The sequence below is a fragment of the Pseudomonas sp. LAIL14HWK12:I1 genome, assembly GCF_003202095.1.
Lineage (GTDB): Bacteria > Pseudomonadota > Gammaproteobacteria > Pseudomonadales > Pseudomonadaceae > Aquipseudomonas > Aquipseudomonas monteilii.
Map to the genome: position 1 here is coordinate 112,376 of NZ_QJKG01000004.1, position 55,766 is coordinate 168,141.

A 55,766-nucleotide genomic window follows, 5' to 3' on the forward strand; every position below is an offset into this window, starting at 1 on the left:
CTCGTTGGTGGTCAGGCCGCCGACGTTGGGGAACAGCTTGAACCACGGCACGGTCTTGCGGACCACGCCATCCGCCAGCACGGTGTCGCCGTCGATCACCGCCACCACGGCGTTTTCGTCCGGCAGCATGCGCGAGATGGCGCGGAAGCCGTAGGCCAGGCCATCACGCTTACCGGTGCCGGCAATGCGCACGATGTCCAGCTTCACATGGGCTGGCGGGTTGTATTTGGCCCACAGGCTTTTCACCAGCAGTTCATCCGACATTTCCACCAGCGAGCAGACCACGGTGGTGGGGAAGCCGCAGTTGATCGCCTCGCGGATCACCGAGCTGTACACCTGGGCGGTGGTCAGGGCTTCGATGCGAAAGCTGGTCACCATCAGGTACACATGCGACGGGTCGGTGGCATTGCCCATTTTCTGCACTTTGCGGCGCAGGTACGGGTACACGCCGTAGAGGAAGATCATGCCGCGGATGAAATGGGTGGCGCCCATGGAATAGCGCCAGATGCCGACTGCGCCGACCAGGAAGATGAAGTGCTTCGACTGCGAGTCGAAGATATCGGCTGGCAGGGCCAGGGCGATCAGCATGAGCAGGCTCATGTAGAGCAGCCACCCGGCGCACTGCAACAGCACGGTCTGGAGCCTTTGCATGTTCAGCATCCGTCGAGAATTCGGGGGAGGGTGGGCAGCGGAAGTGGGGAGGCTTCCGCTGCCCGGCCAGGCACTTACCAGCAGATGCCTTCAGTGCGGCTGGTGGTGCAGGTCGGCTTGCTCATGAAGCCGACCAGATCGATCACCTGCTTGCCGGCTGGCGCTTGTTGGGCCAGCGCACGGAACTGCTCGTCACGGTTCCCGAGCACGATGATGTCGGCGTTGTCGATCACCTGCTGGAAGTCGGCGTTGAGCAGCGACGACACGTGCGGGATCTTCGACTCGATGTAGTCCTTGTTGGCACCGTGTACACGGGCGTACTGGACGTTCTCGTCGTAGATGTCCAGCTGGTAGCCCTTGCCGATCAGGCGCTCGGCCAGCTCTACCAGCGGGCTTTCGCGCAGGTCGTCGGTGCCGGCTTTGAAGCTCAGGCCCAGCAGGGCGACCTTGCGCTTGTCGTGGGCTTCGATCAGTTCGAAGGCGTTCTGCACCTGCGATTCGTTGCTGCGCATCAGCGAGTCGAGCAGCGGTGCGCGTACGTCGAGGCTGGCGGCACGGTAGGTGAGGGCGCGCACGTCCTTGGGCAGGCACGAGCCGCCGAAGGCGAAGCCAGGGCGCATGTAGTACTGGGACAGGTTCAGTACGGTGTCCTGGCAGACCACGTCCATCACTTCACGGCCATCCACACCTACGGCCTTGGCGATGTTGCCGATTTCGTTGGCGAAGGTGACCTTGGTGGCGTGCCACACGTTGCAGGTGTACTTGATCATCTCGGCCACCTCGATCGGCTTGCGGATCACCGGGGCGTCGAGTTCTTCGTACAAGGCCTGCAGGATGTCGCCGCTGGCGCTGTCCAGTTCGCCGATGACGGTCATCGGTGGCTGGTCGTAGTCCTTGATCGCGGTGCTTTCACGCAGGAATTCCGGGTTGACCGCCACGCCGAAGTCGACGCCGGCCTTTTTGCCCGAGCAGTCTTCGAGAATCGGGATGACCACGTTCTTGACGGTGCCTGGCAGCACGGTGCTGCGAACCACGATGGTGTGGCGGCGGGTGGTGTCACGCAGCACGTAGCCGATTTCGCGGCACACCGACTCGATGTACTCCAGGCCCAGGTCGCCGTTTTTCTTGCTGGGGGTACCCACGCAAATCATCGACACGTCGCTGGCACGGATGGCTTCGGCGAAGTCGGTGGTACCGCGCAGGCGGCCATTGGCGATGCCCTGTTGCAGCAGTGCTTCCAGGCCAGGTTCGACGATGGGCGACTTGCCCTGGTTGATCAGGTCGATCTTGGTGCTGGACACGTCCACACCGATCACTTCATGGCCACGCGCCGTCAGGCAGCCTGCACAGACTGCACCCACATAACCCAAACCAAAGATGCTGATACGCATCGCTATCACCTCATGTGTTTATCACGCCGACGCTTACCAGAAGTGCCGGCCGGGTTGATTAACAACAGTTTTCGGGCGCACGGATCCATGGCGAATGCACACTTCGCCGAGCGCAGGCAAAATAAATCCGGAGCGCAAAAAGTTATGCACTCAAAGTTGGCAGTAAAAAGCCATCAATTAAAAAACGTGCCCTGAAATGCACCCGTCTTTATTGCAATGCGCTACTTGGCGCCTTGCTGTGCTTGTTTTTTCAAGTGGAAAAATCCTTTGAAATCAACCACTAGGACGATTTTTAAGGGGACGCGTCTCTCCTGCATTAACAGGGTCTCGGGGGTTCCGTGATACCTGTCGAAGTTATCAAGGCAGGTAGTGGATAGCTGCCCGTGTCATCTGTAAGTCATCTCTCACAACCCGGAGGCAGGAAATTCGTTACGGCACTATGAGCGGCAGGTCGCAGGAGAAGTTCCGGACTGGGTTTCGCCCGAATGAAAGATTTCTAAATATTTTTTCAGTGGCGGACAGTTTCAATTTGATAGCACACAAGTGTTTGGTCCCCGTGTATAAAGGACGAAACTGTTGCTAGATGTTTTTATGCCAGCATCGAAAAAATTTTTCAAAAAACGTCAAAAAAGCTATGAGCGGTCTTATGGCGTTTTGCGATAAGGGTAGGCGCGGTGATTTTTTGGCGTCAAAAAATAGTCTTTTTGTGATTGGTTCGCAGAGGTATGCCTTGAGAGGGTCTTTGCCTATGAGACCGAGCGCCGCGCGGGCGGCGCTCGGTCTCAAGAGCAGCGCAAATGCCGGATCAATCGCCTGGATGATCCCGCAAAAACACCAGATGATCAGCCTTGGACTGCTCGGCACTGTAGTAGTACCCCTGCACATCAAACTGCTTGAGCTGTTCCGGCTCGCTGATGCGTTGCTGGATGACGAAACGGCTCATCATGCCGCGCGCTTTCTTGGCGTAAAAGCTGATGATCTTGTACTGGCCGTTCTTCAGGTCCTTGAAGTCGACGTTGATCACCCGGGCCTTCAATGCGCTGCGTTTCACCGCACTGAAGTACTCGTTGCTGGCCAGGTTCAGCAACACGTCATCACCCTGCTCGGCCAGGGCCTGGTTCAGCCATTCGCTGATGCGTGTGCCCCAGAAGGCGTACAGGTCCTTGCCGCGGGCGTTGGCCAGCTTGGTGCCCATTTCCAGGCGGTAGGGCTGCATCAGGTCGAGCGGGCGCAGCAGGCCGTAGAGGCCCGAGAGCATGCGCAGGTGGTTTTGCGCATAGCTGAAGTCGTCTTCACCCAGGCTCTCGGCGTCGAGGCCGGTGTATACGTCACCCTTGAACGCCAGCAGCGCCTGCTTGGCATTGGCCGGGGTGAAGTCCGGGGTCCAACTGCCGAAGCGGGCGGCGTTAAGGCCGGCCAGCTTGTCGGACAGGTGCATCAGTTCGCTGATCTGCGCTGGCGACAGTTCGCGCAGCTGCTGGATCAGTTCCTGAGAGTCGTCCAGGTACTGGGGCAGGGTGAAACGCTCGGTCACAGGCTTGGTGTCGTAATCGAGGGTCTTGGCGGGGGAAATCACCGTCAGCATCGGGTCGGCTCCTGGCATCGTTGGCCGTGGATTCTACGGGGTGGGCGGTGCAAGTCCAAACTATGGCGACGATAGTCACAGACCATGGGGCGGTGCAGGCGCTATAGTTCGCGTTTTGCCGTTGCGGAGCCTTCCACCGTGCGCATCGCCTTTGCCTTGCTGGCTGCTCTGTTGAGCTATGCCGTGCAAGCCGCCCCTTCACCCCAGGTCAGCCTGGACCGCAGCCTGTGGCCCGAACAGCTGGATAGCCCCGCGCTGTTCGATGTGGCCTCGCGGGCCGAGATTCTTTCGTTCGCCCAGGTGCTGCATGAGAGCGAATTGCTGGACGATGCGGCGCTGGCGGCACGGCTGGGGTTGCGGCAGATCAATCTGCAGAAGGTGCGCCAGGTGCGGGCGCGCATGTGGCAGCGGTTATCGGAAGGTTATCAACAGGCGCAGCGCAGTTGCGAGCAGGATGCATCGTTTTGCTATCCGGTAACTTCCATGGCGGATTTGCGTACTCAGGCGGCAACGTTCGCTGCTGATGTCGGCACGTTCTATACCGGTTGGATCGAGCCGAGCCATCAGTTCCATGTGCGCTACCTGGACGAACAGCTGCGCAAGGCAGCATTGCTGCCGCAGACCAGCAGTGAGGTCGAGCGGCTGTCTTCGCGCGAGCGCAATGGTGATGAGCTGAACGACCGGATGTTCCTGCTGACCTTTGTCGGCGGGCCCGGGCCTGACGGCGGTAGTACCGACTTACTGGCGGATTATCTGCGCCGGCAGAAGCTGAAGGGCACGTTCTTCGTGCTCGGAAACCGCCTGCAACAGCGCCGTGATGCCGGACCGGCGAATGCCTTGCGCCAGCTGTATAGCGGGCAGTGCGTGGGCATCCAGGGTTGGGAATACCGCTCCCACGCGCAATGGACAGGCTGGCAGGATTCGCTGCGCCGCAGCCAGGCGCGGATTCAGGCCGACCTGCCGGGCCAGTATGTACCGCTGTTCCGCCCGCCTTACGGTCAACGCCGTGCCGATGGCGAGGCCTTCATGGCCAGCCAGCAGTTGCGGGTATCGCTGTGGGATATCGATGCTCAGGACGATGGCGCTTTGAGCGCCGAGGCCTCGGCGCAGCGGGTGCTGACCTTGATGCTGTTGTGGCGCAAAGGGGTGATCCAGTTCCACGACAGCCTGCCCAAGGCCCAGCCGGCGGTGGAATGGTTGCTGCGCAATACCGCCCAAAGCGGGATTGGCTGGGAAGATTGCCGGGAATATGGATATAGCGAACAAGGGGTATGACTTCTGAGCGTAGCCCCCTCTGGCCTCGCCGCCAAGGCCTCTTCGTCAATCGGAAAAATAAACTTCAAAAAGACGTAAAAATGCTTTTTTCGGTCATGGTTTTTGCGGTATGAAGAAACCAGACAGCCGATTCCTGCAGCACAGGTGGCGTCATCCAGGCCCACCTAGGCAGGTTCGCTTCCCGCCCGTAACAACGCGGATACGGGGAGAGCGGCAGTCACTTTGCGGCGCAACAGACCGCGCCGTATGGCTTCGACATAAGGTGACCGAGTATGGATGACCAAGGACGCAACCCTTCCTCCAGCAAGCCAATCCTCTATGTGCTCGATACCAACGTCCTGATTCACGACCCCAACGCGTTACTCAACTTCGAGGAGCACCACGTCGCCATCCCGATGACGGTGCTGGAGGAACTCGACAAACTCAAGACTGGCAAACAGACCATCGCCGCGGAATGTCGCCAGGCCATCCGCCTGATCGACCAGACCCTTGGTGACGCTTCGCCCAGCGATGTCGAGCAGGGCGTACCGATCCAGCGTAACAAGAGTGGGCCCAAGGGCTTCCTGTCGATCCTGATGAGCCCGCGCAACGAACCGAGCAAGTTGCTGCCGGAAAACCTCAACGACAACATCATCATCAACACCCTGCTCGACGTACGCAGCCGGCGCACCGACCTGGACGTGGTGCTGGTCACCAAAGACATCAACATGCGCCTGAAGGCGCGCGCTTGTGGCATTGCGGCCGAGGACTACAGCACGGACCAGCTGGTCGATGACGTGTCCTTGCTGTCCAAGGGCTACCATTCGGTTACCGGCTCGTTCTGGGACCGCGTCAGCAAAGTCGACACCCGACAGGAGCGCGGCCGCACCTGGCATCGGGTGCAGATGATCGACAACCTGCCGGCGGTGCACATCAACGAGTTCATCATCGATGAGCAGGGCTTCGTCGGCTGGATCAAGGGTATCCGCAACGACGAGCTGCTATTGCTCGACCTGCACCAGGAGCCGCTGCTGCACCAGGAAGCCTGGGGCCTGAAGCCTCGCGATATCCATCAGAGCCTGGCGCTGTTCGCCCTGCTTGACCCGGACATCCACCTGGTCAACCTGACCGGTGCCGCCGGTTCCGGCAAGACCATTCTGGCCCTGGCCGCGGCCATCGAGCAGACCATGGTCAGCAAGCGCTATCGGCGCATCATCGCCACCCGCAGCGTGCAGGGGCTGGACCAGGAAATCGGCTTCCTGCCGGGCACCGAGGCCGAGAAGATGGAGCCTTGGCTGGGTGCCATCACCGACAACCTCGAAGCCTTGCACATGGATGACGAAAGTACCCATGGCAGTGTGGAGTACATCCTCGAACGCGTGCCGCTGCAGTTCAAGTCGCTGAATTACATTCGTGGCCGTAGTTTCCAGCAGAGCCTGATCCTGATCGATGAGTGCCAGAACCTCACGCCGCACCAGATGAAAACCATCATCACCCGTGCAGGCTCCGGTTCCAAAGTGGTCTGCCTGGGCAACCTGGCGCAGATCGACACCCCCTACCTGTCCGCGACCAGCTCGGGCCTGACCTACCTGACCGAGCGCTTCAAGGACTTCCCCCATGGCGTGCACATCACCCTGCAGGGTGTGCCACGTTCGGTGCTGGCCGAGTACGCCGAGTCGCATCTGTAACCCTCACCGCCGGGCGGTTCGCCGCCCGGCCTCTTCGCGCTTGAACCCACTGCTCAAACCTGACCCACAGGTTTACACTGGCTGTTCCCTTCACAGGAGCAGAGCAGTGCTGACACATCTTGATTCCCAGGGGCGGGCCAACATGGTCGACGTCACTGAAAAGGCCGTGACCGAGCGCGAGGCTACCGCCGAGGCGCGGGTGCGCATGTTGCCGCAGACCTTGCAGATGATCGTCGATGGTGAACACCCCAAGGGTGATGTGTTCGCCGTGGCGCGTATTGCCGGTATCCAGGCGGCGAAGAAGACCAGCGACCTCATTCCGCTGTGCCACCCGCTGATGCTGACCAGCGTCAAGGTCGAACTCAGTGCCGAAGGGCAGGACGCGGTGCGTATCGTCGCCCGCTGCAAGCTGGCCGGGCAGACCGGCGTGGAGATGGAAGCGTTGACTGCTGCCAGCGTTGCCGCGCTGACGATCTATGACATGTGCAAGGCGGTGGACAAGGGCATGGTCATCGAGCAGGTGCGTCTGTTGGAAAAGCTCGGTGGCAAGAGCGGGCACTACAAGGTGGAGGCATGATGAAGGTCAAGGTGATGTACTTCGCCCGTTACCGCGAACAGCTGGGCGTGGATGCCGAGCGCGTGGAAGGTGCGTTCAATGTGCTCGACGATGTGCGTAAGGCGTTGGTGGCCAAGGGTGGGAAGTATGAGCTGCTGGCTGAGCAAAACGTGATGTGTGCGCGCAACGAAGAGCTGTGCAGGCTCGATGAGCCGCTGGAAGAGGGCGATGAAGTGGCGTTCTTCCCGCCGGTGACCGGAGGCTGAGCATGGCGGTGCGAGTGCAAGACGGTGCGTTCGACCCCGGGGCCGAGGTCAATGCCATGCATGCGGCCAATGTCGGCGTGGGTGCGGTGGTCGGGTTTGTCGGCTACGTGCGGGATTTCAACGACGGTCGCGAAGTGGCAGGGATGTTCCTGGAGCACTATCCGGGGATGACCGAAAAGGCCTTGGCCAAGATCGTGGTGGAGGCCGAGCAGCGCTGGCCGTTGCTCAAGGTAGAGGTGCTGCACCGCATAGGGGCGCTGGAACCGGGCGAGCCGATTGTGTTCGTGGGGGTGGCCAGTGCCCATCGGCAGGCGGCGTTCGATGCCTGCAACTTCATCATGGACTACTTGAAGACCCGGGCGCCGTTCTGGAAGAAGGAGAATACCCAGGAAGGGCCAAGGTGGGTGGAAGGGAGGCAGAGTGACCAGGATGCGGCGGGGCGCTGGTAGACAGGATATTGATGGCCGGGGCTTTGCCCCGGTTCGCGGGCTTGCCCGCTCCCACAGGTACGCCACAGCTTCCGAAACCTGTGGAGGTGGGAGCGGGCAAGCGCGCGAAGAATCCAACACCGGTCAGTGATGCTTGCGCGGCACCGGCTTCAGCAGCTCATCCGGCGGCATCTCACACTTGATCTTGCGCCCCAGCAGTTCTTCGATCGCCGGCAGCTGGTAGGAGTCATCCTCCCCGGCAAAGCTGATCGACACGCCACTGGTCCCCGCACGGCCTGTGCGGCCAATGCGGTGCACGTAGTCATCCGGGTCTTCCGGCAGGGTGAAGTTGATCACGTGGCTGATGCCATCGATGTGAATACCTCGCCCCGCCACATCAGTCGCCACCAGCACGGTAATGCGCCCTTCGCGGAAGCTTTCCAGTGTACGAATGCGCTTGTGCTGCGGCACGTCGCCCGACAGCTGGGCGGCATTGATGCCGTCGCGTACCAGTTTTTCCTCGATGCGCCGCACTTCGTCCTTGCGGTTGGCAAACACCATCACCCGTTCCCATTTGTTCTGGGTCACCAGGTTGTACAGCAGCTTGTACTTGTCGCTGCCGGCCACGGCATACACGTGCTGCTCGACCGTTTCGCTGGCCACGTTCTCCGGCTCGATCTCGACGATGGCCGGGTTGGTGGTCCACTGCTTGGCCAGGTTCATCACGTCGTCGGTGAAGGTGGCCGAGAACAGCAGCGTCTGGCGCTCGCTTTTCGGCGGCGTCTGGCGAATGATCTGGCGTACCTGCGGGATGAAGCCCATGTCGAGCATGCGGTCGGCTTCGTCCAGCACCATCACCTCGACCATGTCCAGGTGCACTTCGCCGCGCTGGTTGAAGTCCAGCAGGCGACCCGGGGTGGCGACCAGGATGTCGCAGTGGCGCGCTTCCAGGGCCTTGAGCTGCTTGTCGAAGTCCATACCGCCGACGAAGCTCATCACGTTCAGACCGGTGTACTTGGTCAGGGCGATGGCGTCCTTGGCGATTTGCACCACCAGCTCGCGGGTGGGCGCGATGATCAGCGCGCGCGGTTCACCCATGTAACGCTCTTTGGGCGGCGGCGTCTGCTGCAGCTGGGAAATGATCGAAATCAGGAACGCAGCGGTTTTGCCGGTACCGGTCTGCGCCCGGCCAATGGCGTCCTGGCCACGCAGGGTGTAACCCAGCACCTGCGCCTGGATCGGCGTGCAGTACGGGAAGCCCAGGTCGTGGATGGCGTGCATCAGCTCGTTGGACAGCTTGAAGTCGTGGAAGCGGGTTTTGCCTTCCTGCGGCTCGACCACGAAGTCTTCCGGCTTCCACAGGCTGGCCTGCGGCTTGGGCTTGCGTTCACGACGCGGATTTTCCTTGGCCGGGGTGTCGGCGGCTGGCGTAGCGGCGGTGGGCTGTTCGGCCTTAGGGGCGGATTTGGCGCGTGGAGCGGCCGGTTTGGGCGCGGGCCGGGCCTCTGCAGCAGGGGCGGGCGCAGGCGGCGTCACACTGGCAGCAGGAGCGGCGGCCTGTGGCGCGGCGTCTCCCTTGCCGAATATTTTCTTGAGTGCCTTGAGCACGATCGTCTCATCAACTGGTTAAGGAATGTACGCCGGGCAGTGTAAAGCAAGAACCGGGCGCGGCGTAGTGGAATAGCCCTACAACTACAAGCCGTGCTGGCTTATTGCAGTTGCTTGGCCAGCCATTCGTGGATGTCGTTCAGCTCCTCGACCACCACCTCGTGCTCCATCGGGTACTCGTGCCAGCGGGCGGCCACACCCCAGGTGTTCAGGAACTCGAAGGCGGTGCGGCCCATGGACGGGATGACCACCGGGTCGTGCACGCCGTGCAGGCACAGGGCCGGGGTGCGTTGCTGGCACGCACTCAACTGGTGCTGGTCGTTGAAGGTGGGGGCATAGGTGGACAGGGCAATCACCCCGCCCAGTGCTTCTTGCCACTTTATATAGGCAGTGTGCAGCACCACCGCGCCACCCTGGGAGAAACCGGCCAGGAAGATACGCGACAGGTTGATGCCTTTGGCCTGCTCGGCCTTGATCAGGGCAATCACCTGCTCGGCCGACTCTTCCAGCTGCGCTTCGTCAATGGCGCGGGCCGGGGTCATGGCCTTGATGTCATACCAGCTGGGCATGGCATACCCGCCATTTATGGTGACTGGACGGGTCGGGGCCTGGGGCATGATGAAGCGGGTGCTGAGCAGGCGCTCCTGCATGAATTCGGCCACAGGTAGGAAGTCGTAACGGTCTGCACCCAGACCGTGCAACCAGATCACACAGGCATCAGCGGTTTTCTGCGGTTCGAGAATCAGCGGGTTGGTCATGACTGCTCCGAAAGTGTGCGGGTCTTGTTATGGCGTGCGTGAAAAGAAGGCGCTGGAAATGATTGTCGGAAAAAGAATGTCGCAACGATACAACTTTCCCTACTTGACGAGCGCTTAAACGCTACAGCCACGAATTTTGGTACGCGCTTTGCAATTCAACCTGTGATGCAAAGGGCAGGCCGTGACGGTAACACCCTTTGCACGCGAAGGCTGTCATAGAACAGCCCATTGCGCCAATTGACCCAATAACAAGCCAATACGGGTCGGATACGCCTCAAAAGGGTGCGGTGCAATTCCGGCTCGATACAACAAGAGCGATTTGGAGGTTGTGAATGAAGATGTTGAAAACCACCCTGGCAGTCCTGACCGCTGCCGCCGCGCTGGGCGCCGTGAGCAACGCCCAGGCTGGCGCCACCCTCGATGCGGTAAAGAAGAAGGGCTTCGTCCAGTGTGGCGTGAGCGACGGTCTTCCGGGCTTCTCGGTCCCTGATGCGCAGGGCAAGATCGTCGGTATCGACGCCGATGTTTGCCGCGCCGTGGCCGCCGCCGTGTTCGGCGATGCGACCAAGGTCAAGTTCAGCCAGCTCAACGCCAAGGAACGCTTCACCGCCCTGCAGTCGGGCGAAGTGGACGTGCTGTCGCGCAACACCACCTGGACCAGCTCGCGCGATGCCGGCATGGGCCTGGTGTTTGCCGGTGTTACCTACTATGACGGCGTTGGCTTTTTGGTCAACAAGAAGCTGGGTGTTTCCAGCGCCAAGGAGCTCGATGGCGCGACCATCTGTATCCAGGCCGGTACCACCACAGAGCTGAACGTCTCGGACTTCTTCCGCGCCAATAACCTCAAGTACACGCCGATCACCTTCGACACCTCGGACGAAAGCGCCAAGTCGCTGGAATCGGGCCGTTGCGACGTGCTGACCTCGGACAAGTCGCAGCTGTTCGCCCAGCGCTCCAAGCTGGCCGCGCCGACCGAGTACGTGGTGCTGCCGGAGACCATCTCCAAGGAACCGCTGGGCCCGGTGGTGCGTAAAGGCGACGAGGAGTGGTTCAGCATCGTCAAGTGGACCCTGTTCGCCATGCTCAACGCCGAAGAGGCGGGCATCACCTCGAAGAATGTCGAGGCCGAAGCCAAGGCCACCAAGAACCCGGACGTCGCCCGCCTGCTGGGCGCGGACGGTGAGTACGGCAAGGACCTCAAGCTGCCCAAAGACTGGGTAGTGCAAATCGTGAAGCAAGTCGGCAACTACGGCGAAGTGTTCGAGAAGAACCTGGGCCAGAGCACCGACCTGAAGATCGACCGTGGCATGAACGCCCTGTGGAACAACGGCGGCATCCAGTACGCGCCACCTGTGCGCTGATGGCTGCACCCTGCGGCGGCATCCCGTCGCCGCAGGCTGTTCGAATCCCTACTGTCCGGGGCACTTCATGCAAAATCAAATCGGCGCACCCAAGGGCTTGTCCCTTAACGATCCGCGTGTGCGCGCGTGGCTGTTCCAGATCCTCACGATCGTTTTCGTGGTCGGCCTGGGCTGGTACCTGTTCCACAACACGCAAACCAACCTGCAACACCGGGGGATTACCTCGGGCTTCGACTTTCTCGACCGCAGTGCCGGCTTCGGCATCGCCCAGCACCTGATTCCCTATGTGGAATCCGACAGCTATGCGCGGGTGTTCGTCATCGGCCTGCTCAATACCCTGCTGGTGACCTTCATCGGTGTCATTCTGGCGACGATCCTGGGGTTCATCATCGGTGTGGCGCGGTTGTCGCCTAACTGGATGATCAACAAGCTGGCGACCGTGTATGTGGAAACCTTCCGCAACATTCCGCCGTTGTTGCAGATCCTGTTCTGGTACTTCGCCGTGTTTCTGACCCTGCCGGGACCGCGGGGCAGCATCAACATCGACGACACCTTCTTTATCAGTAACCGTGGCCTGAACATGCCCGGCGCTTCGATGGCCGACGGCTTCTGGCCGTTCGTCGTTGCCTTGGCCGTGGCGGTGGTGGCGATCGTGGTGATGGTGCGTTACGCCAACAAGCGCTTCGACGAGACCGGCGTGCCGTTTCACAAGTTCTGGGTGGGGCTGGCGTTGTTCGTCGCCATTCCGGGCCTGAGCGTGCTGCTGTTCGGCAGCCCGGTGACCTGGGAAGTACCGCAACTGAAAGGCTTCAACTTCGTCGGTGGCTGGGTATTGATCCCCGAGCTGCTGGCGCTGACCCTGGCCCTGACGATCTATACGGCCGCCTTCATCGCCGAAATCGTGCGTTCCGGCATCCGTTCGGTCAGTCACGGCCAGACCGAAGCCGCACGCTCGCTGGGCCTGCGCGAGGGGCCGACCCTGCGCAAGGTGATCATCCCCCAGGCACTGCGGGTGATCATTCCGCCGCTGACCAGCCAATACCTGAACCTGGCGAAGAACTCGTCGCTGGCGGCCGGTATCGGCTACCCGGAGATGGTCTCGCTGTTCGCCGGTACCGTGCTCAACCAGACCGGCCAGGCCATCGAGGTGATTGCGATCACCATGAGTGTCTATCTCGCCATCAGCATCAGCATTTCGCTGCTGATGAACTGGTACAACAAGCGCATTGCGCTGATCGAGCGGTGAGGATACGCCCGTGAATGCCCATGTTTTCAAACCCGACATGCCGCCACCGGTGAAAACCGTCGGCGTGCTCGCATGGATGCGTGCCAATCTGTTTTCCAGCTGGCTCAACACGCTGCTGACCCTGTTTGCCATCTACCTGGTGTGGTTGATCGTGCCGCCGCTCATCCAGTGGGCGTTGATCGACGCCAACTGGGTCGGCACCACCCGCGCCGACTGCACCAAGGAAGGCGCCTGCTGGGTGTTCGTGCAGCAGCGCTTCGGCCAGTTCATGTACGGCTATTACCCGGCTGAGTTGCGCTGGCGCGTGGACCTGACCGTGTGGCTTGCCGTGCTCGGCGCTGCACCGCTGTTCATCAAGCGCTTCCCGCGCAAGGCCTTCTATGGCCTGGGGTTCCTGGTGCTGTACCCGATCCTGGCCTACACCCTGCTGCATGGCGGCGTGCTTGGCCTGGAAACCGTGGCTACAAGCCAGTGGGGCGGGCTGATGCTGACCCTGGTGATCGCCACCGTGGGTATCGTTGGCGCCTTGCCGCTGGGCATCCTGCTGGCCCTGGGCCGGCGTTCGCGGATGCCGGCCGTGAAGGTGGTGTGTGTGACCTTCATCGAGTTCTGGCGTGGCGTGCCGTTGATCACCGTGCTGTTCATGTCGTCGGTGATGCTGCCGTTGTTCCTGCCTGAAGGCATGAGCTTCGACAAGCTGCTGCGTGCGATGATCGGCGTGATCCTGTTCCAGTCGGCGTACATCGCCGAAGTGGTACGCGGGGGCCTGCAAGCCATCCCCAAGGGCCAGTACGAAGCCGCTGCGGCCATGGGCCTGGGCTACTGGCGCGCGATGGGCCTGGTGATTCTGCCGCAGGCGCTCAAGCTGGTTATTCCCGGCATCGTCAACACCTTCATTGCCTTGTTCAAGGACACCAGCCTGGTGATCATCATCGGCCTGTTCGACCTGCTGAACAGCGTCAAGCAAGCCGCCGCCGACCCGGCCTGGCTGGGCATGGCCACCGAGGGCTATGTGTTCGCCGCCCTGGTGTTCTGGATTTTCTGTTTCGGTATGTCCCGCTACTCCATGCACCTGGAGCGCAAGCTGGACACTGGCCACAAGCGTTAGGAGTTTCGAAATGAGTGAAGCGATCAAGCAGCCTGCTGGCCCCGAAGGCATCATCCAGATGCAGGGTGTGAACAAGTGGTATGGCCAGTTCCATGTGCTCAAGGACATCAATCTGAACGTGCGCCAGGGCGAGCGTATCGTACTGTGCGGGCCGTCCGGCTCGGGCAAGTCCACCACCATCCGTTGCCTGAACCGCCTGGAAGAACACCAGCAGGGGCGCATCGTGGTGGATGGCGTGGAACTGACCAACGATCTCAAGCAGATCGAGGCCATCCGCCGCGAGGTGGGCATGGTGTTCCAGCACTTCAACCTGTTCCCGCACCTGAGCATTCTGGAAAACTGCACCCTGGCGCCAATGTGGGTGCGCAAGATGCCCCGGCGCAAGGCTGAGGAAATTGCCATGCACTACCTGGAGCGCGTGCGCATTCCAGAGCAGGCGCACAAGTACCCGGGGCAGTTGTCCGGTGGCCAGCAGCAGCGTGTGGCGATTGCCCGTGCGCTGTGCATGAAGCCGAAGATCATGCTGTTCGACGAACCGACCTCGGCGCTGGACCCGGAAATGGTCAAGGAAGTGCTCGATACCATGGTGGGCCTGGCCGAGGATGGCATGACCATGCTCTGTGTAACCCACGAAATGGGCTTTGCCCGCACCGTGGCGAACCGGGTGATTTTCATGGACAAGGGGGAGATCGTGGAGCAGGCGGCGCCGGATGACTTCTTCGACCGGCCGCGCAGTGACCGGACCAAGTTGTTCCTCAGCCAGATCCTGCACTGATGCAAATGGGGCCGCTAAGCGGCCCCATTTTTTACTTCTCTTCTTGCGTGGCAGCCGGCGCAGGCGGCGGTCGCAGCCCCACCTCGGCAATCAGTTTCAACTGTTGCCCATTGCGCATTACCTCGATGGTGATCTTCTCGTTAGGCTTGATCCGCGCCACCTGGTTCATCGACTTGCGCCCGTCGCCGGCCGGTTCGCCGTTGATGCTCAGAATCACGTCACCCAGTTGCAGCCCGGCTTTGGCCGCCGGCCCTTCGCGGAAGATGCCCGCCACCACGATACCCGGGCGGTCCTTCATGCCGAACGACTCGGCCAGCTCCTGGCTCAGCGGCTGAACTTCGATGCCCAGCCAGCCACGGATCACCTGGCCATGCTCGACGATCGACTTCATCACCTCCAGCGCCAGTTTCACCGGGATGGCGAAGCCGATGCCCTGCGAACCGCCCGACTTCGAGAAGATCGCGGTATTGATGCCGACCAGGTTGCCATTGGCATCGACCAGCGCGCCGCCCGAGTTGCCAGGGTTGATCGCTGCGTCGGTCTGGATGAAGTCTTCGTAGTTGTTCAGGCCCAGCTGGTTGCGGCCGGTGGCACTGATGATACCCATGGTGACGGTTTGGCCGACGCCGAACGGGTTACCAATGGCCAGCGACACATCGCCGATGTGAATGGTGTCGGAACGGCCGATGGTGATGGCCGGCAGGTTCTTCAGGTCGATCTTCAGCACTGCCAGGTCGGTTTCCGGGTCGCTGCCGATCACTCGGGCCAGCGTTTCGCGGCCATCCTTCAAGGCCACGACGATCTGGTCGGCCCCGCTGGTGACATGGTTATTGGTCAGCAGGTAGCCCTCGGGGCTCATGATCACCGCCGAGCCCAGGCTCGACTCCCAGCGGCGCTGCTTGGGCAGGTTGTCGCCGAAGAAGCGGCGGAACTGTGGGTCTTCGAACAATGGATGGGCACTTTTGTTCACCACTTTGGTGGTGTACAGGTTGACCACCGCAGGCGCGGCCAGCGTCACCGCGTCGGCGTAAGACACCGGGCCCTGCATGATGCGGGTGGTCTGCGGCGCCTGTTGCAGGTTGACGTCCTGGCTGGGCAGGCCGACCCATTCCGGGAAGCGCTGGATGATCAGCATGGCGATCAGCACGCCGGTGAGCAGGGGCCAGCCAAAGTAACGAAACGCCTTGAACATGAACGAATCCTGGAAAGAGCAGGGGCCATTGGCCGCGCAGTGGGGCATGAGCGCGCGCGATCATACACCGGTTCCCCCAGTGCCGGCGACGGCCCATAATGGCCGGCATTATACGGGCGTTGCGCCCGAGAAAAGCGCAGTTTTCGAGGAGATTTTCATGGCCGTCGCTCTCAACACCCTGGTCGAGGAAGCCGAACGCTACCTTGGCAGCGCGAAGATCCAGGATTATTGCCCCAATGGCCTGCAGGTCGAAGGCCGGCCACAGGTCAGCCGCATCGTCAGCGGTGTTACCGCCAGCCAGGCGTTGCTGGATGCCGCAGTCGAGGCCGAGGCCGACCTGATACTGGTGCACCATGGTTACTTCTGGAAGGGTGAGAACCCGTGCATCACAGGCATTCGTCAGCGCCGGCTGAAGACCCTGCTGAACAACGATATCAGCCTGCTGGCCTTTCACCTGCCGCTGGATGTGCACCCGGACGTCGGCAACAACGTGCAGCTGGCACGGCAACTGGACATCACCGTCGAAGGGCCGCTGGACCCGGAAAATCCCAAGGTGGTGGGACTGGTCGGCTCGCTGGTCGAGCCGATGACCGCGCGCGATTTTGCCCGCCGGGTGCAGGAAGTGCTGGGGCGTGAGCCGTTGTTGGTGGAAGGGGAGCAGATGATCCGCCGGGTTGGCTGGTGCACCGGTGGCGGGCAGGGTTACATCGATACGGCGATTGCGGCCGGAGTGGACCTGTACCTGACGGGTGAGGCATCCGAGCAGACCTACCACAGTGCACGCGAGAACGGCGTCAGCTTCATCGCGGCCGGGCACCATGCCACCGAGCGATATGGCGTGCAGGCGTTGGGTGATTACCTGGCGCGGCGGTTTGCCGTTGAGCACCTGTTCATCGACTGCCCGAACCCCATCTGAGATCGGTGTTGCCTTCTTCGCGGGCATGCCCGCGAAGGGCCGCAGGGCGGACCCCGTTTCAGCCCAAACCCCCAGTCATATCGTTAGACCTTTTCGATCTAGCCCGGCTCCTAAATAGAAGAAGCCGCTGTGATAAAGTGGCTCGCTCGAACACGGCCCGCAGGCCGTCCATAAGATCGTTTTTCGTGAGTAGCCATGGTCGACAAACTGACGCACTTGAAACAGCTGGAGGCGGAGAGCATCCACATTATCCGCGAGGTGGCCGCCGAGTTCGATAACCCGGTGATGCTGTACTCGATCGGCAAGGATTCCGCCGTGATGCTGCACCTGGCGCGCAAGGCCTTCTTTCCGGGCAAACTGCCGTTCCCGGTGATGCACGTCGACACCCAGTGGAAATTCCAGGAGATGTACAGCTTCCGCGACAAAATGGTCGAGGAAATGGGCCTGGAGCTGATCACCCACGTCAACCCCGAAGGTGTGGCGCAGGGCATCAACCCGTTCACCCATGGCAGCTCCAAGCACACCGACATCATGAAAACCCAGGGCCTGAAGCAGGCACTGGACAAGCATGGTTTCGACGCCGCCTTCGGTGGCGCGCGCCGCGACGAAGAGAAGTCGCGGGCCAAGGAGCGTGTATATTCGTTCCGGGACAGCAAGCACCGCTGGGACCCGAAAAACCAGCGCCCCGAGCTGTGGAACGTTTACAACGGCAAGGTCAACAAGGGCGAGTCGATCCGCGTCTTCCCGCTGTCGAACTGGACCGAGCTGGACATCTGGCAGTACATCTACCTCGAAGGCATCCCGATCGTGCCGCTGTACTTCGCCGCTGAGCGTGAAGTGATCGAGAAGAACGGCACCCTGATCATGATCGACGACGAGCGCATCCTCGAGCATCTCACCGATGAAGAGAAAGCGCGCATCGTCAAGAAGAAGGTGCGTTTCCGTACCCTCGGTTGCTACCCGTTGACGGGTGCTGTCGAGTCGGAAGCCGAGACCCTGACGGACATCATTCAGGAAATGCTCCTGACCCGTACGTCCGAGCGCCAGGGCCGTGTCATCGACCACGATGGCGCCGGTTCCATGGAAGACAAGAAACGCCAAGGCTACTTCTAATTTCAGGGTTACTCCATGTCGCACCAATCTGATCTGATCAGCGAGGACATCCTCGCCTACCTGGCCCAGCACGAGCGCAAGGAACTGCTGCGTTTCCTGACCTGCGGCAACGTTGACGACGGCAAGAGCACCCTGATCGGGCGCCTGCTGCACGACTCGAAGATGATCTACGAGGACCACCTCGAGGCCATCACCCGTGATTCGAAGAAAGTCGGCACCACCGGCGAAGAAGTCGACCTGGCACTGCTGGTAGACGGCCTGCAGGCCGAGCGCGAGCAGGGCATCACCATCGATGTCGCCTACCGCTACTTCTCCACCGCCAAGCGCAAGTTCATCATCGCCGACACCCCGGGCCACGAGCAGTACACCCGCAACATGGCCACCGGTGCGTCCACCTGCGACCTGGCGATTATCCTGGTCGATGCCCGCTACGGCGTGCAGACCCAGACCCGCCGCCACAGCTACATTGCTTCGTTGCTGGGCATCAAGCACATCGTGGTCGCGGTCAACAAGATGGACCTCAAAGGCTTCGATCAGGACGTCTTCGAGTCGATCAAGGCGGATTACCTGAAGTTTGCCGACGCCATCAACCTGACCCCGAGCAGCCTGCACTTCGTGCCGATGTCGGCGCTCAAGGGCGACAACGTGGTCAACCACAGCGAGCGTTCGCCGTGGTACGCCGGCCCGACGCTGATGGAAATCCTCGAAACCGTCGAAGTGTCGGCCGACCGCAACTTCACCGACCTGCGCTTCCCGGTGCAGTACGTGAACCGCCCGAACCTGAACTTCCGCGGCTTCGCCGGTACCATCGCCAGCGGCGTGGTACACAAGGGCGACGAAATCGTCGTGCTGCCGTCGGGCAAGAGCAGCCGCGTCAAGTCCATCGTCACCTACGAAGGTGAACTGGAAAACGCAGGCCCTGGCCAGGCCGTTACCCTGACCATGGAAGACGAGATCGACATCTCCCGTGGCGACCTGCTGGTACACGCCGACAACGTTCCGCCGGTAACCGACCAGTTTGACGCCATGCTGGTGTGGATGGCTGAAGAGCCAATGCTGCCGGGCAAGAAGTACGACATCAAGCGCGCCACCAGCTACGTGCCGGGCTCGATTGCCAGCATCACCCACAAGGTCGATGTGAACACCCTTGAGCAGGGCGCTGCCAGTGCACTGCAACTGAACGAGATCGGCCGCGTCAAGGTGGCCCTGGACGCTTCGATCGCCCTGGACGGTTACGACAGCAACCGCACAACCGGTGCGTTCATCGTCATCGACCGCCTGACCAACGGCACCGTTGGCGCCGGCATGATCATCGCCCCGCCAGTACTGCCACACGGCAGCACCGGCCAGCATGGCAAGCAGGCTCACGTGTCGACTGAAGAGCGTGCACTGCGCTTCGGTCAGCAGCCAGCCACCGTGCTGTTCAGCGGTCTGTCCGGTGCTGGCAAGAGCACCCTGGCCTACGCCGTGGAGCGCAAGCTGTTCGACATGGGCCGTGCGGTTTACGTGCTCGACGGCCAGAACCTGTGCCACGACCTGAACAAGGGCCTGCCGCAAGACCGCGCCGGCCGCACCGAGAACTGGCGCCGCGCCGCCCATGTGGCGCGCCAGTTCAACGAAGCCGGCCTGCTGACCCTGGCTGCGTTCGTGGCCCCGGACGCCGAAGGCCGTGAACAGGCCAAGGCCTTGATCGGCAAAGACCGTCTGGTAACCGTCTACGTTCAGGCTTCGCCGCTGGCTTGCCGCGAGCGTGACCCGCAAGGCCTGTACGCGGCCGGTGGCGACAACATCCCGGGTGAAAGCTTCCCGTTCGATGTGCCGCTGGATGCTGACCTGGTGATCGACACCCAGTCCACCAGCGTGGATGAAGGCGTGAAGCTGGTGCTGGACGTGCTGCGTCAGCGTGGCGCGATCTAAGCGCTGGCCTGCAATAAAAAACCCCGCCTCGGCGGGGTTTTTATTTTTCGTCCCGCAAGCCTGCACCGTCCCTTGTAGGGGCAGTCTTGTGTCGCGACGGGCTGCATGGCAGACCTAGGGTAAACTCTACGTTTACATATTGACTTGTTGACAAGTTGACATGTGGAGGCTGCAAGCATACTTTGGATGCCAGAAGGCTGTTCAGGCTGGAGGAAACGTAATGACAACTACTGCTGCCCACAAAGCGACTCACCCTGCATTCGCTTGCCTTGAAGCTGCCAAAGCTGCTCTGCGGCAGCGCTTTGAGGAGCATCCTGCACGTGCTTCTGAAGCAGTAGTGCTTAATGCCGTAGCCCTGGCCGACGAGCAGGCTTTTGCTGCCCTCGCCAGGGTGGACGTCGAAACGAAGCGCAGTGTTGCAACACGTAACCAGGAGGCCATGGCCAAGATGAAAGCACGCGCGTTCGAGCGTGTGATCAGCCGTTGCGAGTTGCTGGATGCCAGAACGGCCTGTGAAATACTGGGCATTTCCAAGCAGGCACTGAGTCAGAAGACAAAAGCCGGTAAGTTGCTCGCATACACGAACACTGGCAATCGCAGAAAATACTACCCGTCTTTCCAGTTCGCCGAGAACAAGCCGAGGCCATTTGTCGACGGGTTGATTCAGTCGCTCGAAGTGGACCCTGCGGATACCGAAGCCATGAATTTTCTGGTTCAGCACCTGATCGGCAACATGGATTATTCAGAGCCCGGTGAACCGAGCAACGTATTGCCACGCTTTCATTTGCTGGATAACACTGCGGCTGTGGAAGTCATCAAGCGCGACTTTTTGAACGCGTTCGAAGCTGGGCAGTGAATCCTGATCTTTCAAGGAAAGTCGGGCTTCGCGTCTACTCCAGCGCTACGCCCAGGCTGTAAAGAAACTCTACTACCGTTTCACCATTTTGCAACACTGCCAAGCTCACAGCCTGATGGCGTATCGCTTCGATCTGGATTGAGCGACCTTGGAACAGCACGATGTTGCATCCGTCCATGGACCCGGTAACGCTATAGACCGCTGACGGATAAAGCAGGCCATCAACTTGCCCTTGGCTCATGCACACTTGGCTGAGCTTTCGTGTGAATGCATAACCTTCTCTACCTTGGCCCTTAGCCTGAACGATATCCCGTATTTTGTGATGAGTCGCACGGTTCGCCAGGGCAGCCACATCTACCACGTACAACTCACGTACCGTCCTGAGTAAATGTAGCGACGTCTGTTCCAGTCGCGAAAGTCGTACTGGTTGATCATCAATACCTTGGCCTGGCTGGAACGACTCGGCGATTGCAACTTCTGCAGAACAGGCCAAATAGCAGACGCCAACCTGTTTGGAAGGGTCGGCGTAGCGGGTATCGGAATCGGCGCGGTAGTTCACTGGGCTGGTATCGTAGCGAGACGCTTGAACCCTGTGCAGAAGTGAACCCGCGGGTACCTGTTTCAACAATTCCGGGTACTTGTACAGCGCTTCGAGTACTTGATCAGTCAGCTCGTTCATGGCGTGGGTTGTTCACCGCAAGTCACTGAAAACGGGGAGCTCATTTGACCTGCGCCACGCCACGATGCGCGCCACTACCTGCTCGGCGCAGCTAGCCTGCTGCTGCTCTGGGTTATAGATAAGGTCAGCGCCATCAGGATGTGCAACGACTTCGATAAAGTGCTCCAGCAATCGGTCCTGCCAATCACGCGAGCCTGTCGCCTGAGTCAACGCCTCAACAATCGATCGAAACTCACCGTATGAATAGTCGGCGAGGCTGCGCTTCAGGCTGATCACCATGGCGTCTCCGATGAAAGCGCGTATTGCATGGCGCTCATGATCCGCAGGTTTTCAGCGTCGTACATCGGCCCACCCCACTCGGGCGGGTTCAGGTGGCATAGCCGATAGCACCGCAGACCCCTTGCCGTCTCATGGAATGGCGCGCGAGGGGGCCAGCCTTTCTTGAGGCGGTTGAGTTGGGCGGGGATGAATTGCTGGCTGTAGATCGGGTCTTCTGCGATCGCCAGCCAGAAGTATTGGGAGAAATGGTCGAAGCTGTCGAATGTTCGACCTTCGAGTTTACGGATGATGAATTCTGGAAGAGGGTAGGCCATGGAGTCGTCCCTGGGTGAGAGGCAGGGAAAGTGTGTCCGGGGACGAGCTTTCTGTATGTCAGGGGTAGGCTGTATGTCAGTAGGAGCGCTCCTGGTGATTGGTAGGAATAGTCTTGGGTGCGGTTTTCCTAAACCGATATTACCTGTTTATCTTCCACCGCTTTGGATGACAAGCTGCGTGGCACATTCGCCAAATGACTCCGGGTGCGGTGCCAGCATTCTCAGCGGCGCGTCATGGCATCCGGATATGTTGAGACCCTGGGTGATCAGGGCCTCATTCTATTCAGCTAGCTTTGAAACCTTCTTTGCCATTGGTCAGGCGCCACGTTTCGACTATTTCAAGTACTTGCTCAGGCTCACCCCGGTTGTTGCCCTGCGGTCTAAAAAAAAGATCACTACCAGACGGATGCTCGGTAATTTTCTCAAAATGTTCAATCAAAGGTACCAGTACGTTGTCTGGCTCATCCTCGATAGCTGTATCAATCACTTGGAGGAAGGCAAGGAACTCTTGTTTTGTGTAATCTTCAAATTTATTTTTCAAGGCCGTCTTTTCCATGGTGAATGTGGTTGTGGGCTTTGGGCGTCAAAATTATTAAGTTGTCCATATCATATACACCACCTTGCTCGCTGATAGGCACGACATGGTGAATTTCGTGGGAGCGTTTGCTCATATACTTGTCATCTTTATCGACCCAAGGCGAGTATCCATGTTTTCTCATTCGACGGATGTCTTGAGGGCTAAACTGCTTCGAAAGCTCGGGGTCATTAGCCACCGCCTTCCAGAATTGCCGCCGGAACGCGTCAAAGCTCCTATATTCTTTATCCCTTAGAAGATCAGCAATCTGAGCAGGAATTGGAGCCCCTTCGAGGCTAGCTGCCGATTTACGCCATGTATCTGTTACCTGTGCACCATTTCCGGTCGATGTACCAGCCTCGTACCGCGGACTCTTGAACACCACCAGAATAGGCGGTAATCCCGAGTCCATGGGAAAGGTGATGATCAACCGTTCCTGGTCCAGCAAGTCTAGCGCCGGGTAACCCTCTGCTTCGGTGCTGACGGGGTTCAGGGTACTGCCGGTATAAACAACGGTACCGGGTGGCGCTGGCGGTAAGCTGGTAGAGCTTCCTTCTTCAGCGCCCGGCGCGCTGGCAGGTGTCCAGGTCAAAATCCGCTGCGGGTTATCCAGCGTCAGGCTGTAGACCTGCCGTTCACTGTCGAATGCCGCTGCACGTACGGGAATCGGCCTGCCTCCAGGCACCACATACAGATCCATGCCATGCTCGTGCTCGGCTCCCGCCAGTAAATACGGCAGGTCGATGCTGGTGGATGACGCAGCCAAGGTGGCAAGGTCTGGCCCGCCGGGCGGTGTGAGGCTGGAGAGAGGAGTACTGACAAGGTACCTGCGCTCGCTGTTACCGAGCGTTGTCGGCCAAGCCATCGCGAGAGTACCTACTGCAAGCGAGGAGAGCGCAGACGCTACAAGGCGGGTAATCGCTGCCGTAATTGTTTCGCCCAACGCTGAGTAAGCAGATTCGGCTATTGCAAACGAGGCAGCGCCAATGGGAATTACGGCCGGCGTAGATGCAACCCATCGCGCATCATTGATGTAGGTGACGCTTTGGCGCAGAGCCTCTTGCCTTTGCCGCTCGGCTTCTGCGGCCAGACGCTCGGCTTCGGCTTGTTGGCGAATTGCTTCTTCCTGTGCGGCGAGTTGCGCTTGAAGGTTTTCCACCTCCGCAGCGCGCCGCATCAGGTTTTGCGTGGTAGTTGCATAAACACCTAGGAATCTGATCGATTCATTCAACGCCAGTGCCAGGTGATATTCCTGCCAGCGTGGCCCGGCCCGGCGCAATCGTTGCTCATCGACAAGGTGCAAAAGCCCTTCAAGCTGGGGTTTCGACAGCGGACCGTTGATTCGAGGATTTTGATCCCGATACTGTGGAATTTGCGCCTGTTTGGTTTGCACCAACGCTGCGGCAGTGGCCAGGTAAGAGCTGAAGGTTTGAACCAGTGTGAGCGCCTCGTCTATGACGGTTTGCCCAAGCTCATGTTGAAGAACGTTGGGTAAACAATCGAAATGTATTTGTCGCTCTGCGTGAATCTGCGCTGTTCTGCGCGCGATTATCGTCAACAGGTCCAGAGGCTGATGGCTGAGCTCCTCCTGATCCACTTGCCTTGCCAGCCCGTACAGTTCATCTGCCAGCGCTTGGTGCTTCTGAGCTTCAAGGTGTAATTGATAGGTGCCATCCCAAGACCTCTGGAGTCTCGTGGCCCATTCAATACCTAATTCTTGACCTGTTGTCGCAGCGAAGAAGCCCGGGTCCAGAAACCGGCTCATCATGGAGTCGCCGCGTTTATAGAATGCGGGTACGCCAAAGTAATTGTTAGCTTCGGGCACTATCTGAAGGTATCTATCACGAATCTGGTTGATGCGTGACGTCAGTATTTGCTGCTCTGCTGGTGCACCTGATAACGCATTGGCTTCAGCTTTGATCTGGGCTTTCAAGGTCGCGATGGTTGCAGGAAGCTGATTTATTTCGGGCGCATATTTATCTGTATAGTCTTTCTCGACTATTTGATATTCTTCAGTCAGTACCCTGCGTGTGGAAATAACCCGAGCAACATCTTGTTTGGTTGGGCTGGTGCCGCGCGGAGGACCATCGCTCAGCCCCCAGCCGCCTGCACCAGGCCCGCCGCCCCCTCCACCAATCAGCCTCAGTTCTGCCGCTGTGGGCGCTTGTGCGCTTATATATAGCGCCTCATCGAGATAATACGTATTGTCCCGTGCCATGTAGGTTCTCCAAGTCACTACATGGGCCAGCTTTACGTATGCCGAATTCGCTGTATGTCAGCTGCGGCCTGTCAATCGTTAGGAGGCTTCTCGGTATTCGGAAAGATCTGTCTCAGATATGTTTTTCCGACACAGGTATCACCCGTCTTTCCTTCACCGCCTTGTAGGAAAAACTCGAATAAATTTCCTTCACTCCGGGCAGTCGCTGCAGCACTTCTCGAGTAAATTCCCCGAACGACTCCAGGTCCCTTGCCAGGATTTCCAGCAAAAAGTCATAGCGCCCGGAGATGTTGTGGCAGGCCACGATTTCGGGAATTTCCATCAGCCGCTGCTCGAACGCCAGCGCCATGTCCTTGGTGTGCGAGTCCATCATGATGCTGACGAACGCAGTCACGCCAAACCCCAGCGACTTGGGCGAGAGGATGGCCTGGTAGCCGGTGATGTAGCCGTTGTCTTCCAGCAGCTTGACCCGTCGCCAGCAGGGTGAGGTGGTCAGTGCCACCTGGTCGGCAAGTTCGGCGACGGTTAGGCGGGCGTTGTCCTGCAGGGCGGCAAGCAGGGCGCGGTCGGTGCGGTCGAGGCTTGAAGGCATGTTTTGCCCTCCTGGTCCGTTATTTATTGTTTTTGTTCCAGCATGCACGCAGATGCGTGGGCTACTTTGGAAAAAATCGGGCAGCTCGGTGGCATAAGCTTATAGCAAACCACAAGAGGCTGTTGCCATGCGCGACTCCCATAACAACACCGGTTTTTCCACGCGGGCCATTCACCATGGCTACGACCCGCTTTCCCATGGTGGTGCGTTGGTGCCGCCGGTGTACCAGACCGCTACCTATGCCTTCCCCACGGTCGAATACGGCGCTGCGTGCTTCGCTGGGGAGGAGGCGGGGCATTTCTACAGCCGCATCTCCAACCCCACCCTGGCACTGCTGGAACAACGCATGGCTTCACTGGAGGGCGGTGAGGCGGGGTTGGCATTGGCGTCGGGCATGGGGGCCATTACCTCGACGATCTGGACCCTGCTGCGGCCTGGTGACGAGCTGATCGTCGGGCGCACGCTGTACGGCTGCACCTTCGCCTTCCTGCACCATGGCATTGGCGAATTCGGCGTGAAAATCCGCCATGTCGACCTGAACGATGCCAAGGCCCTGAAGTCGGCGATCAACAGCAAAACACGAATGATCTACTTCGAAACGCCGGCCAACCCCAACATGCAACTGGTGGATATCGCCGTGGTGGCCGAGGCGGTGCGCGGGCATGATGTACATGTGGTGGTCGACAACACCTACTGCACGCCCTACCTGCAGCGGCCGCTGGAGCTGGGAGCGGACCTGGTGGTGCATTCGGCGACCAAGTACCTCAGTGGCCACGGTGATATCACTGCCGGCCTGGTGGTGGGACGCAAGGCGCTGATTGACCGTATCCGCCTGGAAGGGTTGAAGGATATGACCGGGGCGGTCCTGTCACCCCACGACGCAGCGCTGCTGATGCGCGGGATCAAGACCTTGGCTCTGCGCATGGACCGACATTGCGCCAATGCCCAGCAGGTGGCGGAGTTTCTGGCTCGGCAGCCGCAGGTGGAGCTGATTCACTACCCGGGGTTGCCGACGTTTGCCCAGTACGAGCTGGCGCAACGCCAGATGCGTTTGCCGGGCGGCATGATCGCTTTCGAGCTCAAGGGCGGTATCGAGGCAGGGCGGCGCTTCATGAATGCGCTACAGCTGTTTGCACGGGCGGTGAGCCTGGGGGATGCCGAGTCGTTGGCACAGCACCCGGCGAGCATGACGCACTCCAGTTACACGCCGCAAGAGCGGGCACATCACGGGATATCGGAGGGGTTGGTGAGGTTGTCGGTGGGTCTGGAGGATGTGGAGGATCTATTGGCGGATGTCGAGCAGGCATTGCAGGCTTGCAAATAGGTAAACCGAAAAAGGCCTCTTGCGAGGCCTTTTTCATGCTCAGCGGATTAACGCTTGAGCCCGTAGCTCTCATCCAGCATTCCCGGCGAGTTCGGCGCTTTCGGCGCATAGTCGCGTGGCACTTCGGCGGTGTCTTTCGGCGGGGTCAGGCGGTCACGTGGGCCTTGCGGCGCTTCGGAGTGCAGTGCAGCCAGCAGGCGTTGGCGAGTGACTTCATCCAGGGCCAGGCTGTTGGCGCCTTCGGCCAGGTGATCCTGCACGTCCTGGTAGCTTTGGGTCAGTTTCTTGACCAGCACGGCGGTGCTGTTGAAGTGGGTGACCACTTCGTTCTGGTAGCTGTCGAAACGCTTCTGGATGTCATCCAGCTGACGCTGGGTGCTGCTCGGCGCGGCATTGGGCAGCAGGCGAGCGACGACGAAACCGACTACCACGCCGATGACCAGGGCCAGGGTTGGCAACAACCAAACAAGGAGCGAGAGTTCCACGAGTCCTTCCTCTATAAACGGCTTTGCTTTACGTTAACGGCTCAGACCTGCGCTGTATACCGCGAGCGATCGCAAATCAGAACAGAATTCCTCACCTAGACGAATCGACCCCTCCCGAGGTCACGGAGTAGTGCCTTGCTTGTCCGCGAAACCCCCTTGTTCATCGATGGCCCCAGTGGCCAGCTGGAAGCCTTGTACCTGGACGTGGCCAATGCCCGTGGCGTGGTGCTGATCTGCCACCCCAACCCGGTCCAGGGCGGCACCATGCTCAACAAGGTGGTCTCGACCCTGCAGCGCACCGCCCGTGACGCCGGCTATGTGACCCTGCGTTTCAACTACCGTGGCGTCGGGCAGAGCGCCGGCAGTCATGACATGGGCGCTGGCGAAGTGGCCGATGCCGAGGCCGCTGCGGCCTGGCTGCGCGAAAAGCACCTGGGCCTGCCGCTGGTGCTGATGGGCTTCTCGTTCGGCGGCTTTGTCGCCACCAGCCTGGCCGGCCGCCTGGAGGCTGCAGGCACCGAGTTGCAGCACCTGTTCATGATCGCCCCGGCAGTCATGCGTCTGACGGCCGAATTCCCGCTGCCGCAGCGCTGCCCGATCACCGTGGTGCAGCCGGATGCCGACGAAGTCGTTGCGCCGCAGCTGGTTTACGATTGGTCCGACAGTCTGTCGCGCCCCCATGAGCTGCTGAAAGTGGCAGAATGCGGACACTTCTTCCATGGCAAGCTGACCGATCTGAAGGATCTGCTGCTGCCGCGCCTTTCGAACTGAGCCAAGCCTGAATAAGCGAACACCCATGACCACGCGCATTCTTACCGGTATCACCACCACCGGCACTCCGCACCTGGGCAACTACGCCGGCGCCATTCGCCCGGCGATCCGTGCCAGCCAGCAGCCCGGTGTCGACTCGTTCTACTTCCTGGCCGACTACCACGCCCTGATCAAGTGCGACGACCCGCTGCGCATCCAGCGTTCGCGCCTGGAAATCGCCGCCACCTGGCTGGCCGGTGGCCTGGACCCGGACAAGGTGACCTTCTACCGCCAGTCCGACATCCCGGAAATCCCCGAGCTGACCTGGCTGTTGACCTGCGTTGCTGCCAAGGGCCTGCTGAACCGTGCCCATGCCTACAAGGCCTCGGTGGACAAGAACGTCGAGGCCGGCGAAGACCCGGACGCTGGCGTCACCATGGGCCTGTTCAGCTACCCGGTGCTGATGGCTGCCGACATCCTGATGTTCAACGCCAACAAGGTGCCGGTCGGCCGTGACCAGATCCAGCACGTGGAAATGGCCCGCGACATCGGCCAGCGCTTCAATCACCTGTTCGGCCAGGGCAACGACTTCTTCGCCCTGCCGGAAGCGGTGATCGAGGAGAGCGTGGCGACCCTGCCGGGTCTGGACGGGCGCAAGATGTCCAAGAGCTACGACAACACCATCCCGCTGTTCACCAGCGCCAAGGACATGAAGGACGCCATCTCGCGCATTGTCACCGACTCGCGTGCGCCTGGCGAAGCGAAAGACCCGGACAACGCGCACCTGTTCACCCTGTTCCAGGCCTTCTCGACGCCGGCGCAGTGCGCCGAGTTCCGTGAAGAGCTGCTGCAGGGCCTGGGCTGGGGCGAGGCCAAGCAGCGGCTGTTCCAGCTGCTGGATGGCCAGCTGGCCGAGAAGCGCGAGTACTACCACCAGCTGATCGCCCGTCCGGCGGACCTGGAAGACATCCTGCTTGCCGGCGCCGCCAAGGCCCGCAAGATCGCCACGCCGTTCCTCGAGCAGCTGCGCGAGGCCGTGGGCCTGCGTTCGTTCCGCAGCAGTGTGCAGACCAACACCGAAGTGAAGAAGAAGGCCGCCAAGAGCGCGCGTTTCGTCAGCTTCCGCGACGAAGACGGCAGCTTCCGCTTCCGCCTGCTGGCCGCTGATGGCGAGCAACTGTTGCTGTCGCGCAGCTTCGCCGACGGTAAGAGCGCCGGCGCCGTGAGCAAGCAGTTGCAGCAGGGTGGCGAGGCGGATGTGCGCGTCGAAGGCCTGGGCTTTGGCCTGTGGCTGAACGGCGAACAGGTTGCCGACGGGCCGCAGTTCGACAGCGCCGAAGCCCGTGATGCAGCCATTCATAGCCTGCGTGCAGCGCTTCAGCCACAGCAAGACTGAGGCATTTCGCCTGTAGGAGCGGGTTTACCCGCGAACACCGGCAAAGCCGGTGCCATCCAGCACTTAGTTGGTCTGGATGAGGCATATTGACGCAAGTCTCATTGCCATTAAGCGGGCCTGTCGCTACAGTGACGGCCCGTTTTTTGTTGCCTCGCTAACGAATCATGACTCCCTTAGAACGCTATCAAGCAGATCTGAAACGTCCCGACTTCTTCCATGACGCGGCGCAGGAAACTGCGGTGCGTCACCTGCAGCGCCTGTACGACGACCTGGTGCACGCGCAGAACAACAAGCCGGGCGTGTTCGGCAAGCTGTTCGGCAAGAAGGAGCAGGCCCCGGTCAAGGGCCTGTACTTCTGGGGTGGGGTAGGGCGAGGCAAGACCTATCTGGTCGATACCTTCTACGAAGCGCTGCCGTTCAAGCAGAAGATGCGTACGCACTTCCACCGCTTCATGAAGCGTGTGCACGAGGAAATGAAAACCCTCAAGGGCGAGAAGAACCCGCTGACCATCATTGCCAAGCGCTTCAGCGAAGAAGCCAAGGTAATTTGCTTCGACGAATTCTTCGTGTCGGACATTACCGACGCCATGATCCTCGGCACCTTGATGGAAGAGCTGTTCAAGAATGGCGTGTCGCTGGTGGCTACCTCCAACATCGTGCCGGACGGCCTGTACAAGGACGGCCTGCAACGTGCGCGCTTCCTGCCGGCCATCGCCATGATCAAGCAGTACACCGACGTGGTGAACGTCGACAGCGGCGTCGACTACCGCCTGCGTCACCTGGAGCAGGCCGAGCTGTTCCACTTCCCGCTCAACGATGCGGCTCACCAGAGCATGCGCGCCAGCTTCAAGGCACTGACGCCTGAATGCACCCAGGCGGTCGAGAACGACGTGTTGATGATCGAGAACCGCCCGATCAATGCGCTGCGTACTTGCGATGACGTTGCCTGGTTTGACTTCCGCGCCCTGTGCGACGGGCCGCGTAGCCAGAACGACTACATCGAGCTGGGCAAGATTTTCCATGCCGTGCTGCTGAGCAACGTGGAGCAGATGGGCGTGACCACCGACGACATCGCCCGCCGTTTCATCAACATGGTGGACGAGTTCTACGACCGTAACGTCAAGCTGATCATTTCGGCCGAGGTCGAGCTGAAGGACCTGTATACCGGTGGGCGTCTGAGCTTCGAGTTCCAGCGCACCCTGAGCCGGTTGCTGGAGATGCAGTCGCACGAATTCCTGTCGCGCGCGCACAAGCCATAAGATTGCTGGGGCCGCAACGCGGCCCCATTGGTCTCAAGCCTCTTGCATGAACTGCTGCCGGTATTGGTTCGGCGACAACTCGGTGTGCTGACGGAACAGCCGCGCAAAGAAACTGGCATCGTCATAACCGACCTCATAGCTGATGGTCTTGATGCTCTTGCGTGTACTCGACAACAACCCCTTGGCTGTCTCGATCCGTAGCCGTTGCAGGTAGTGCAGCGGCTTGTCGCCCGTCGCGCCCTGGAAGCGGCGCATGAAGTTGCGGATGCTCATGCCGTGGTTGCGGGCCACATCCTCGAAGCGGAACTTGTCGGCGAAGTGCTCTTCAAGCCAGTGCTGGATCTGCAGGATGATCAGGTCCTGGTGCAGCTTCTGCCCGCCAAAGCCCATACGCCCCGGGGTGTAGTTGCGCTGCACTTCGTAGAGGATGTCGCGGGCCACGGCGCGGGCCACGTTGGCGCCGCAGAAGCGTTCGATCAGGTAGATGTACAGGTCGCAGGCCGAGGTAGCCCCGCCCGCGCAATAGATATTGTCTGCGTCAGTCAGGTGCTTGTCCTGGTTCAGGCGGACCTTCGGAAAGCGCTCGGCAAAGCTGTTGAAGAAGCGCCAGTAGGTGGTCGCCTCCTTGCCATCGAGCAGGCCGGACTCGGCCAGCCAGAACACACCACTGGCCTCGGCGCACAGCACCGCGCCGCGCGCATGCTGGTCACGCAGCCACGGTAGCACCTGTGGGTAGTGTTGCAGCAGGTTGTCGAAGTCGTCCCAGTAGGCCGGGAGGATGATCACATCGGCGTCGTCCAGGCCACCGTCGACCGGTAGCTGCACATTGCTGAAACTGTCCACAGGCTGGCCGTCGGGGCTCACCAGGCGGATTTCGAACATGGGCTGCAGGCCCAGGCCCAGCTGCTTGCTGTAGCGCAGGCTGGCGAGGTGGAAGAAATCCTTGGCTTGCATCAAGGTCGAAGCGAACACCTTGTCAATGGCCAGGATGCTGACGCGCCGCAGCGACGCGGAGGGTTGGGTAAACATCATTGTCATTGTTCTTATAGGGTAGAGTGGTCAATCACCGGCTGGATCGTCTTATTTTTTGGCGATGGTGTCTACCCCGGTACACTGCACGCCCTCTGCGCGGGGTTACGCGCGAAGAGGGCGTTACAGGATTGCGCTCAAGGCGCAGGGTTGGGCTGCTGCTGGTGAATCGCCTCGATCCCTGCCAGCAACTCGTCGCTCAGGCTCAACTCAACGCTGGCCAGGTTGCTCTCCAGTTGCTCGAGGCTGGTCGCGCCAATGATGTTGCTGGTCACGAAAGGCTGCCGGGTCACGAACGCCAGGGCCATCTGTGCCGGGTCCAGCCCATGCTCGCGGGCCAGTTGCACGTAGCGGCTGCAGGCCGCCACGGTCTGCGGGTTGGAGTAGCGGGCAAAGCGGCTGAAGAGGGTCAGGCGGGCATTTTCCGGCCGTGCACCGTTCTCGTATTTGCCCGAGAGCATGCCGAAGGCCAGCGGCGAGTAGGCCAGCAGGCCGCACTGCTCACGGATGGCCACTTCCGCCAGGCCTACCTCGAAGCTGCGGTTGAGCAGGTTGTAAGGGTTCTGGATCGATACCGCCCGTGGCCAGCCACGGCTTTCGGCCAGTTGCAGGAACTTCATGGTGCCCCACGGTGTTTCGTTGGACAGGCCGACGTGGCGGATCTTGCCCGCACGCACCTGTTCGTCGAGTACTTCGAGGGTTTCTTCCAGCGGGGTGAAGTGGTCCTGTGGCAGGTGCTGGTAGCCCAGCTTGCCGAAGAAGTTGGTGCTGCGCTCCGGCCAGTGCAACTGGTACAAGTCGATGCGGTCGGTCTGCAGGCGCTTCAGGCTCTCGTCCAGTGCTGCGACGATGTGCTGACGGTTGTGTTTGAGCTGGCCGTCGCGAATGTGGCTGATGCCGTTGCCGGGGCCTGCGACCTTGCTGGCCAGCACCCAGTCGTCACGGTCGCCTTGCTCACGGAACCAGTTGCCGATGATGCGCTCGGTGGCTGCGTAGGTTTCCGGGCGGGGCGGCACCGGGTACATCTCGGCGGTGTCGATGAAGTTGACCCCGGCGGCCTTGGCCCGGGCGATCTGTTCGAAGGCTTCGGCCTGAACGTTCTGTTCGCCCCAGGTCATGGTGCCCAGGCACAGGGCGCTGACGTTGAGGTCGGTACGGCCAAGCTGGCGGTATTCCATCGGGTAGACACTCCTTGGCAAAGAAGCCCATCAAAGCAGGTTGAAATTTTTCGCGCAATCTGGATAATTCGGCCCCTCTCCGTGTGGCGGAAGTGATGCACCTCCACGCAGGAAGAACCCCGTCGAACATTGGCGTGCCCGACCCGAGCCCCCAAAAGCGTCAGCGTTCGGCTGCGCGCTTGCCCTTGGCAAGCTGTGCACTATCCAGTAAGATTCGCCGTCTATTTTTCGCTGGGCGGCCTCTGAGGCTTTAGAGAATGAAAACTTTTACTGCTAAACCGGAAACAGTAAAGCGCGAGTGGTTCGTAGTTGACGCCGCTGGCCAGACCCTGGGTCGTCTGGCTACCGAAATCGCTACCCGTCTGCGTGGCAAACACAAACCAGAATACACCCCTCACGTTGACACCGGCGACTACATCGTCGTTATCAACGCCGAGCAGGTTCGTGTGACTGGTGCCAAGTCTTCCGACAAAATGTACTACTCCCACTCCGGTTTCCCGGGCGGTATCAAGGAAATCAACTTCGAGAAGTTGATCGCCAAGGCCCCAGAGCGTGTTATCGAAACCGCGGTCAAAGGCATGCTGCCTAAGAACCCGCTGGGTCGCGACATGTACCGCAAGCTGAAAGTGTACGCGGGTGCTGCTCACCCACACACTGCTCAGCAGCCTCAAGAACTGAAGATCTAACGGGAAGGTTCATTATGTCGGCGACTCAAAACTACGGCACTGGCCGTCGCAAGACCGCAACCGCTCGCGTATTCCTGCGTCCGGGTACTGGTAACATTTCCATCAACAACCGTTCTCTGGACGTGTTCTTCGGTCGCGAAACCGCTCGCATGGTTGTTCGCCAGCCACTCGAGCTGACCGAAACCGTTGAGAAGTTCGACATCTACGTCACCGTTTCCGGTGGTGGTGTCAGCGGTCAGGCCGGTGCGATCCGTCACGGTATCACCCGCGCTCTGATGGAATACGACGAAACCCTGCGTGGCGCTCTGCGTCGTGCTGGCTACGTCACCCGCGATGCTCGTGAAGTCGAGCGTAAGAAAGTGGGTCTGCGTAAAGCGCGTAAGCGTCCTCAGTACTCCAAGCGTTAATACCGCTTCGGCAGTCGAGAAAAGCCCGGTTCCTTGGAACCGGGCTTTTTTTTTGGCTTGAACTAACCTGTCAGCATGTCGGTGGCCGCTTGTCGCATAGACGCAGATCAAGCAAAACGCGGGTTGTCGCCTCTTGCGGGGTAATCACCTTGTCAGTGTGTGGATTTGTTTCTTACCATGGCGGCCAATTTTTAGTGCCATTGACACAACCTAAGTACAAGCCTGGTTCAACAGGCCAAGCAAGCTGATGGGAGAGGACTGAATGAGCAATGACGGCGTCAACGCAGGCCGGCGCCGCTTCCTCGTAGCCGCGACATCCGTGGTCGGGGCAGCGGGAGCAGTGGGGGCTGCGGTACCGTTCGTGGGGTCATGGTTTCCCAGTGCCAAGGCGAAAGCCGCAGGTGCACCGGTGAAGGTCAATATCGCCAAGGTCGAGGCCGGGCAGCAGATGGTGGCCGAGTGGCGTGGCCAGCCGGTGTTCATTGTGCGGCGAACGGAGGAAATCCTCGGTAACCTGAAAAAAATCACCGGCGACCTGTCTGATCCAGAATCCAAGGCCTCTGTGCAGCCGGCCTACGTCGACCCTGAGGTTCGCTCGATCAAGCCGGAAATCCTCATTCTCGTCGGCCTGTGCACGCACCTGGGTTGTTCGCCCACCTTCCGCCCGGAAGTGGCGCCTGCTGATCTCGGTCCAAAGTGGGTAGGTGGCTACTTCTGCCCGTGCCACGGCTCCCACTACGACCTCGCTGGCCGCGTCTACAAGTCGCAGCCGGCACCTCTCAACCTGCCAGTGCCACCGCACTCTTACGAGTCGGACGAGATCATCGTCATCGGCGTCGACCAGGAGAACGCATGATGAGCAAGTTCATGGACTGGATTGATGCTCGCTTCCCCGCCACCAAGATGTGGGAAGACCACCTGAGCAAGTATTACGCGCCCAAGAACTTCAACTTCCTGTACTTCTTCGGCTCCCTGGCGCTGCTGGTGCTGGTCAACCAGATCGTCACCGGCGTATGGCTGACCATGAGCTTTACGCCCTCGGCGGAAGAGGCATTCGCCTCGGTCGAGTACATCATGCGTGACGTGGAATACGGCTGGATCCTGCGTTATTTGCACTCCACCGGTGCGTCGGCGTTCTTCATCGTGGTCTATCTGCACATGTTCCGTGGCCTGCTGTACGGCTCCTACCAGAAGCCACGCGAACTGGTCTGGCTGTTCGGTATGCTGATCTACCTGGCGCTGATGGCTGAAGCTTTCATGGGCTACCTGCTGCCGTGGGGGCAGATGTCCTACTGGGGTGCCCAGGTGATCATCTCGCTGTTTGGCGCCATTCCGGTGATTGGCGACGACCTCACTCAGTGGATCCGTGGCGACTACCTCATCTCGGGTATCACCCTGAACCGCTTCTTCGCCCTGCACGTGGTCGCACTGCCCATCGTCATCCTCGGCCTGGTAGTGCTGCACATCCTCGCTCTGCACGAAGTGGGTTCGAACAACCCCGATGGCGTCGACATCAAGAAGAAAAAGGACGAAAACGGCATTCCGCTGGACGGCATTCCGTTCCACCCGTACTACACCGTCAAGGACATTGTCGGCGTGGTGGTGTTCCTGTTCGTGTTCTGTGCCGTGGTGTTCTTCTTCCCTGAAATGGGCGGTTACTTCCTGGAGAAACCGAACTTCGAGCAGGCCAATGCCTTCAAGACGCCTGAACACATTGCGCCTGTGTGGTACTTCACACCGTTCTACGCCATTTTGCGTGCGGTGCCTGACAAGCTGATGGGCGTCATCGCCATGGGGGCGGCCATCGCCGTGCTGTTCGTACTGCCCTGGCTCGACCGCAGCCCGGTGCGTTCCATGCGTTACAAGGGCTGGATCAGCAAGGTCTTCCTGCTGGTGTTCTGCGTGGCCTTCGTCATTCTCGGCGTGCTGGGCGTACTGGCGCCGACACCTGGGCGCACCTTGCTGTCGCAGGTATGCACGGTGTTGTACTTCGCCTACTTCCTGCTGATGCCGTTCTACACAAGGCTCGAGAAGACCAAACCGGTTCCGGAAAGGGTGACTGGCTGATGAAAAAGTTGATTGCAGTATGTTTGCTGGCAGTGATGCCTGCCTTTTCCTTCGCTGCCGAACACGGCCTGGAGCTGGACAAGGTCGATATCGACCTGACCGACAAGGCCGCCATGCAGGACGGTGCGCGCACCTTTGCCAACTATTGCATGGGTTGCCACAGTGCCAAGTTCCAGCGTTACGAGCGTGTGGCCGATGACCTCGGTATCCCTCACGAACTGATGCTGGAGAAACTGGTGTTCACCGGTGCCAAGATTGGTGACCACATGCAGATCGGCATGAAGCCCAGTGACGCCAAGACCTGGTTTGGCGCCGCGCCGCCCGACCTGACGTTGGTGGCTCGGGTGCGCGGTACCGACTGGCTGTACACCTACCTGCGTAGCTTCTATGAGGACCCGTCGCGGCCTTACGGGGTGAACAACAAGGTGTTCCCGAACGTCGGCATGCCCAACGTGCTGGTCGGCCTGCAAGGCAATCAGGTGATTGGTTGCAAGCAGGTGCAGACCGTAACCGATGGCAAGAAGCAGTTCGACCCATTGACCGGTAGCCCGATCACCCATGAAGCCTGCGACCAGCTGACCATTACGCCGAAATCCGGTACCCTGACGACCGAGCAGTTCGACGAGAAGGTCAAGAACCTGGTGACCTTCCTGGCCTATTCGGCCAACCCGGTCAAACTGGAAAGCCAGCGCATCGGTACCTATGTGTTGCTGTACCTGGCTTTCTTCTTCGTATTCGCCTACTTGCTCAAGCGTGAATACTGGAAGGACGTGCACTGATCACGCAGTAGTTTCTGGTTGTTGAACGCGCCCGGGGTGCCCCCAGCAGAAATGCCGGGGGCGTCCCGGGCGCGTTTTCATTTACAGTTGCACAAGCATCCCGTGCGAGGAGCCGCTACATGGGCGCAACCAACAGGTTAGCCTGCTATTCCGATCCCGCTGATCACTATTCTCATCGGGTACGCCTGGTGTTGGCCGAGAAGGGCGTCACCGTACAGGTCATCGATGTCGACCCCGCCCGCCTGCCGCCCAAGCTGGTCGAAGTGAACCCTTACGGCAGTGTGCCGACCCTGGTCGACCGTGACCTGGCGTTGTATGAGTCGACCGTGGTGATGGAATACCTGGAGGAGCGTTACCCGCACCCGCCGCTGATGCCGGTATACCCGGTTGCGCGCGGCAACAGCCGCTTGCTGATGCACCGCATTCAGCGCGACTGGTGTGCCCTGGCCGATACCGTGCTCGATTCACGCAGCAGTGAGGCTGCCAGAACCGAAGCGCGCAAGGCCTTGCGCGAAAGCCTGACCGGCGTTTCGCCGCTGTTCAATGAATTCGCCTGTTTCATGAGCGATGAGCAAAGCCTGGTCGATTGCTGTCTACTGCCCATACTCTGGCGTTTGCCGGTGTTGGGTATCGAGTTGCCGCGGCAAGCCAAGCCGCTGCTGGATTACATGGAGCGTCAGTTCGCTCGCGAGCCTTTCCAGGCGAGCCTGTCCTCCGTAGAACGTGAAATGCGCAAGCTTTAAGGAGCCGTTGATGAACTCCAGTCGCCCCTATCTGGTTCGAGCACTGTACGAGTGGATCGTCGACAACGATTGCACGCCCCATATGCTGGTCAATGCCGAATTCCCGAAAGTTCAGGTGCCGGATGGTTTCGCCAGTGATGGCCAGATTGTCCTGAATATCTCGCCAAGTGCCGTGCGCCACCTGCACATGGACAATGAAGCGGTCAGCTTCGAGGGCCGTTTCAGTGGAGTGGCCCACTCGCTGTTTGTGCCGGTTGGCGCCATTCTGGGCATCTATGCCCGCGAAAATGGCCAGGGCATGGTCTTTGAGCTGGAGTCGCCAATGGATGGCGACGAGCTGGAAGACGATGACGTGCAGCCGGACGACGACGGGCCGCCAGAGGGAGGTGGGCAGCCGCCACGCCCAAGTGGCCGACCGAGCCTGAAAGTGGTCAAGTAACAAAAAAGGCGATCCAACCGGATCGCCTTTTTCTTTGTTGCAACGCGGGATTACAGGTCGCTGATGGTGCGTACCTGGTCCTTGTTGATGCGGGTGCGCTTGCCATCGAGTTGCTGGAACTCGTAGAAGCCGGCGTCGCGGTCGTACTTCGGTGCGTCGACAGCCTGGATTTCACGGCCATCGTTGAGGGTGATCAGGCTAGGGGTTGAGCAGCCGGCCAGGGTGGCGAAGGTGCCGATCAGCAGGGCAGGCAGCAGAAGCTTTTTCATGCGGTGTTTCCCGGGTTTCTTGAAGGTGGGGCATTGATGTTGTCTGTGCCGGCCTCTTCGCGGCTAAAGCCGCTCCTACAGAGGTACGCGATACCTGTAGGAGCGGCTTTAGCCGCGAAGAGGCCAGTGTGTCAGTCGATGTACTCGAACAGCTTGACGATCTTCTGCACGCCCGACACACCCTGTACCACGGCAGTGGCCGAGTTGGCCTCCTGCTGGGTTACCAGGCCGAGCAAATAGACGATACCGTTCTCGGTAATCACCTTGATGCGCGAGCTGGGCACGGCATTGTCAGTCAGCATCTGGGTCTTGATCTTGGTGGTCAGCCAGGCGTCGTTGTTGCGTGCCAGGATGGAGGAGGGTTGCATCACCTGCAGTTCGTTGTGCACTTTCTTGACCCGCTGCACCTGGCTGGCGGTTTGCTCGGCAAGGCTCTTGAGGTCGGCGCGCGGGGTTTGCCCGGCCAGCAGGACGATGCCGTTGTAGCTGCTGACAACGATGTGCGAGCCTTTGTCCAGGTCAGGGCTGGCCTTGGAAATGTTCACCGCGGCCTTGGTCTCGATCAGCGAGTCGTCGATCTTGCTGCCGATGGTGCGCGTGCCGCGATCGTCCTCGATCGGCGAATTGCGTGTAGAGGTCAGTACCGAGCTGCAACCGGTGACGCTCAGGCACAGGGTCAGGGCCATCAGGCCGAGGCGCATTGGGGTCATTCTTCACTCCCGAACAGTTGGCTGTCGATCAGGTCGCACAGGCAGTGGATCGCCAGCAGGTGGACTTCCTGGATGCGCGCGGTAACGGCGGAAGGTACGCGGATTTCCACGTCCTCGGGCAGCAGCAGCGAAGCCATGCCGCCGCCGTCGCGGCCAGTCAATGCTACGACAATCATTTCGCGGTCATGTGCGGCCTGGATCGCCTGGATCACGTTGGCCGAGTTGCCGCTGGTGGAGATCGCCAGCAGAACGTCGCCGGGCTGGCCCAGGGCGCGGATCTGCTTGGAAAAGACTTCGTTGTAGCTGTAGTCGTTGGCGATCGAGGTCAGGGTCGAGCTGTCGGTGGTCAGCGCGATGGCAGGCAGGCTCGGGCGTTCGCGTTCGAAGCGGTTGAGCAGCTCGGAGGAAAAGTGCTGGGCATCGCCAGCCGATCCGCCGTTGCCGCAGGCGAGCATCTTGCCCTCGTTGAGCAGCGCATTGACCATGACCAGGCTGGCCTGCTCGATGTGCGGTGCCAGGATGTCCATTGCCTGTTGCTTGGTATCGATGCTGGCCTGGAACAGCCGGCGAATTCGGGATTGCATGTCCATCTGGTGACCTTAAGTAGGGCGGTGGCCTTTGCTACGCGCAACAACGACCGGCCCGCGATACATAGAGCAAAAAAAACGAAGTGGGTTCAGCATTCGAAGGCGTTTTTCAGCCATTGAAGCGGTCTGCCTGCATGGTGGCTGCCCTGCAGGGCGACTACGTCGAAGCGGCAGGGGTGGTTGCCCCAATGGGGCTCCTTCTGCAGGAACAGGGTGGCGGCAAGCACCAGCCGTTTCTGCTTGCGCCCGTCGATACTGTCGAGGGCGCCTCCGAAGCCCGCGTGCAACCGGTAGCGGACTTCGACGAATACTACTGTATCGGCGTCAAGCATGACCAGATCAAGCTCACCGCCTTTGCATCGCCAGTTGCGCGCCAGCAGCTGCAGACCTTGCCCCTGAAGGTACTCAAGGGCCTGGTTTTCAGCCGCTTGCCCGGCGCGAGTTGGTGATGCTGCGGCCATCAACGCGCGGTGTCAGGCAGGCGCTTGATCTGGCCACCGGCAAATTCGGCCCATGGCAGCTGGCGCTCGACGCGTTGGTTGGCGTTGATGCTCAGGCTGCCTGAAAGGCCCATGACGCGGTTGTCCGGCAGTGCTTTCAGTTGGCCCAGGCGCGGCGCCAGGCTGTAGGCATCGACGCCCATGGCATACAGGCGGCCCAGGCTGCCAGCGGCTTGCGGCCACTGTTGCACGACTTGCTGGCGCAGGCTGTTGCTGGTGTCGAGCAACCACGGCGTTTCGCAGAAGCGAATGCCGTTCATGTCATTGTACTGGTTGACGTCGCCGCTGGCGCTGTACAGGTTCGAGGTAGCGTAGACAGGCACGTCACCGGCGTACTGGAAGTTCAGGGTAGGCTTGATCTGCTGTGCCTGCTGTGGGGTCGAGGCGAGGAAGATGAAGTCGATGTCCTGACGGCGCGACGGTTGTGCTGCGATGCTACCGCCTACCGTGCTTTGCAGGCTCTTGGCGCGGCCCTCGCTCTGGCGCAGCTGGAACAGGTCGGCAATTTGCTGGGCCAGGGCGACGGGTTGGGCGATGCGCTCGGCGGCGAGCAGGGTGCCGCCATTGCCTTCCCAGTCCTGGCGGAAGGCGGCCAGTACGCGGTCACCCCACTCGCCACTCGGCACCAGGGCCACGGCCCGAACCATGCCGTCTGCGCGTGCGCGGCGGGCAACTTCGCGGGCCTCGTCTTCGGCAGCCAGGCCGAACTGGAACAGCTGCGGCGGCGCCTTCTGACCGGCGTCTGCGTAGTTCAGGGCCAAGGTGGTAATGGGTAACTGAGGTTTGGCGGCCATTTGCTTCACCAGCGGTTTTTCCAGCGGGCCGATGACCAGTTGCACGCCAGCGGCCTGGGCCTGGCGATAGAAATCATCGAGCGAGCCGATGCGCGAGCTGTCGAACACCTGCACTGCAGGCGCTGGCTGGCCGGCCTGCTGGGCCTGGAAGTGGGCGGCCATGAAGCCGTCGCGCAACGCGCGGGCAACACCGGCCAGCGGGCCTTCCTGCGGCAGCAGCAGGGCAATTTTGGTCAGCGGCTGGCTGGCCAGTTCCTTGAGCTTGGTCAGTGCCTGCGGCAGTTGCAGGGCTGCCGGGTGGTCCGGGTGCTGTTTGACCCAGGCTTCGATAGCCGCTTGCTGCTGCTCCAGGGTGCCGGCGCTTTTCACGGCGAAGGCCAGGCTGGTCCAGCCGCTCAGCGTCTGGTCGTTGGCCGGCTGCTGCAGTTGCTCTGCCGGCAGCGAGGCGACCAGTGCCCAAATGGCATCGTTGTTGGCACTGGCGGCCTGGCCGCTGAGCAGCGGAGCCAGCAGTACGCGCTGTTGCGCAGCAGCCAGGGCCTGGCCGTCGGCTTCGAGGGCGGCGGCGTGCACGCTGTAGGTGCGTGCTTGCTGCTCAGCCGGAAGCTCGGCGACGCGCTGCAGGCTAGGGTGAGCCAGTGCTGTCAGGGCGGCCTTGGGTTGGTTGCGGCTCATGGCCAGTTCGGCAGCGAGGGTGCTGGCGAACACTTGCTGGGCCGGCTTGAGCGTGTCCAGCGGCACTTGCTCGAGGATGCGTGCGGCGCGTGGGAAATCCTTCTGCTTGTAGGCCAGGTCGGCTGCGCTCAGGCGCAGCAGGGCGGCGTCTTCCGCAGACTTGCTGGAAGCGGCCTTTTCGAGCAGTTGCTCGATGCTGGCATCCGGGGTGCGTGGCAGTTCGCCCAGGCTGGATGAGGGCGAGCTAGCGCAGGCCGCCAGCAGGGCAGCGAGGCAGAGGGCTGTGAGCAGCCGCAGGCAAGCGATCATGTAAAGGTCCTGTTACTCGATCAAGTTGGCCGGCAATTGTACCCAAGCACTGGCCGGGGCGCGATGTCGCCGTGTCGATCCTTCACTATAGGTGGCCTGTCGCCGGTCGCTGGTGAAGTTCTTTGCGCCCTGTTGCAGGCGCTCGGGCTACAATGGCGCCTTTGATCCGAATGACAGGTGTGCGCAGTGACTGATGTGGCAGGGGCTTCGAAATCCACGGTGGGGACGCTTTATGTGGTGGCAACCCCTATCGGCAACCTCGATGACATGAGCGCCCGGGCGTTGAAGGTGCTGGCGGACGTGGCGCTGATCGCCGCCGAGGACACCCGCCATTCGGTCCGGCTGTTGCAGCACTTTGGCATCGACACGCCACTGGCGGCCTGTCATGAGCACAACGAGCGCGACGAAGGCGGGCGTTTCCTCACCAAGCTGCTGGCTGGCGAGAACGTGGCATTGGTCTCTGATGCCGGCACGCCGCTGATTTCCGACCCCGGCTACCACTTGGTGCGCCAGGCGCGGGCCGCTGGGGTGAATGTGGTGCCGGTGCCGGGTGCCTGTGCTTTGATCGCTGCGCTGTCGGCGGCCGGCTTGCCGTCGGACCGCTTCATCTTCGAAGGTTTCCTGCCAGCCAAGCAGGCGGGGCGCCGGGCACGCCTGGAGCAGGTAAAGGAAGAGCCGCGCACGCTGATCTTCTATGAAGCCCCGCACCGAATCCTGGAGTGCCTTGAAGACATGGAGGCGGTTTTTGGTGGTGACCGCCCGGCATTGCTGGCGCGCGAACTGACCAAGACGTTCGAGACCCTCAAGGGCCTGCCGCTGGCTGAGTTGCGTGCCTTCGTGGCTGGCGACAGCAACCAGCAGCGCGGTGAGTGCGTGGTACTGGTAGGTGGGTGGAGTGCGCCGGAGGGCGAGCAGGCCATCAGTGCCGAGGCCCAGCGGGTGCTCGACCTGTTGTTGGCCGAGTTGCCGCTGAAGCGGGCGGCTGCACTTGCGGCTGAAATTACCGGGGTGCGCAAGAACCTGTTGTATCAACTTGCCCTTGAAAAGCAGAAAGCCGAATAGTGGCAAATTGATATAAATGCCGGTATTGCTTGTTCTCGGGCGCGCGTGCCGGTAACCTTGTCGGCGGAGAGTCGATCGGACAGTCGCTGCCTGCTTTTGTTCCGCAACTTTTGTTGTGTGAGCAGCAGGGGGAGGAAAGTCCGGGCTCCATAGGGCAGAGTGCCAGGTAACGCCTGGGAGGCGTGAGCCTACGGAAAGTGCCACAGAAAATAACCGCCTAAGCACTTCGGTGCCGGTAAGGGTGAAAAGGTGCGGTAAGAGCGCACCGCACGGCTGGCAACAGTGCGTGGCTAGGTAAACCCCACTCGGAGCAAGACCAAATAGGGTTCCATCAGGCGTGGCCCGCGTCGGAACCGGGTAGGTTGCTAGAGGCGTCCAGTGATGGCCGTCGTAGAGGAATGACTGTCCTCGACAAAACCCGGCTTACAGATCGACTCTCCACCTTTCCTTCTCTGCTTCATTCGATAGCAGATCCTCTCTGGTAATACCGAAAAAATCTTACTCTTGATAAATCACTTTAACTTCGAACTCCATTCGCTTGCGTGGGTTTGATTTTTCTCGTCTTTTTTTCTTCTTGGTAGTGCTTCCACCTTCTCTTAACGCGCTAAATCTCGGTCCTGTAAGGCTTTTCCTTATGAACGTGCCTTGACGGTGCTGCGGGCGGATTCCTATAGTGTGCGCAAGTGGCAGAAAGTGGGATGAAGTGGGTTTTCTGGCACAAAAAAGCTAACATTGTGGGGAATCGCAGCCGTGTTCCGCGGAGCCAACGCCGTCAGCCTCGATGCTAAGGGACGTCTCGCCATGCCGAGCCGGTACCGTGACGAGCTCGATTCGCGTTGCAATGGTCAACTGATCGTGACCATCGACGCCGTGGACCCCTGCTTGTGTGTTTATCCCCTCGATGAGTGGGAACAGATAGAAGCCAAGTTGCGTGCCTTGCCGTCGTTGCGTGAGGAAAACCGTCGCCTGCAGCGTTTGCTGATCGGTAATGCGGTTGACCTGGAGCTCGATGGCAGTGGGCGTTTCCTGGTGCCGCCCCGCCTGCGTGAGTACGCCAAGCTCGACAAGAAGGCGATGCTGGTGGGGCAACTGAACAAATTCCAGCTGTGGGATGAAGATGCCTGGAACGCGGTTTCGGCAGCCGACCTTGCAGCTATTCAACAACCGGGTGCCATGCCCGACGAATTGCGTGACCTGATCCTGTGACCATAGATAGCGGCTTCAACCACATTACCGTCCTGCTCGACGAAGCTGTCGAGGCATTGGCCCTGCGCGCCGACGGTTGCTATCTGGACGGCACCTTTGGCCGTGGCGGACACAGCCGGCTGATTCTCAGCAAGCTCGGGCCGCAAGGGCGGCTGCTGGGCTTCGATAAAGATCCACAGGCGATTGCCACGGGGCAAGCGCTGGCGGCCGAAGACGGCCGCTTTGTCATTGTGCAGCGCAGCTTTGCCGAGCTGGGCGCGGAAGTGGCCGAGCGCGGTCTGCACGGCAAGGTCAGCGGCGTGTTGCTGGACCTTGGCGTGTCGTCACCGCAACTGGATGACCCCGAGCGTGGTTTCAGCTTCCTCAATGACGGCCCGCTGGACATGCGCATGAATCCGGCCCAAGGCATCAGTGCCGCCGAGTTCATCGCCACCGCGCCGGTGGAAGAAATTGCCCGCGTCTTCAAGGAATACGGTGAAGAGCGCTTCGCCGGCCGCATGGCGCGTGCCGTGGTCGAGCGCCGCGAGAAGGAGCCTTTCACCCGTACCGCCGACCTGGCGGAAGTACTCAAGGTGGCCAACCCTGCCTGGGAAAAAGGCAAGAACCCGGCTACCCGTGCCTTCCAGGGCCTTCGCATTCACGTCAACAACGAACTGGGTGACCTGGAAGCCGGCCTTGAGGCCGCGCTCGATGCCCTCGAAGTCGGTGGCCGCCTGGCGGTGATCAGCTTCCACTCGCTGGAAGACCGTATCGTCAAGCTGTTCATGCGCAAGCTGGTCAAGGGCGAGGCCGACAACCTGCCGCGCAACCTGCCGGTACAGCACAAGGCCTTCGAGCCGAAAATCAAGCTCATCGGCAAGGCCCAGTTCGCCTCCGAAGCCGAGCTCAAGGCCAACCCACGGTCGCGTAGCGCCGTGATGCGCGTGGCGGAGAAGCTGCGGTGAGCAGGCTGTTTGCCAAACCCTTGCCAGGCGGAAGCTTCCTGATGCTTCTGCTGTTCGTTGCCGTGCTGGTTTCGGCTATAGCCGTGTCCTACAGCGCGCACTGGAACCGTCAGTTGCTCAACACCTTGTACGGCGAGCTGAACGAGCGTGACAAGGCCCAGGCCGAGTGGGGGCGCCTGATTCTTGAACAGAGCACCTGGACTGCTGCCAGCCGTATCGAGAACCTGGCTTCCGAGCAGTTGAAGATGCGCGTACCTTCGGCTGACGAAGTACGGATGGTGGCGCCATGATGAAGCTCGAAGGCGCACTCTACCCGTGGCGCTTCCGCGTGGTGATCGGGCTGCTGGCCATTATGGTCGGTGCCATTTGCTGGCGCATCATCGATTTGCAGGTCGTTGACCGTGACTTCCTCAAGGGGCAGGGCGACGCGCGCAGCCTGCGTCATATCCCTATTCCGGCGCACCGTGGCCTGATTACCGACCGCAACGGTGAACCGCTGGCCGTGAGCACCCCGGTTACCACCCTGTGGGCAAACCCCAAGGAAATGCAGGCGTCCAAAGACCGCTGGCCGCAGTTGGCCGCAGCGCTTGGGCAAAACCCGCAGCAGTTGGCCGAGCGCCTGACCCAGCAAGCCAACAAGGAATTCATCTACCTGGTCCGCGGCCTGACCCCGGAGCAGGGCCAGCATGTGCTCGACCTGAAAGTGCCCGGTGTGTACGGCCTGGAAGAATTCCGTCGCTTCTACCCGGCCGGTGATGTCACCGCGCACATGGTCGGCTTCACCGACCTCGACGACCATGGTCGCGAAGGTGTCGAGCTGGCCTACGACGAGTGGCTGGCCGGCGTGCCCGGCAAGCGCCAGGTGATCAAGGACCGGCGCGGCAGGCTGATCAAAGACATCCAGGTAACCAAGAACGCCAAGGCCGGTAAGACCTTGGCGTTGTCGATAGACCTGCGCCTGCAGTACCTGGCCACCCGCGAACTGCGCAACGCCATTGCCGAACAGGACGCCAAGGCCGGCAGCCTGGTGATCATGGACGTCAAGACCGGTGAGGTCCTGGCCATGGTCAACCAGCCGACCTACAACCCCAACAACCGCCGCAGCATGTTCCCGGCCGCCATGCGTAACCGGGCGATCATCGACGTGTTCGAGCCGGGCTCCACGGTCAAGCCGATCTCCATGAGTGCGGCGCTGCAGAGCGGTCGCTGGAAACCGACCGATAAGGTCGAGGTGTACCCGGGCAGCCTGCAGATCGGCCGCTACACCATCAAGGACGTGTCGCGCAGTGAAGGCCCGATCCTCGACCTGACCGGCATCCTGATCAACTCCAGTAACGTCGGCATGAGCAAGATCGCCTTCGATATTGGCGGTGAGGCGATCTACCGCGTCATGTCCCAGGTCGGCCTGGGTCAGTACACCGGCCTTGGCTTCCCGGGTGAGCGCGTCGGTAACTTGCCTAACCACCGCGAGTGGCGCAAGGCCGAGACCGCAACCTTGTCCTATGGCTATGGCGTGTCGGTGACCGCCTTGCAACTGGTGCATGCCTACGCGGCGCTGGCCAACGACGGCAAGATGGTGCCGCTGTCGATCCTCAAGGTCGACAAGGCGCCGGACGCTGTGCAGGCCATTCCAAAGGAAACCGCCGAAACCGTTCAGGGCATGCTGCAGCAGGTGATCGAAGCGCCGCGTGGCGTGTTCCGCGCCCAGGTGCCGTTCTATCACGTGGCCGGCAAGTCCGGTACCGCGCGTAAGGCCACCGTGGGTTCCAAGGGCTACACCGAAAACGCCTACCGCTCGCTGTTCGCCGGCTTCGGTCCGATGAGCGACCCGCGCTACGCCATCGTTGTGGTCATCGACGAGCCGGGCAAAGGCGGCTACTTCGGTGGCCTGGTTTCGGCGCCGGTATTCAGCAAGGTCATGTCCGGCACCCTGCGTTTGATGAACGTACCGCCAGACAACCTGCCGCCACCTGCGCCAGCAGCCCCCGCCGGGCAATCGCAAGTCAATGCAGCAGACGCCAAGGGAGGGCGTGGATAATGACAATGCCATTAAGCAAACTGTTCGCCCACGCCAGCCGTGACCCGCTGATTCGTGAGCTGACCCTGGACAGCCGAAATGTACGCCCGGGTGACCTGTTCCTGGCCGTGCCGGGCGCCAAGGTCGATGGTCGCGAGCATATTGCCGATGCCCTGGCCCGTGGCGCCGCTGCCGTGGCCTATGAAGAGCAGGGCGCCAACGTGCTGCCGCTGACCGATGTGCCGCTGATTCCGGTCAAAGGCCTGATCGCTCAGTTGTCCGATATTGCCGGGCGCTTCTATGGCGAACCCAGCCGCCAGTTGAACCTGGTGGGGGTGACCGGCACCAACGGAAAGACCAGCGTTACCCAACTGGTGGCTCAGGCGCTCGACCTGCTCGGCCAGCGCTGTGGCCTGATTGGCACCCTGGGGACCGGCTTCTACGGTGAGCTGCAGAGCGGCCGCCTGACCACGCCCGACCCGATCGCCGTGCAGTCGACCCTCAACGACCTCAAGAAAGGTGGCGCCAAGGCAGTGGCCATGGAGGTTTCCTCCCATGCCCTGGAGCAAGGCCGGGTTGCCGCACTGGAATTCGACATCGCGGTGATGACCAACCTGTCCCGCGACCACCTCGATTATCACGGCAGCATGGAGGCCTATGAGGCCGCCAAGGCCAAGCTGTTCGCCTGGCCGAGCCTGCGTTGTCAGGTGGTCAACCTGGATGACGCCTTCGGGCGTCGCCTGGCCGACGACTTTGCCCGGCGCCCGAGTGTCGATCATATCGAGACCCGGCTGCTTAGCTACAGCCTGGAAAACGCGGACGCTTCGCTGTTCTGCCGCGAAGCCGTGTTCAATGACGATGGTGTGCGTGCCACCCTGGTCACTGCCCAGGGTGAGCGCGCCCTGCGCAGCCAGTTGCTGGGCCGCTTCAACCTGAGCAACATGCTGGCTGCCGTGGCGACGCTGCTGGCGCTGGACTATTCGCTGGACGAAATTCTCAAGGTCACCCCGCAACTGCAAGGGCCGGTAGGCCGCATGCAGCGCCTGGGTGGCGGCGACAAGCCGCTGGTGGTGGTCGACTACGCGCACACCCCGGACGCTCTCGAGAAAGTGCTCGAAGCCCTGCGCCCGCACGCCCACGGCAAGCTGCTGTGCCTGTTCGGCTGCGGTGGCGACCGTGATCGCGGCAAGCGCCCGCTGATGGCCGAAGTGGCCGAGCGCCTGGCCGACCGCGTCCTGGTCACCGATGACAACCCGCGTACCGAAGACCCGCTGCGCATTTTCGACGACATTCGCCCCGGTTTCGCCAATCCTGCCGAGGTCGAGTTCGTCGCAGGCCGTGGTGAAGCCATCGCGCACCTGATTGCCACCGCTGCTGCCAACGACGTGATCGTGCTGGCCGGCAAGGGGCACGAGGATTACCAGGAGATCAATGGCCAGCGCCATGACTTCTCCGACCTGACCGAAGCCGAGAAGGCACTTGCAGCCTGGGAGGCTCCACATGCTTAAGCCGCTGTCACTCAGCCAGCTGACCACAGCACTGAGTGGTCAACAAATCGGTGGCGACGCCACCTTCACCGGTGTCAGCATCGACAGCCGCAGCGTCAGCGCCGGGCAATTGTTCGTCGCCTTGGCCGGTCCGCGTTTCGATGGCCATGACTACCTGGCCGATGTGAAGGCCAAAGGCGCAGTCGCTGCCCTGGTCGAGCGTGAAGTGGCCGGTGTCGACCTGCCGCAATTGCGGGTCAAGGATTGCCGGGTAGCGCTCGGTCAACTCGGCGCCTTGAACCGTGCTGCCTTCGACAAGCCTGTTGTTGCCATTACCGGTTCCAGCGGCAAGACCACCGTCAAGGAAATGCTCGCCAGCATCCTGCGTACCCGTGGCCTGGTGCATGCCACCCGTGGCAACCTGAACAACGACCTTGGCGCGCCGCTGACCCTGTTGGAGATCGCCCCTGAGCACAGCGCGGCGGTGATCGAGCTGGGCGCCTCGCGCATCGGTGAAATCCGCTACACCGTCGGCCTGACGAAGCCTCAGGTGGTCATCATCAACAATGCCGGTACCGCCCACGTTGGCGAGTTCGGCGGGCCGGAAAAGATCGTTGAAGCCAAGGGCGAGATTCTCGAAGGCCTGGGCGAGGGCGGGACTGCCATCCTCAACCTGTCTGACAAGGCGTTCGACATCTGGCGCGAGCGTGCCGGCAACCACCGCATTTTCACCTTTGCACTGGATAACCCGCAGGCAGACTTCCATGCCAGTCATATCGGCCGTGATGCCCGGGGCTGCCCGTCGTTCACCCTGCATGGGCCTGATGGCAGCGTACCGGTGCAGTTGAACCTGCTGGGTACCCACAACGTCAGCAACGCCTTGGCCGCTGCGGCTGCCGCCCATGCCGTTGGTCTGAGCCTTAGCGGCATCGCCGCCGGCCTGGCTGCGGTACAACCGGTCAAGGGCCGCACCGTGGCGCAGATCGCGACGAACGGTGTGCGGGTAATCGACGACAGTTACAACGCAAATCCCACCTCCATGTGCGCGGCCATTGATATACTCGCCGGCTTTTCCGGGCGCACCGTCCTGGTGCTTGGAGATATCGGCGAACTGGGGCAATGGGCGGAAGAAGGCCACCGTCAGGTGGGTGACTACGCGCGTGGCAAGGTCGATGCCCTGTACGCAGTGGGTTCCAACATGACATATGCGGTCAAGGCGTTCGGCGCCAATGGCCGTCATTTCGCTACTCAAGCTGAGCTGATCGACGCCGTTAGCGCCGAAAGTGCCAGCGACACCACTATCTTGATCAAGGGCTCGCGCAGCGCTGCGATGGAAAACGTCGTGGCGGCATTGTGCGGTGCCAGCGGGGAGAAACATTAATGCTGCTGCTGTTGGCCGAGTATCTGCAACAGTTCCACAAAGGCTTCGCGGTCTTCCAGTACCTGTCCCTGCGCGGGATTCTTGGTGTACTGACCGCGTTGTCCCTGGCGCTGTGGCTGGGGCCGTGGATGATCCGTACCCTGCAAATTCGTCAGATCGGCCAGGCCGTGCGTAACGACGGCCCGCAATCGCACCTGTCCAAGTCCGGCACCCCGACCATGGGTGGCGCATTGATCCTGTCGGCCATCGCCATCAGCACCCTGCTGTGGGCTGATCTATCCAACCGCTACGTGTGGGTGGTGCTGATCGTGACCCTGGCGTTCGGTGCCATCGGTTGGGTCGACGACTACCGCAAGGTGATCGAAAAGAACTCGCGTGGCCTGCCAAGCCGCTGGAAGTACTTCTGGCAGTCGGTGTTCGGCCTGGCTGCGGCCGTGTTCCTGTACAAGACCGCGCCGACCAGCGTCGAGACGACGTTGATCCTGCCGTTCATCAAGGACGTCACCATCCCGCTGGGCATCGGCTTCGTGGTGCTGACCTACTTCGTCATCGTTGGCTCCAGCAACGCGGTCAATCTCACCGACGGCCTCGACGGCCTGGCAATCATGCCGACGGTGATGGTCGGCGGTGCCCTGGGCATCTTCTGCTACCTGTCGGGTAACGTGAAGTTCGCTGAATACCTGCTGATCCCTTACGTGCCGGGCTCGGGTGAACTCATCGTGTTCTGCGGCGCGCTGATCGGTGCGGGCCTGGGCTTCCTGTGGTTCAACACCTACCCGGCGCAAGTGTTCATGGGCGACGTCGGTGCGCTGGCACTGGGCGCGGCGCTGGGCACCATCGCGGTCATCGTTCGCCAGGAAATCGTCCTGTTCATCATGGGCGGCATCTTCGTCATGGAAACCTTGTCGGTGGTGATCCAGGTCGCCTCCTTCAAGCTGACCGGCAAGCGCGTGTTCCGCATGGCGCCGATCCACCACCACTTTGAACTCAAGGGCTGGCCAGAGCCACGTGTGATCGTCCGCTTCTGGATCATCACCGTGATCCTGGTGCTGATCGGCCTTGCAACCCTGAAACTGAGGTAGATGAGCGTGTCTTTGATCGCTTCCGACCAATTCCGCATCGTTGTCGGCCTCGGCAAGAGCGGCATGTCCCTGGTTCGCTTCCTGGCGAACCGGGGCATTGCCTTTGCGGTCGCTGACACCCGCGAGCAACCGCCGGAACTGGACACCCTGCGCCGTGATTACCCGCAGGTGGAAGTGCGTTGTGGTGAACTGGACGTGGACTTCCTGTGCCGCGCCAACGAGCTGTACGTAAGCCCTGGCCTGGCCCTGGCCACGCCAGCCCTGCAGCAGGCTGCTGCGCGTGGCGTGAAACTGTCCGGTGACATCGAACTGTTCGCCCGCAACGCCAAAGCGCCGATCATTGCCATCAGCGGCTCCAACGCCAAGAGCACTGTCACTACCCTGGTCGGCGAAATGGCCGCCAAGGCGGGCAAGCGTGTAGCGGTGGGTGGTAACCTCGGTACCCCGGCGCTGGACCTGCTGGCCGATGACGTCGAGCTGTACGTGCTGGAGCTGTCCAGCTTCCAGCTGGAAACCACTGACCAGCTCAATGCTGAAGTGGCCACCGTACTGAACATCAGCGAAGACCATATGGACCGCTACAGCGGCCTGCCGGCCTACCACCTGGCCAAGCATCGGATTTTCCGCGGCGCGAAGCAGGTCGTGGTCAACCGTCAGGACGCCCTGAGCCGACCGCTGCCGGTGGAAGGCCGCCCGTGCTGGACCTTCGGCCTCAACCAGCCGGACTTCAAGGCCTTCGGCCTGCGCGAAGTGGATGGCGAGAAATACCTGGCATTCGAGTTCCAGGCGCTGATGCCAGCGCGTGAACTGAAGATTCGCGGTGCGCACAACCAGAGCAATGCCTTGGCGGCGTTGGCCCTGGGGCATGCAGCAGGCCTGCCGTTCGAGCCCATGCTCGAAGCCCTGCGCGAGTTCGGTGGCCTGGCCCATCGCTGCCAGTGGGTGCGTGAGCGCAATGGCGTGAACTGGTACGACGATTCCAAGGCCACCAACGTCGGTGCAGCCTTGGCCGCCATCGAAGGCCTGGGTGCCGATATCGAAGGCAAACTGGTATTGATCGCCGGTGGCGACGGCAAAGGTGCCGAGTTCACGGCCTTGCGTGAGCCGGTCAAGCGCTTCTGCCGGGCCGTTGTACTGCTTGGCCGTGATGCCGAGCGCCTGGCCGAGGCCCTGGGTGATGACGTGCCACTGGTACGGGTCAAGACCCTCGCTGACGCCGTGCAACAGTGTGCCGAACTGGCTCAGGCCGGCGATGCCGTGCTGTTGTCGCCCGCATGTGCCAGCCTCGACATGTTCAAGAACTTCGAAGAACGCGGGCGCCTGTTCGCCCAGGCAGCGGGAGGCCTTGCATGATCTTCGGCATCTTCAAGCCCTACCCGTCGCCGCTGATCAGCGGCCGGGGCATCGACCTGGACTTCCCGCTGCTCGCCGGCTGCCTGGCCTTGCTGGGCCTGGGCCTGGTGATGATCACCTCGGCGTCGTCGGAAGTGGCTGCGGTGCAGTCGGGCAACCCGCTTTATCACATGTTCCGCCACCTGGTGTACGTGTTCCTGGGCCTGGTGGCCTGTGGCGCGACCATGCTGGTACCGATCGCCACCTGGCAGCGCATGGGCTTCATGATGCTGCTGGGCGCCTTCGGCCTGCTGGTGTTGGTGCTGGTGCCGGGTATCGGCCGTGAGGTGAACGGTTCGATGCGCTGGATCGGCTTCAGCTTTTTCAACGTGCAGCCTTCGGAAATCGCCAAGGTGTTCGTGGTCGTCTACCTGGCCGGTTACCTGGTACGTCGGCAAACCGAGGTACGCGAGACCTGGATGGGCTTTTTCAAACCGTTCATCGTGCTGCTGCCCATGGCTGCCCTGTTGCTGATGGAACCGGACTTTGGCGCCACCGTGGTAATGATGGGCGCCGCGGCGGCCATGCTGTTCCTGGGTGGGGTGGGGCTGTTCCGCTTCAGTCTGATGGTGGTGTTGGCGGTGCTGGCGGTGTTCGTACTGGTACAGGCGCAGCCGTACCGGATGGCGCGGCTTATTACCTTTACCGACCCATGGTCCGACCAGTTCGGTTCTGGCTACCAGTTGACCCAGGCGCTGATTGCCTTCGGGCGTGGCGAGTGGCTGGGCGTTGGCCTGGGCAACAGCGTGCAGAAGCAGTTTTACCTGCCCGAAGCGCACACCGACTTCGTGTTCTCGGTATTGGCCGAGGAACTGGGCGTCGTCGGTTCGCTGGTGACCATCGCACTGTTCGTGTTCGTCACCGTGCGTGCCCTGTACATCGGCCTTTGGGCCGAAAAAGCCAAGCAGTTCTTTGCTGCGTATGTGGCGTTTGGCCTGGCCTTCCTGTGGATTGGCCAGTTCCTGATCAACATCGGCGTGAACGTCGGCCTGCTGCCGACCAAAGGCCTGACCCTGCCGTTCCTCAGTTACGGGGGCAGCTCGCTGGTGATCTGCTGCGCCTGCGTGGGCTTGTTGCTGCGCATCGAGTGGGAAAGCCGTACGCACCTGGGCAGCGAGGAACACGAATTCAGCGAAAGCGATTTTGCCGAGGAGACCAGTCATGGCCGCTGACGGCAAGAACGTACTGATCATGGCTGGCGGCACCGGGGGGCACGTGTTCCCGGCCCTGGCCTGCGCGCGGGAGTTCCAGGCGCGCGGTTACAGCGTGCACTGGCTGGGCACCCCGCGTGGCATTGAAAACGAGCTGGTGCCACAGGCTGGCTTGCCACTGCACCTGATTCAGGTCAGCGGCCTGCGCGGCAAAAGCAAACTGTCGCTGCTCAAGGCGCCGTTCACCCTGGTCAAGGCCGTGCTGCAGGCTCGGCGCATCATTCGCCAGCTCAAGCCGGTATGCGTACTGGGCTTTGGTGGCTACGTGACCGGCCCTGGCGGTGTGGCCGCGCGGCTGTGTGGCGTGCCGCTGGTGATCCACGAACAGAACGCGCGTGCAGGTACCGCCAATCGGCTGCTGGTGCCGCTCTCGGCGCGGGTCTGCGAAGCTTTCCCGAACACCTTCGAGGCCAGCGACAAGCGTCGTACCACCGGCAACCCGGTGCGCCCGGAGTTGTTCATGGATGCGCAACGCGCACCCCTGGCCGAGCGCCGTGCACGCCTGTTGGTGCTCGGTGGCAGCCTGGGTGCGGAACCATTGAACAAATTGTTGCCTAAGGCCCTGTCCGAAGTGCCCGCCACCCTGCGGCCAGAGGTGTTCCACCAGGCCGGCAAGCAACACGCGCCGATTACCGCCGAGCGTTATCACGAGGCGGGCGTCGAGGCTCAGGTAGAGCCCTTTATCAAGGACATGGCCCAAGCCTATGGCTGGGCCGACATGGTGGTGTGCCGGGCCGGTGCCCTGACCGTCAGCGAACTGGCGGCAGCAGGCCTGCCCTCGATGCTGGTGCCTTTGCCCCACGCCATCGACGATCACCAGACCCACAACGCCCAATATCTGGCTCGAGAAGGCGCTGCCTTCCTGATGCCACAAGCGACAACTGGCGCAGCGCAGCTCGCTGAACGCCTGAACGAGGTGCTGATGCAACCCGAAAAACTCAACGTCATGGCAGGCACCGCACGGCGCCTGGCCAAACCTGCCGCAACCAGCACCGTGGTCGATATCTGCCTGGAGGTGGCCCATGGTTGAGAGCCAGAAAGCCATGCCCCAGCCGAAGATGGGCCGTATCCGCCGTATCCACTTCGTCGGTATCGGCGGCGTGGGCATGTGCGGTATTGCCGAAGTGTTGCTGAACCTGGGCTATGAAGTGTCCGGTTCCGACCTGAAAGCCTCGCCGGTGACTGAGCGCCTGGAATCGTTCGGTGCCGAGATCTTCGTCGGCCACCGCGCCGAGAACGCTGCCACCGCCGATGTGCTGGTGGTGTCCAGCGCCATCAACCCGGCCAACCCCGAAGTGGCCACCGCCCTGGAGCGCCGCATTCCGGTAGTGCCGCGCGCCGAGATGCTCGCCGAACTGATGCGCTATCGCCATGGTGTGGCCGTAGCCGGTACCCACGGCAAGACCACCACCACCAGCCTGCTGGCCTCGGTGTTCGCGGCCGGCGGCCTGGACCCGACCTTCGTCATCGGTGGCCGCCTGACCGCTGCCGGTACCAATGCCCAGTTGGGCACCAGCCGCTACCTGATCGCCGAAGCGGATGAAAGCGATGCCAGCTTCCTGCACCTGCAGCCCATGGTGGCCGTGGTCACCAACATCGACGCCGACCACATGGCGACCTATGAAGGTGACTTCAACAAGCTGAAGAAAACCTTCGTCGAGTTCCTGCACAACCTGCCGTTCTACGGCTTGGCCGTGATGTGCCTGGACGACCCGGTGGTGCGCGAGATCCTGCCGCAGGTGAAGCGCCCGACCGTGACCTATGGCTTCAGCGAAGAGGCCGATATCCGCGCCATCAACGTGCGCCAGCAGGGCATGCAAACGCACTTCACCGTGCTGCGTCGGGACCGCGAGCCACTTGAGGTGTCGGTGAACATGCCCGGCAACCACAACGTGCTCAATGCCCTTGCCACCATTGCCATCGCCACTGACGAAGGCATCACCGACGAGGCCATCATCCAGGGGCTGTCCGGCTTCCAGGGTGTCGGCCGACGCTTCCAGGTGTATGGCGAACTGCCGGTCGAAGGCGGCAGCGTGATGCTGGTCGACGACTACGGCCACCACCCGACCGAAGTGGCGGCGGTGATCAAGGCCGTGCGGGGGGGGTGGCCAAGCCGCCGCCTGGTGATCGTCTACCAGCCGCACCGCTACAGCCGCACCCGCGACCTGTACGACGATTTCGTCCAGGTGCTGGGTGATGCCAACGTGCTACTGCTGATGGAGGTCTACCCGGCCGGCGAAGAGCCGATCCCTGGTGCCGACAGCCGCCAGCTG

At 61.1% G+C, this 55,766-nt stretch carries 56 protein-coding genes and 1 other RNA gene (2 of these 57 running past the window's edge); 37 read left to right on the forward strand and 20 right to left on the reverse strand.

The annotated features are described in order from the left end of the window. From D906_RS12445 to yaaA, 3 genes are all read right to left on the reverse strand, one after another. Positions 1 to 651 carry the beginning of a glycosyltransferase family 2 protein gene (locus D906_RS12445; RefSeq protein ID WP_025753970.1) on the reverse strand. 831 nt of this gene lie to the left of the window's left edge, so the window shows 651 of its 1,482 coding nt (coding positions 1-651); it begins with the start codon at positions 649 to 651; its stop codon lies beyond the left edge, outside the window. Positions 652 to 725: 74 nt separating this feature from the next. After that, positions 726 to 2,042 (reverse strand): nucleotide sugar dehydrogenase, encoded by a 1,317-nt coding sequence (locus tag D906_RS12450; protein WP_016713524.1) that lies wholly within the window; start codon positions 2,040 to 2,042, stop codon positions 726 to 728. Positions 2,043 to 2,847: 805 nt separating this feature from the next. Further along, complete coding sequence (gene yaaA, locus D906_RS12455) at positions 2,848 to 3,627, reverse strand: peroxide stress protein YaaA (RefSeq protein WP_019097267.1); 780 nt, start codon at positions 3,625 to 3,627, stop codon at positions 2,848 to 2,850. Between the two features lie 138 nt (positions 3,628 to 3,765). Here yaaA and D906_RS12460 point away from each other — a divergent pair, with 138 nt between their 5' ends. From D906_RS12460 to moaE, 5 genes are all read left to right on the forward strand, one after another. After that, the gene (locus D906_RS12460) at positions 3,766 to 4,902 is read left to right on the forward strand and encodes a polysaccharide deacetylase family protein (protein ID WP_027609121.1); all 1,137 of its coding nucleotides are present in this window, start codon (positions 3,766 to 3,768) and stop codon (positions 4,900 to 4,902) included. A 272-nt stretch (positions 4,903 to 5,174) separates the two neighbouring features. Further along, entirely contained in the window at positions 5,175 to 6,569 is a 1,395-nt protein-coding gene (locus D906_RS12465; RefSeq protein WP_012274097.1) for a PhoH family protein, read from the forward strand. Positions 6,570 to 6,675: 106 nt separating this feature from the next. After that, the gene (moaC, locus tag D906_RS12470) at positions 6,676 to 7,146 is read left to right on the forward strand and encodes a cyclic pyranopterin monophosphate synthase MoaC (RefSeq protein WP_003251775.1); all 471 of its coding nucleotides are present in this window, start codon (positions 6,676 to 6,678) and stop codon (positions 7,144 to 7,146) included. Then, complete coding sequence (moaD, locus tag D906_RS12475; RefSeq protein WP_019097265.1) at positions 7,146 to 7,391, forward strand: molybdopterin converting factor subunit 1; 246 nt, start codon at positions 7,146 to 7,148, stop codon at positions 7,389 to 7,391. The genes moaC and moaD overlap by 1 nt, the downstream gene beginning before the upstream one ends. Before the next feature lie 2 nt (positions 7,392 to 7,393). Beyond that, a complete protein-coding gene (gene moaE, locus D906_RS12480; RefSeq protein ID WP_019097264.1) occupies positions 7,394 to 7,840 on the forward strand; it encodes a molybdopterin synthase catalytic subunit MoaE in 447 nt (148 codons plus the stop codon). Positions 7,841 to 7,963: 123 nt separating this feature from the next. On the opposite strand, the gene rhlB is transcribed toward moaE, so the two are convergent. Both rhlB and D906_RS12490 read right to left on the reverse strand, forming a co-directional pair. Further along, the gene (gene rhlB / locus D906_RS12485; RefSeq protein WP_027609122.1) at positions 7,964 to 9,427 is read right to left on the reverse strand and encodes an ATP-dependent RNA helicase RhlB; all 1,464 of its coding nucleotides are present in this window, start codon (positions 9,425 to 9,427) and stop codon (positions 7,964 to 7,966) included. A gap of 101 nt (positions 9,428 to 9,528) precedes the next feature. Next, positions 9,529 to 10,185, reverse strand: coding sequence for an alpha/beta hydrolase (locus tag D906_RS12490; protein WP_019098027.1), 657 nt, complete (start codon positions 10,183 to 10,185; stop codon positions 9,529 to 9,531). Between the two features lie 332 nt (positions 10,186 to 10,517). On the opposite strand from D906_RS12490, the gene D906_RS12495 reads away from it, so the two are divergent. The 4 genes from D906_RS12495 to D906_RS12510 all read left to right on the forward strand — a co-directional run bounded on the left by D906_RS12495 (position 10,518) and on the right by D906_RS12510 (position 14,675). Further along, on the forward strand, positions 10,518 to 11,546 hold the full coding sequence (locus tag D906_RS12495; RefSeq protein ID WP_016713531.1) for an amino acid ABC transporter substrate-binding protein: 1,029 nt from the start codon (positions 10,518 to 10,520) through the stop codon (positions 11,544 to 11,546). A 67-nt stretch (positions 11,547 to 11,613) separates the two neighbouring features. Further along, positions 11,614 to 12,792 carry an amino acid ABC transporter permease gene (locus D906_RS12500; RefSeq protein WP_027615376.1) on the forward strand — a complete coding sequence of 393 codons (1,179 nt, stop codon included), beginning with the start codon at positions 11,614 to 11,616 and terminating at the stop codon, positions 12,790 to 12,792. Positions 12,793 to 12,802: 10 nt separating this feature from the next. After that, complete coding sequence (locus D906_RS12505) at positions 12,803 to 13,900, forward strand: amino acid ABC transporter permease (RefSeq protein ID WP_016713533.1); 1,098 nt, start codon at positions 12,803 to 12,805, stop codon at positions 13,898 to 13,900. Positions 13,901 to 13,910: 10 nt separating this feature from the next. Beyond that, positions 13,911 to 14,675 (forward strand): amino acid ABC transporter ATP-binding protein, encoded by a 765-nt coding sequence (locus tag D906_RS12510; protein WP_003251792.1) that lies wholly within the window; start codon positions 13,911 to 13,913, stop codon positions 14,673 to 14,675. Positions 14,676 to 14,706: 31 nt separating this feature from the next. Here D906_RS12510 and algW read toward each other — a convergent pair whose 3' ends face one another. Then, on the reverse strand, positions 14,707 to 15,867 hold the full coding sequence (algW, locus tag D906_RS12515) for a Do family serine endopeptidase AlgW (protein ID WP_019098030.1): 1,161 nt from the start codon (positions 15,865 to 15,867) through the stop codon (positions 14,707 to 14,709). A 157-nt stretch (positions 15,868 to 16,024) separates the two neighbouring features. Here algW and D906_RS12520 point away from each other — a divergent pair, with 157 nt between their 5' ends. From D906_RS12520 to D906_RS12535, 4 genes are all read left to right on the forward strand, one after another. Then, complete coding sequence (locus D906_RS12520; RefSeq protein ID WP_019098031.1) at positions 16,025 to 16,783, forward strand: Nif3-like dinuclear metal center hexameric protein; 759 nt, start codon at positions 16,025 to 16,027, stop codon at positions 16,781 to 16,783. Positions 16,784 to 16,978: 195 nt separating this feature from the next. Continuing rightward, positions 16,979 to 17,896: a sulfate adenylyltransferase subunit CysD gene (gene cysD / locus D906_RS12525; RefSeq protein WP_013974136.1), complete on the forward strand. Its 918-nt coding sequence runs from the start codon at positions 16,979 to 16,981 to the stop codon at positions 17,894 to 17,896. 15 nt (positions 17,897 to 17,911) lie between these two features. Continuing rightward, positions 17,912 to 19,813 carry a sulfate adenylyltransferase subunit CysN gene (cysN, locus tag D906_RS12530; protein WP_027615377.1) on the forward strand — a complete coding sequence of 634 codons (1,902 nt, stop codon included), beginning with the start codon at positions 17,912 to 17,914 and terminating at the stop codon, positions 19,811 to 19,813. Positions 19,814 to 20,033: 220 nt separating this feature from the next. Then, on the forward strand, positions 20,034 to 20,669 hold the full coding sequence (locus tag D906_RS12535) for a hypothetical protein (RefSeq protein ID WP_097156172.1): 636 nt from the start codon (positions 20,034 to 20,036) through the stop codon (positions 20,667 to 20,669). Positions 20,670 to 20,703: 34 nt separating this feature from the next. Here D906_RS12535 and D906_RS12540 read toward each other — a convergent pair whose 3' ends face one another. The 6 genes from D906_RS12540 to D906_RS12565 all read right to left on the reverse strand — a co-directional run bounded on the left by D906_RS12540 (position 20,704) and on the right by D906_RS12565 (position 25,325). Further along, entirely contained in the window at positions 20,704 to 21,348 is a 645-nt protein-coding gene (locus tag D906_RS12540; protein ID WP_027615378.1) for an RES family NAD+ phosphorylase, read from the reverse strand. Between the two features lie 12 nt (positions 21,349 to 21,360). Continuing rightward, positions 21,361 to 21,627: a bacteriocin immunity protein gene (locus D906_RS12545; RefSeq protein ID WP_027614733.1), complete on the reverse strand. Its 267-nt coding sequence runs from the start codon at positions 21,625 to 21,627 to the stop codon at positions 21,361 to 21,363. Further along, positions 21,621 to 21,941, reverse strand: a complete 321-nt coding sequence (locus D906_RS12550; RefSeq protein WP_019098035.1) for a hypothetical protein — start codon at positions 21,939 to 21,941, stop codon at positions 21,621 to 21,623. The genes D906_RS12545 and D906_RS12550 overlap by 7 nt, the downstream gene beginning before the upstream one ends. Positions 21,942 to 22,224: 283 nt before the next feature. Further along, entirely contained in the window at positions 22,225 to 22,497 is a 273-nt protein-coding gene (locus D906_RS12555; RefSeq protein ID WP_033694650.1) for a bacteriocin immunity protein, read from the reverse strand. After that, positions 22,472 to 24,733 (reverse strand): S-type pyocin domain-containing protein, encoded by a 2,262-nt coding sequence (locus tag D906_RS12560; RefSeq protein WP_027615379.1) that lies wholly within the window; start codon positions 24,731 to 24,733, stop codon positions 22,472 to 22,474. The genes D906_RS12555 and D906_RS12560 overlap by 26 nt, the downstream gene beginning before the upstream one ends. A gap of 112 nt (positions 24,734 to 24,845) precedes the next feature. Next, on the reverse strand, positions 24,846 to 25,325 hold the full coding sequence (locus D906_RS12565; protein ID WP_016498026.1) for an Lrp/AsnC family transcriptional regulator: 480 nt from the start codon (positions 25,323 to 25,325) through the stop codon (positions 24,846 to 24,848). Between the two features lie 127 nt (positions 25,326 to 25,452). On the opposite strand from D906_RS12565, the gene D906_RS12570 reads away from it, so the two are divergent. Further along, a complete protein-coding gene (locus tag D906_RS12570) occupies positions 25,453 to 26,649 on the forward strand; it encodes a methionine gamma-lyase (RefSeq protein ID WP_016713538.1) in 1,197 nt (398 codons plus the stop codon). Between the two features lie 47 nt (positions 26,650 to 26,696). Here the strand turns inward: D906_RS12570 and D906_RS12575 are convergent, their stop codons facing one another. Continuing rightward, positions 26,697 to 27,134, reverse strand: coding sequence for a YhcB family protein (locus tag D906_RS12575; RefSeq protein ID WP_016713539.1), 438 nt, complete (start codon positions 27,132 to 27,134; stop codon positions 26,697 to 26,699). 135 nt (positions 27,135 to 27,269) lie between these two features. Here D906_RS12575 and D906_RS12580 point away from each other — a divergent pair, with 135 nt between their 5' ends. The 3 genes from D906_RS12580 to zapE all read left to right on the forward strand — a co-directional run bounded on the left by D906_RS12580 (position 27,270) and on the right by zapE (position 30,539). After that, the gene (locus D906_RS12580) at positions 27,270 to 27,905 is read left to right on the forward strand and encodes an alpha/beta hydrolase (RefSeq protein WP_019098039.1); all 636 of its coding nucleotides are present in this window, start codon (positions 27,270 to 27,272) and stop codon (positions 27,903 to 27,905) included. Positions 27,906 to 27,930: 25 nt separating this feature from the next. Then, entirely contained in the window at positions 27,931 to 29,280 is a 1,350-nt protein-coding gene (locus tag D906_RS12585; RefSeq protein WP_027609128.1) for a tryptophan--tRNA ligase, read from the forward strand. Between the two features lie 164 nt (positions 29,281 to 29,444). After that, a complete protein-coding gene (zapE, locus tag D906_RS12590) occupies positions 29,445 to 30,539 on the forward strand; it encodes a cell division protein ZapE (protein ID WP_016713542.1) in 1,095 nt (364 codons plus the stop codon). A gap of 33 nt (positions 30,540 to 30,572) precedes the next feature. On the opposite strand, the gene D906_RS12595 is transcribed toward zapE, so the two are convergent. Further along, on the reverse strand, positions 30,573 to 31,493 hold the full coding sequence (locus D906_RS12595) for a GlxA family transcriptional regulator (RefSeq protein ID WP_174244705.1): 921 nt from the start codon (positions 31,491 to 31,493) through the stop codon (positions 30,573 to 30,575). 212 nt (positions 31,494 to 31,705) lie between these two features. Then, the gene (locus D906_RS12600) at positions 31,706 to 32,746 is read right to left on the reverse strand and encodes an NADP(H)-dependent aldo-keto reductase (protein WP_019098042.1); all 1,041 of its coding nucleotides are present in this window, start codon (positions 32,744 to 32,746) and stop codon (positions 31,706 to 31,708) included. A gap of 257 nt (positions 32,747 to 33,003) precedes the next feature. Between D906_RS12600 and rplM the strand changes: the two genes are divergently transcribed. The 7 genes from rplM (at position 33,004) to D906_RS12635 (ending at position 37,867) form a co-directional block, all read left to right on the forward strand. Next, complete coding sequence (gene rplM, locus D906_RS12605) at positions 33,004 to 33,432, forward strand: 50S ribosomal protein L13 (protein WP_003251819.1); 429 nt, start codon at positions 33,004 to 33,006, stop codon at positions 33,430 to 33,432. A gap of 14 nt (positions 33,433 to 33,446) precedes the next feature. Continuing rightward, a complete protein-coding gene (gene rpsI / locus D906_RS12610) occupies positions 33,447 to 33,839 on the forward strand; it encodes a 30S ribosomal protein S9 (protein ID WP_003260797.1) in 393 nt (130 codons plus the stop codon). Between the two features lie 262 nt (positions 33,840 to 34,101). Continuing rightward, a complete protein-coding gene (gene petA, locus D906_RS12615; protein ID WP_003251823.1) occupies positions 34,102 to 34,695 on the forward strand; it encodes a ubiquinol-cytochrome c reductase iron-sulfur subunit in 594 nt (197 codons plus the stop codon). Next, on the forward strand, positions 34,695 to 35,906 hold the full coding sequence (locus D906_RS12620; protein ID WP_003251825.1) for a cytochrome bc complex cytochrome b subunit: 1,212 nt from the start codon (positions 34,695 to 34,697) through the stop codon (positions 35,904 to 35,906). Before petA ends, D906_RS12620 begins: the two co-directional genes overlap by 1 nt. Continuing rightward, positions 35,906 to 36,685, forward strand: coding sequence for a cytochrome c1 (locus D906_RS12625; RefSeq protein ID WP_019098043.1), 780 nt, complete (start codon positions 35,906 to 35,908; stop codon positions 36,683 to 36,685). The genes D906_RS12620 and D906_RS12625 overlap by 1 nt, the downstream gene beginning before the upstream one ends. A 119-nt stretch (positions 36,686 to 36,804) precedes the next feature. After that, on the forward strand, positions 36,805 to 37,428 hold the full coding sequence (locus tag D906_RS12630) for a glutathione S-transferase N-terminal domain-containing protein (protein ID WP_016713546.1): 624 nt from the start codon (positions 36,805 to 36,807) through the stop codon (positions 37,426 to 37,428). 10 nt (positions 37,429 to 37,438) lie between these two features. After that, positions 37,439 to 37,867: a ClpXP protease specificity-enhancing factor gene (locus D906_RS12635; RefSeq protein WP_016713547.1), complete on the forward strand. Its 429-nt coding sequence runs from the start codon at positions 37,439 to 37,441 to the stop codon at positions 37,865 to 37,867. A gap of 50 nt (positions 37,868 to 37,917) precedes the next feature. Here D906_RS12635 and D906_RS12640 read toward each other — a convergent pair whose 3' ends face one another. The 5 genes from D906_RS12640 to D906_RS12660 all read right to left on the reverse strand — a co-directional run bounded on the left by D906_RS12640 (position 37,918) and on the right by D906_RS12660 (position 41,711). Then, positions 37,918 to 38,136 (reverse strand): YgdI/YgdR family lipoprotein, encoded by a 219-nt coding sequence (locus tag D906_RS12640; RefSeq protein ID WP_016488976.1) that lies wholly within the window; start codon positions 38,134 to 38,136, stop codon positions 37,918 to 37,920. 131 nt (positions 38,137 to 38,267) lie between these two features. Then, on the reverse strand, positions 38,268 to 38,846 hold the full coding sequence (locus tag D906_RS12645) for a BON domain-containing protein (RefSeq protein WP_019098044.1): 579 nt from the start codon (positions 38,844 to 38,846) through the stop codon (positions 38,268 to 38,270). Next, positions 38,843 to 39,436, reverse strand: coding sequence for a phosphoheptose isomerase (locus D906_RS12650; RefSeq protein ID WP_016713550.1), 594 nt, complete (start codon positions 39,434 to 39,436; stop codon positions 38,843 to 38,845). Before D906_RS12650 ends, D906_RS12645 begins: the two co-directional genes overlap by 4 nt. Positions 39,437 to 39,522: 86 nt before the next feature. Continuing rightward, complete coding sequence (locus D906_RS12655; protein ID WP_019098045.1) at positions 39,523 to 39,894, reverse strand: YraN family protein; 372 nt, start codon at positions 39,892 to 39,894, stop codon at positions 39,523 to 39,525. Then, entirely contained in the window at positions 39,894 to 41,711 is a 1,818-nt protein-coding gene (locus D906_RS12660; protein WP_027615381.1) for a penicillin-binding protein activator, read from the reverse strand. The genes D906_RS12655 and D906_RS12660 overlap by 1 nt, the downstream gene beginning before the upstream one ends. 186 nt (positions 41,712 to 41,897) lie before the next feature. Between D906_RS12660 and rsmI the strand changes: the two genes are divergently transcribed. The 13 genes from rsmI to murC all read left to right on the forward strand — a co-directional run. Next, positions 41,898 to 42,773, forward strand: a complete 876-nt coding sequence (gene rsmI, locus D906_RS12665) for a 16S rRNA (cytidine(1402)-2'-O)-methyltransferase (RefSeq protein ID WP_016713554.1) — start codon at positions 41,898 to 41,900, stop codon at positions 42,771 to 42,773. Between the two features lie 67 nt (positions 42,774 to 42,840). Continuing rightward, positions 42,841 to 43,215, forward strand: an RNA gene (rnpB, locus tag D906_RS12670) — RNase P RNA component class A. A 308-nt stretch (positions 43,216 to 43,523) separates the two neighbouring features. After that, on the forward strand, positions 43,524 to 43,979 hold the full coding sequence (gene mraZ / locus D906_RS12675) for a division/cell wall cluster transcriptional repressor MraZ (RefSeq protein ID WP_004575120.1): 456 nt from the start codon (positions 43,524 to 43,526) through the stop codon (positions 43,977 to 43,979). Next, the gene (rsmH, locus tag D906_RS12680; protein ID WP_019097348.1) at positions 43,976 to 44,923 is read left to right on the forward strand and encodes a 16S rRNA (cytosine(1402)-N(4))-methyltransferase RsmH; all 948 of its coding nucleotides are present in this window, start codon (positions 43,976 to 43,978) and stop codon (positions 44,921 to 44,923) included. Before mraZ ends, rsmH begins: the two co-directional genes overlap by 4 nt. Beyond that, the gene (gene ftsL, locus D906_RS12685) at positions 44,920 to 45,213 is read left to right on the forward strand and encodes a cell division protein FtsL (protein ID WP_003260787.1); all 294 of its coding nucleotides are present in this window, start codon (positions 44,920 to 44,922) and stop codon (positions 45,211 to 45,213) included. The genes rsmH and ftsL overlap by 4 nt, the downstream gene beginning before the upstream one ends. Next, positions 45,213 to 46,961 carry a penicillin-binding protein 2 gene (locus D906_RS12690; protein ID WP_161751431.1) on the forward strand — a complete coding sequence of 583 codons (1,749 nt, stop codon included), beginning with the start codon at positions 45,213 to 45,215 and terminating at the stop codon, positions 46,959 to 46,961. Before ftsL ends, D906_RS12690 begins: the two co-directional genes overlap by 1 nt. After that, positions 46,961 to 48,448: a UDP-N-acetylmuramoyl-L-alanyl-D-glutamate--2,6-diaminopimelate ligase gene (locus D906_RS12695; protein ID WP_019097346.1), complete on the forward strand. Its 1,488-nt coding sequence runs from the start codon at positions 46,961 to 46,963 to the stop codon at positions 48,446 to 48,448. Before D906_RS12690 ends, D906_RS12695 begins: the two co-directional genes overlap by 1 nt. After that, positions 48,441 to 49,808, forward strand: coding sequence for a UDP-N-acetylmuramoyl-tripeptide--D-alanyl-D-alanine ligase (gene murF, locus D906_RS12700; RefSeq protein ID WP_025753956.1), 1,368 nt, complete (start codon positions 48,441 to 48,443; stop codon positions 49,806 to 49,808). The genes D906_RS12695 and murF overlap by 8 nt, the downstream gene beginning before the upstream one ends. After that, positions 49,808 to 50,890 (forward strand): phospho-N-acetylmuramoyl-pentapeptide-transferase, encoded by a 1,083-nt coding sequence (gene mraY, locus D906_RS12705; RefSeq protein ID WP_016713560.1) that lies wholly within the window; start codon positions 49,808 to 49,810, stop codon positions 50,888 to 50,890. Before murF ends, mraY begins: the two co-directional genes overlap by 1 nt. A 6-nt stretch (positions 50,891 to 50,896) precedes the next feature. Beyond that, on the forward strand, positions 50,897 to 52,243 hold the full coding sequence (gene murD / locus D906_RS12710; protein ID WP_025753955.1) for a UDP-N-acetylmuramoyl-L-alanine--D-glutamate ligase: 1,347 nt from the start codon (positions 50,897 to 50,899) through the stop codon (positions 52,241 to 52,243). Beyond that, positions 52,240 to 53,454, forward strand: coding sequence for a putative lipid II flippase FtsW (gene ftsW / locus D906_RS12715; RefSeq protein WP_019097343.1), 1,215 nt, complete (start codon positions 52,240 to 52,242; stop codon positions 53,452 to 53,454). Before murD ends, ftsW begins: the two co-directional genes overlap by 4 nt. Next, positions 53,444 to 54,523, forward strand: coding sequence for an undecaprenyldiphospho-muramoylpentapeptide beta-N-acetylglucosaminyltransferase (murG, locus tag D906_RS12720; RefSeq protein ID WP_019097342.1), 1,080 nt, complete (start codon positions 53,444 to 53,446; stop codon positions 54,521 to 54,523). Before ftsW ends, murG begins: the two co-directional genes overlap by 11 nt. Continuing rightward, on the forward strand, positions 54,516 to 55,766 hold the 5' portion of the coding sequence (murC, locus tag D906_RS12725) for a UDP-N-acetylmuramate--L-alanine ligase (RefSeq protein WP_016713564.1). Its footprint extends 198 nt past the window's final position; the window shows 1,251 of its 1,449 coding nt (coding positions 1-1,251); the start codon lies at positions 54,516 to 54,518; its stop codon lies off the right edge, out of view. Before murG ends, murC begins: the two co-directional genes overlap by 8 nt.

What these genes read in the sequence shown, in the direction of transcription:
- D906_RS12500 (WP_027615376.1), top strand. Translation starts at nt 11,614, where the DNA reads ATGCAAAATCAAATCGGCGCACCCAAGGGCTTGTCCCTTAACGATCCG.
- D906_RS12625 (WP_019098043.1), top strand. Translation starts at nt 35,906, where the DNA reads ATGAAAAAGTTGATTGCAGTATGTTTGCTGGCAGTGATGCCTGCCTTT.
- D906_RS12565 (WP_016498026.1), bottom strand. Translation starts at nt 25,325, where the DNA reads ATGCCTTCAAGCCTCGACCGCACCGACCGCGCCCTGCTTGCCGCCCTG.
- D906_RS12560 (WP_027615379.1), bottom strand. Translation starts at nt 24,733, where the DNA reads ATGGCACGGGACAATACGTATTATCTCGATGAGGCGCTATATATAAGC.
- cysD (WP_013974136.1), top strand. Translation starts at nt 16,979, where the DNA reads ATGGTCGACAAACTGACGCACTTGAAACAGCTGGAGGCGGAGAGCATC.
- D906_RS12585 (WP_027609128.1), top strand. Translation starts at nt 27,931, where the DNA reads ATGACCACGCGCATTCTTACCGGTATCACCACCACCGGCACTCCGCAC.
- zapE (WP_016713542.1), top strand. Translation starts at nt 29,445, where the DNA reads ATGACTCCCTTAGAACGCTATCAAGCAGATCTGAAACGTCCCGACTTC.
- petA (WP_003251823.1), top strand. Translation starts at nt 34,102, where the DNA reads ATGAGCAATGACGGCGTCAACGCAGGCCGGCGCCGCTTCCTCGTAGCC.
- D906_RS12450 (WP_016713524.1), bottom strand. Translation starts at nt 2,042, where the DNA reads ATGCGTATCAGCATCTTTGGTTTGGGTTATGTGGGTGCAGTCTGTGCA.
- moaD (WP_019097265.1), top strand. Translation starts at nt 7,146, where the DNA reads ATGAAGGTCAAGGTGATGTACTTCGCCCGTTACCGCGAACAGCTGGGC.
- murG (WP_019097342.1), top strand. Translation starts at nt 53,444, where the DNA reads ATGGCCGCTGACGGCAAGAACGTACTGATCATGGCTGGCGGCACCGGG.
- D906_RS12495 (WP_016713531.1), top strand. Translation starts at nt 10,518, where the DNA reads ATGAAGATGTTGAAAACCACCCTGGCAGTCCTGACCGCTGCCGCCGCG.
- ftsW (WP_019097343.1), top strand. Translation starts at nt 52,240, where the DNA reads ATGATCTTCGGCATCTTCAAGCCCTACCCGTCGCCGCTGATCAGCGGC.
- algW (WP_019098030.1), bottom strand. Translation starts at nt 15,867, where the DNA reads ATGTTCAAGGCGTTTCGTTACTTTGGCTGGCCCCTGCTCACCGGCGTG.
- D906_RS12490 (WP_019098027.1), bottom strand. Translation starts at nt 10,185, where the DNA reads ATGACCAACCCGCTGATTCTCGAACCGCAGAAAACCGCTGATGCCTGT.
- D906_RS12635 (WP_016713547.1), top strand. Translation starts at nt 37,439, where the DNA reads ATGAACTCCAGTCGCCCCTATCTGGTTCGAGCACTGTACGAGTGGATC.
- mraY (WP_016713560.1), top strand. Translation starts at nt 49,808, where the DNA reads ATGCTGCTGCTGTTGGCCGAGTATCTGCAACAGTTCCACAAAGGCTTC.
- D906_RS12650 (WP_016713550.1), bottom strand. Translation starts at nt 39,436, where the DNA reads ATGGACATGCAATCCCGAATTCGCCGGCTGTTCCAGGCCAGCATCGAT.
- D906_RS12520 (WP_019098031.1), top strand. Translation starts at nt 16,025, where the DNA reads ATGGCCGTCGCTCTCAACACCCTGGTCGAGGAAGCCGAACGCTACCTT.
- D906_RS12545 (WP_027614733.1), bottom strand. Translation starts at nt 21,627, where the DNA reads ATGGTGATCAGCCTGAAGCGCAGCCTCGCCGACTATTCATACGGTGAG.
- moaE (WP_019097264.1), top strand. Translation starts at nt 7,394, where the DNA reads ATGGCGGTGCGAGTGCAAGACGGTGCGTTCGACCCCGGGGCCGAGGTC.
- D906_RS12535 (WP_097156172.1), top strand. Translation starts at nt 20,034, where the DNA reads ATGACAACTACTGCTGCCCACAAAGCGACTCACCCTGCATTCGCTTGC.
- D906_RS12645 (WP_019098044.1), bottom strand. Translation starts at nt 38,846, where the DNA reads ATGACCCCAATGCGCCTCGGCCTGATGGCCCTGACCCTGTGCCTGAGC.
- D906_RS12655 (WP_019098045.1), bottom strand. Translation starts at nt 39,894, where the DNA reads ATGGCCGCAGCATCACCAACTCGCGCCGGGCAAGCGGCTGAAAACCAG.
- rpsI (WP_003260797.1), top strand. Translation starts at nt 33,447, where the DNA reads ATGTCGGCGACTCAAAACTACGGCACTGGCCGTCGCAAGACCGCAACC.
- D906_RS12555 (WP_033694650.1), bottom strand. Translation starts at nt 22,497, where the DNA reads ATGGAAAAGACGGCCTTGAAAAATAAATTTGAAGATTACACAAAACAA.
- yaaA (WP_019097267.1), bottom strand. Translation starts at nt 3,627, where the DNA reads ATGCTGACGGTGATTTCCCCCGCCAAGACCCTCGATTACGACACCAAG.
- D906_RS12600 (WP_019098042.1), bottom strand. Translation starts at nt 32,746, where the DNA reads ATGGAATACCGCCAGCTTGGCCGTACCGACCTCAACGTCAGCGCCCTG.
- rplM (WP_003251819.1), top strand. Translation starts at nt 33,004, where the DNA reads ATGAAAACTTTTACTGCTAAACCGGAAACAGTAAAGCGCGAGTGGTTC.
- D906_RS12510 (WP_003251792.1), top strand. Translation starts at nt 13,911, where the DNA reads ATGAGTGAAGCGATCAAGCAGCCTGCTGGCCCCGAAGGCATCATCCAG.
- D906_RS12630 (WP_016713546.1), top strand. Translation starts at nt 36,805, where the DNA reads ATGGGCGCAACCAACAGGTTAGCCTGCTATTCCGATCCCGCTGATCAC.
- cysN (WP_027615377.1), top strand. Translation starts at nt 17,912, where the DNA reads ATGTCGCACCAATCTGATCTGATCAGCGAGGACATCCTCGCCTACCTG.
- D906_RS12570 (WP_016713538.1), top strand. Translation starts at nt 25,453, where the DNA reads ATGCGCGACTCCCATAACAACACCGGTTTTTCCACGCGGGCCATTCAC.
- murF (WP_025753956.1), top strand. Translation starts at nt 48,441, where the DNA reads ATGCTTAAGCCGCTGTCACTCAGCCAGCTGACCACAGCACTGAGTGGT.
- D906_RS12540 (WP_027615378.1), bottom strand. Translation starts at nt 21,348, where the DNA reads ATGAACGAGCTGACTGATCAAGTACTCGAAGCGCTGTACAAGTACCCG.
- D906_RS12660 (WP_027615381.1), bottom strand. Translation starts at nt 41,711, where the DNA reads ATGATCGCTTGCCTGCGGCTGCTCACAGCCCTCTGCCTCGCTGCCCTG.
- D906_RS12695 (WP_019097346.1), top strand. Translation starts at nt 46,961, where the DNA reads ATGACAATGCCATTAAGCAAACTGTTCGCCCACGCCAGCCGTGACCCG.
- D906_RS12465 (WP_012274097.1), top strand. Translation starts at nt 5,175, where the DNA reads ATGGATGACCAAGGACGCAACCCTTCCTCCAGCAAGCCAATCCTCTAT.
- D906_RS12620 (WP_003251825.1), top strand. Translation starts at nt 34,695, where the DNA reads ATGAGCAAGTTCATGGACTGGATTGATGCTCGCTTCCCCGCCACCAAG.
- D906_RS12640 (WP_016488976.1), bottom strand. Translation starts at nt 38,136, where the DNA reads ATGAAAAAGCTTCTGCTGCCTGCCCTGCTGATCGGCACCTTCGCCACC.
- D906_RS12690 (WP_161751431.1), top strand. Translation starts at nt 45,213, where the DNA reads ATGAAGCTCGAAGGCGCACTCTACCCGTGGCGCTTCCGCGTGGTGATC.
- D906_RS12595 (WP_174244705.1), bottom strand. Translation starts at nt 31,493, where the DNA reads ATGCAAGCCAAGGATTTCTTCCACCTCGCCAGCCTGCGCTACAGCAAG.
- D906_RS12550 (WP_019098035.1), bottom strand. Translation starts at nt 21,941, where the DNA reads ATGGCCTACCCTCTTCCAGAATTCATCATCCGTAAACTCGAAGGTCGA.